Genomic DNA, 57,671 nt, shown 5'->3' on the forward strand with positions numbered 1-57,671 from the left:
TCGATGGTCCAGCCCTCGGCGTAACTCGCGATCAGCTCGTCGATCCGGTCGAGGTGCTTGGCCACCCCGTCGATGAGTGTCTTCGAGTACTCGAGGTGCTCGGGGTGCGGCTTGGCGATCCGGTCCAGGTACGTCAACAGCACCTGGCTCGGCGGTAGATCACGCAGGTCGGCCTCGAAGAGGACGTCGAGCGCGCGCTTGCGGGCCTTGCGACGTGCGAGCCGTTCCTTCCTGGGACCTTCGGCCATCAGCTGCGGCCGAGGTAGCGGCCGTCGCGGGTGTCGACCTTGATCTTCTCACCGGTGGTGATGAAGAGCGGGACGTTGACGGTGGCGCCGGTCTCGATCGTGGCCGGCTTGGTGCCGCCGGTGGAGCGGTCGCCCTGCAGGCCCGGCTCGGTGTAGGTGACCTCGACGAAGACGCTGGTCGGCAGCTCGATGTAGAGCGGCACACCCTCGTGCAGCGCGACCGTGACCTCGGCCTCGGGGAGCAGGTAGTTCGCGTTGTCACCGACGGTGGCGCCGGGGACGTGGATCTGCTCGTAGGTGTCCAGGTCCATGAAGACGTAGTCCTCGCCGTCCTGGTACAGATACTGCATCGAGCGCTTGTCGACGGTCGCCGTCTCGACCTTGGTGCCGGCGTTGAAGGTCTTGTCGACCACCTTGCCGGACAGGACGTGCTTCAGCGTGGTGCGCACGAAGGCGGGGCCCTTACCCGGCTTCACGTGCTGGAACTCAACGACGGACCACAGCTCCTTGTCGAGGTTGAGAACCAGGCCGTTCTTAAGTTCGTTGGTGGAAGCCATGTCCTGCCTTGATCTTGACGGTTATCGGTGACCGAACCACTCTACCGGCGTGAACCCGCCGGGGGCGAATCGGGCCTACCGCGCGATGTGCTCCAGAGCAAGCCGATAACCGTCGAAACCGAGCCCGGCGATCACTCCGGTGGCGACCGCGGAGATCACCGAGTGGTGCCGGAACTCCTCCCGGGTGTGCACGTTCGAGATGTGCACCTCGACCAGCTTGCCGCGCAACATCGCGCAGGCGTCCCGGACCGCGTAGTTGTAGTGGGTCCAGGCGCCCGGATTGAGCACCACGTCGGCGCCCTCGTCGGCGGCCTGGTAGAGCCACTCCAGCATCTCGTGCTCGGCGTTGGTCTGCCGCACCTCGACGGTCACACCCAGCGACTCGCCGGCGCTTTCGCACATCTCGACCAGGTCCTGATAACTGGCCGAGCCGTAGACGCCCGGTTCACGCAGGCCCAGCCGGCCCAGGTTCGGCCCGTTCAACACGTAGATCATCGGGCCACCGCCGCGTACGCCTCGCGCAGCAGGTCCTCATCCGGGCCGGTCAGGACGCCCGGCTTCGCCAGGCCGTCCAGGACCACAAAACGCAAGGTCGCCGCCCGCGCCTTCTTGTCGACGCGCATCGCGGGCAGCAGCTCGTCAAAGGCCTGTTTGTCGTACGACGTGGGCAGGGCGAGCGTCTCCAGGATGCTCCGGTGCCGCGCCGCGGTGGCCTCGTCCAGCCGCCCGGTGAGCCGGCCCAGCTCGGCCGCGAAGATCATCCCGACCGCGACGGCGTGCCCGTGCTTCCACGAGTACCGTTCCCGTCGCTCGATCGCGTGACCCAGGGTGTGCCCGTAGTTCAGGATCTCGCGCAGCCCGGACTCCTTGAGGTCGACCCCGACCACGTCCGCCTTCACCCGGATCTTGCGCTCGATCAGCTCGCGCAGCACGTCCGAGCGCGGATCCAGAGCCCGCGCCGGATCGGCCTCGACCAGCTCGAGGATCCGCGGGTCGGCGATGAAACCGCCCTTCACCACCTCGGCCAGGCCGGCCGCCACGTCCTCGGCGGGCAGCGTGTCCAGCGCGTCCAGGTCGCAGATCACCCCGGCGGGCGGGTGGAACGCGCCGACCAGGTTCTTGCCGGCCCCGATGTTGACAGCGGTCTTCCCGCCGACCGCGGCGTCGACCATGCCGGCCACCGACGTGGACACCGGCACCCAGCGGACCCCGCGCAGCCAGGCGGCGGCCACGTAACCGGCCAGGTCGGTGGTCGCCCCGCCGCCGACACCGACGACGACATCCGTCCGGGTGAAACCGGCGGCGCCGAGCTCGTCCCAGCAGCGGGCGGCGACGTCGACCGTCTTGCCGGCCTCGGCGTCCGGCACCTCGATCGGCACCACCGTCACGGCGCCCGCCGATCTCGCCACCGCCTCGGCGCGCTCACGCAGCGTCGGCGGGTGCAGGACCGCCACCCGCGCCGCGCCGTCGATCATCGCGGGCAGTTCGCCGGCCAGCCCTCGGCCCACGACCACGTCATATGGACGGTCACCCGTCACCGGAATACGCGTCACCACGGTTGTACACCCTATGCGTACGGCCGCGGGCCTTGATGGGGTTATATACAGATGACCCCACAGGGGTTACACCTTTACGCATGCCGAAAATCAACGTGTACCTGCCGGACGATCTCGCCGAAGCCGTCCGCGACACCGGCCTGCCCGTCTCACCGATCTGCCAGCGCGCCCTGGAGCATGCGGTCCGCCGGATCACCACGATCCGCCAGGCGGCCCTCACCGACCTCGACCCCGAACGGATCGCTGAACAGTTGCCGACCTTCACCACGCGCCTGATCACCGTGATCTCGCTGGCGGCCCGCCGGGCCACCGAATCCGGAACGTCCGCCGTCACCACCGGTGACCTGCTGCACGGCGTCCTCACCGAGGGTCAGAACCTGGCGTTGCGCCTGCTCAACTCGATGGACGTGGCCCCTTCCTCGCTCATCGCCCCGGCCGTGGCCGAGCCGGCCGCCGCCGACGGCACACTGAGGTTCAGCTCTTCGGCGGCGGTCGCCCTGGAACTCACCGTCGGCGAGGCGATCGGCCTCGGTCACAACTACGTGGGCTGCGAGCATCTGCTGATCGGCCTGGCCGCCGAACCGGACGGCGCGGCCGGCGAGTTGCTGCGCTCCCGGGCCGTCGACGGCAAGGCGGCCCGGCGCACGGTGGCCGCGGCCCTGGAGGGTTACGCCCACCTCCGGGCCACCAGCCCGTCCGCCTCGCACGACGCCGCGTCCTCCCCGGCCGCCCTGCTGACCGCGGCCCTGGCCCCGCTGGTCAAGCGGATCGAGGCGATCGAGAGCCGGATCGGCTGAGGACGGCGAGCCGGGGTGCTGAGGACGGCGAGCCGGGGTCAGGGTTTCAGCAGGGCGATGACCTCGGCGGTGATCTCCGGCTCCGCGCGGCCGTCGGTGATCACCGTGTGGGTGGCCACCTCCTGGTAGAGGGGCCGGCGCTGGTCCAGCAGGTATTTCAGGGTGGCCCGCGGGTTCAGGGCCAGCAGCGGGCGGCCCGCGCCCAGGCCGACCCGTTTGATCGCGTCGGTCAGCTCCACCGAGAGGTAGACGACCGTGTGGGCGGCGAGCAGCTTCCGGGTGCCCTCGTCGAGGATCGCCCCGCCGCCCAGCGCGAGCACACCACCGAAGGTCTCCAGCGACGACGCGACGGTCTCACGTTCCATCACCCGGAACGTGTCCTCGCCCTCGTCGACGAAGATCTCCGGGATCGGCTTGCCGGCCCGCGCCTCGATGATCAGGTCGGTGTCGGCGAACGGCACGCCCAGCTCCGCCGCGACCGCCTGACCGACGGTGGTCTTGCCGGCGCCCATCACGCCGACGAAGACCGCGACCGGGGCCATCAGTGGATGATCAGGTTGTCGAGGTACGCCGCCAGGTTGCGGCGGATCTCGGCCACCGAGTCGCCACCGAACTTCTCGGTCGCGGCCTCGGCCAGCACCAGGGCGACCATCGCCTCGGCGACGACCGCGCCGGCCGGGACCGCACAGACGTCGGAACGCTGGTTGATCGCGGTGGTCGCCTCACCGGTGACGATGTCGACGGTCTGCAGCGCCCGGTTCAGCGACGAGATCGGCTTCAGCGCGGCACGCACCCGCAGCGGCTCGCCGTTGGTGATGCCACCCTCCAGCCCACCGGCCCGGTCGGTGATCCGCTTGACCCCGTCCGGCGTCGGGACGATCTCGTCGTGCGCGACCGAACCCCGCGAACGGGCCTGGGTGAAGCCGTCACCGATCTCCACACCCTTGACCGACTGGATCGACATCAGGGCGGTGGCCAGGCGGGCGTCGAGCTTGCGGTCCCACTGGACGTGCGATCCGAGACCCGGCGGCACGTGGTACGCCAGCACCTCGACGATGCCGCCGAGCGTGTCCGCGTCCTGTTTCGCGGCGTCGACCTCGGCCACCATCCGGGCACTGGCCTCCGGGTCGAGGCAGCGCAGCGGGTCCTCGTCGATGCGGTCGAAGTCGTCCGGGGTCGGGATCACGCCCGGCTTGGCGGCGACCGAGCCCAGCTCGATCACGTGCGAGACGATCTCGATGCCGAGCGCCTGCCTGATCAGCTGCTTGGCGACCACGCCGACGGCGACCCGGGCCGCGGTCTCCCGGGCACTGGCGCGCTCCAGGATCGGGCGGGCGTCGGTGTGGCCGTACTTCTGCATGCCGGCCAGGTCGGCGTGACCGGGACGCGGGCGGGTCAGCGCCGCGTTGCGGGACTGGGCGGCGAGCACCTCGGGGTCCACCGGGTCGGCCGCCATCACGGTCTCCCACTTGGGCCACTCGCTGTTGCCCACCCGGATCGCCACCGGCGAGCCCAGCGTCACCCCGTGCCGGATGCCACCGATGATCTCGAGCTCGTCCTGCTCGAACTTCATCCGGGCGCCGCGGCCGTAGCCGAGCCGTCGCCGTACCAGATCACGGGTGATGTCCGCGCTCGTCACCTCGACGCCGGCGGGCACACCCTCCAGCATGGCGACGAGCGCCGGTCCATGCGATTCCCCTGCAGTCAGCCAGCGCAACACCGCAACAGTCTGGCACGGCCACGGTACGTGACGGCGGGTGGGCGCCTCCGTCCCGCCCTGCGGACATCAGCTGCCGGTTCTCAGACCCGGCTCTTGACCGCGTCCTCCAGAGCCCGGCGCATCGCGTCCTGCGGCGCCTCGGGCAGGCCGGTGAACTGCTCGAACTGGCCGAGCGCCTGCGCCAGCAGCAGGTCCAGCCCGGAGACCACGGTGACCGCGTGCTGCAGCGCCGAGGCGGCCAGCGGGGTCGGCCACGGGTCGTAGAGGGCGTCGAAGTACACACTGCCGGGTTTCCAGGTGACCCGGCCGGCCAGGTCGTCGGCGGCACCCTTGGGCACGGTGGAGATGACCGCGTCGGCGTCGAACGCCCCGGCCGCCTCCGGCCAGGAGACACCGACCAGGTTCAGGCCGAGCGCGACCGCGACCGGGCCCAGCTCCTCGCGGGCCTCGGCCCGGCGGGTCACCACGTTGACCGCCTCGGCGCCCAGCTCGGCGGCGGCGGCCAGTGCGGCCCGCGCGGTGCCGCCACCACCCAGCACGGTGATCCGGGGCGGCGCCTCCTTGACCGCGTGCCGGCCACGGCTCAGGCCCAGGCCCGCGTCCCGCAGCACGTGCACCATGCCGGGGACGTCGGTGTTGTCCGCGTGCCACGTGCCGTCCGCCTGGCGGACCAGGGTGTTGGCGCAGCCGACCGCGATCGCCAGCGGCGAGGCCGAGGCGGCCAGTTTCAGCGCCGCCTCCTTGAGAGGCATGGTCAGCGACAGGCCGGCCCACTCCGGGCCGAGCCCGGCGACCAGATCGGGCAGCTCCGACTCGGCGCACTCGATCGAGGTGTAACTCCAGCCGTCCAGGCCGGCGGCCTGATAACCAGCGGTGTGGATGAAGGGCGAGAGCGAGTGCGCGATCGGCTTGCCGCACACCGCGGCCTTCCTCGCGGCCGGCAAAGTCTCCTCGGGCTTCTTCTGCACGCGACTCACTCTACGGGTGCACCCGTGCCCGCTGCCCTCACCCACACGCGGCGTCAGCAGTCGGACAGCGGGATCCCGTTGGCGCAGGCCTTCTTCTTGTTCTTCTCGTGTTCGCCGTCGGTGGAGGCGAACGCCGAATTGCCCTTCTTGTCGACCGCGACGAAGAACAGCCAGGACGCCGTCGGCGGTTTCATCGCGCCGGTCAGGGCGGCCTTGCCGGGGCTGTTGATCGGGCCGACCGGCAGGCCGACCACGTTCTCCGAGTTGTACGGGTTCTTCGGGTCGGTCATCTCGGCCACCGTCAGCTTGCCCGAGTGCTTGGCCTTCTTGCCGCTCAGCTCCAGCCAGTAGTTCGTGGTCACATCGAACTGCAAGGGCATCTTCTTCTTGTACGCCCGGTTGTAGGCGACCCGGGCCACCTTGGGCAGATCAGCCGGAACGCCCGCCTCGGCCTCGGCCAGTGACGCCACGATCAGGGCCTCGTACGGCGAGACGCCCAGGTTCTGCTGCACCCCGTCGGCGAACCCGATCTCGCCGGTGACGGTGAGGAAGTGCTCCACCATCGTGCGCAGCACCTGGGTGGCATTCGCCTTCGGGTCGAACTCGTACGTGTCCGGGAAGAGGAAGCCCTCCGCGGTCTTGGACACCTGCTTGCCGTCGTTGCGCTTGAACCACCAGTCCGGCACACCCAGCGCCTCGGGGTCCTTCGCGGCCTCCTGGAAATCCTTGACCGGGATGCCGGTGGCCTTGGCGAGCAGGTCGTAGGTGCCCTTGAGGGTCTTGCCCTCGGGGATGGTCACGCCCTTGCTGAGCCGGGTGTTCGGGTCGAGCAGCTGGGTGACCGCCGACGCGGCGGACATCTGGCGGCGCAGCACATACGTCCCGGACTGGATGTTCTTGCTGCGCGGCTCGGCCTCGGCGGCGTTGAGGAACGCCTTGGTGCTCTTCACCACGTCCGACTCGACCAGCTCGTTGCCGATCTCGGTCAGCGACGAGTTCTTGGCGATGGTCACCTCGACCGGGTTGCTGCCGGAGCCGTCGTAGTCGGCGGCGACGAAGAAGTCGGCCACCTTGGTGTAGCCGTAGTAGACGCCACCACCCAGCACCGCGAACAGCAGCAGGGTCAGGAACATGGCGACGGCGGACTTGCCGGCGCCCTTCCCGGACCGGCGTTTTCGGTCCGTCCCGGTCTGCTCGGCGTCCTCTTCCTCGAACGCAACGTCCAGTTCATCGATCATGTCGTCTGCCTCCGCTGCCAGTTCGGCCGACTTCGCGGGATCGCCACCGCGGCCGCATCAGCACTGACGGGCACCATACCCACATCGATACCCCGCCGCCCACCCCTGAACCTGCCTAACGGCGGTGGCCGACCGGAGCAACTCCGATCGGCCACTCGACCGTGCTCGTGAACCTCAGCAGATCGGAATACCGTTCTTGCACGCGATCTGGATGTTCGCCTCGTGCTCCGCGAAGGTCTTCCCGTACGCCATCTTGCCCGCCGCGTTGACCGTCACGAAGAAGTAGTACGGGCTCTTCTTGGCGTCCAGTGCACCCTTGAGAGCGATGTCCCCCGGGTTGCTGATCGGGCCGATCGCCATACCTTTCACGTTGTACCGGTACGGGTTGTCCTCACCGTGCAGCTCGTCGACCGTCAGCTTCTCGGAGGACTTGCCCTCCTTGCCCTGCAGCCGCAACCAGTAGTTGACGGTGCTGTCCAGCTGGAGGCACTCACACGGGAACTTGCCGGAGTACGCCCGGTTGTAGAGCACCCGGGTGGTCGGGCCCATGTCCTCCGGCAGCAGCGCCTCGACCTGGGTGATCGACGCCGCGACCAGGGCCTCGTACGGCGAGATGTCGTATTTCTCCTGGACCGTGGCGGCGAAGTTCAGCTTGTCCATCTCGGCGTTGAAGTTCTTGACCATCGCCTTGAGGATGCCGTCGGCGGTCGGCTTCTCCGGCAGCTCGTACGTCGCCGGGTAGAGGAAGCCCTCGATGTTGGACTTGTCGACCTTCTTGCCGTCGGTGCGCTTGAGCCACTCCGCGGTCACCCCGAGCTTCGAGATGTCCTTGGCGGCGGTCTCGAACTCCGCGTACTCGATGCCGGTCTTCTTCGAGAACTCCTCGAAGACCTGCATCTTGGTCCAGCCCTCGGGGATGGTCACGCCGTTGACCGTCATGTTCTTGCGGTCCAGCAGCATGGCCAGCGCGTCGGTCGCCTTCATCTGTTTACGGAGCTTGTACGATCCGACCTGGATGGTGGTGCTCTTCGGATCGTCGGCCGCCGCGTTGACGAAGGCCTTGGCGCTCTTCACCACCCCGGCCGTCTCCAGGGTCGCGCCGATCGCGGAGCCGCCGTCGCCCTTCTTGACCGCGACGACCACCTCACCGGTGCCCGGGCCGTCGTAGTCCGCCGCGAAGAAGTAGCCGGAGTACCGGTTCCAGCCGAACCAGGCGCCGCCGCCGAGGACGCCGAACAGCAGCAGCACCACGACGAACACCATGGCAGACCGGCCGGCCCCCTTCTCTTTGCGATGTCGCCATCGCCCGGGGTCCGGGTTGTCCTCGTACTTGAGATCTTCCATCTCGCCGATCACTTTAGGTCTGCCTCCGCTGCGCGTTGAGCCAGCTCTGCAGGATCTCGACGGCCGCCGCCTGGTCGACGACCGCACGCTGGCGCTTGCCCTTGACACCTCGCTCGGACAACCGGCGGCTGGCCACGACGGTCGACATGCGCTCGTCGGTCAGCAGCACCGGAACCGGCGCGAGCAGTGGCGCGAGCCGGTCGACGTACGCCCGGATGTGGCCGGCCGCCACGCCCTCACGCCCGTTCAGAGCCACCGGCAGCCCCACCACGACCTCGACCGCCTCGAACTCGGCGGTCAGCCGGGCCAGTTCCGTCATGTCCTTCGGTGTGCCGTCGTCACCGGTCTCCCGGTCCCGCGGCACGGTCACCACCGGGCTGGCCAGAATCCCGTCCGGGTCGCATCTCGCCACCCCGACACGCACCTGCCCCACGTCCACCCCGAGGCGGACGCCCCGAGCGAATTGTCGAGTCACGCCTTCAACCTGCACAGCACCAACACGTGCCTCCCGTACCGAACGCTTGATGCGAAGCGTAGCGATCGACTCCGTAGATGATCGCTCTCCCGATCGCGCCAAGAGCTTAACCGCATCACCCGTACGTGTGCCGCCACCCGGTACAAGCCCTAAAGTTCCGCTAAGAAACGACCCACAGAGAGGACATTTTTGGTCACTTTGGGTGAAATAAAAGCAGGACGCCCCGGGAGATTCCCGGGGCGTCCTTAAATCTAGACCTCTACGCCAGGTCGCCCAGCGCCTTTTCGACGGCGGCCAGCAACACCGGCGCCTGATCCGCGGGCACGCCGCCGCCCTGCGCCAGATCGGCGTTGCCGCCACCCCGGCCGGACAGCGCCGCCTTCACCAGATCCTGCGCGGACACGCCCCGGCCCTTGGCCGCCGCGTTGACCGCCACGATCAGCGACGCCTTGCCGTTGGAACGCGCGGTCACCGCGACCACCGCCGGACGCGCGGCGTCGATCTTGCCGCGAACCTCCTGCGCGAGGGTACGGACGTCGTTGCCGGCCGCCCCCTCCGGCGCCTCGGTGCCCACGTAGGCCACACCACGCACGTCCTTGGCCTGGCCGGCGAGCGCGCCCGCCCCACCCAGGACCATCTGCGCGCGCATCTTCTCGAGTTCCTTCTCCGCGTCGCGCAGCGCCGTGACGGTCTGCTCGACCCGGTCGGCGACCTGGTCACCGGGCACCCGGAACAGGTCCGCCAGTCGCGACACCAGCAGGTGCTCCTTGGCCAGGAAGCTGAAGGCGTCCAGACCGACAAGAGCCTCGACACGCCGTACGCCGGAACCGATCGACTGCTCGTTGAGGATCTTCACCAGGCCCAGCTGGCCGGACCGGGCCACGTGGGTGCCACCGCACAGCTCCCGCGCGTAGTCACCGACCTCGACGACCCGGACCTCGTCGCCGTACTTCTCGCCGAACAGCGCCATCGCACCGAGCCGGCGCGCCTCCTCCTGCGAGGTGACGAACGCGTTGACCTCGAGGTCGCTCAGCAGCACCTCGTTGATCTGCTGCTCGACGTCGAACAGCACCGACGGGCTGACCGCGCCCGGGGTGTGGAAGTCGAACCGCAGCCGGCCCGGCGCGTTCAGCGAACCCGCCTGGGTCGCCGACTCACCGAGGAAGTTGCGCATCGTCTGGTGCACCAGGTGGGTCGCGGTGTGCGACCGGGAGATCGCCTTGCGGCGGGTCACGTCGATCTCGGCGAGCGCCGTCTCACCGGCCCGCACCTCACCCCGGACGACCCGCGCCTTGTGCACGATCAGGCCCGGGATCGGCTGCTGCACGTCGACGATCTCCAGCCGGCCGTTGCCGACGTTGATCACGCCGGTGTCGGCCTGCTGGCCACCGCCCTCCGCGTAGAACGGGGTGGTGTCCAGGACCAGCTCGACGAAGTCACCCTCGCCGGCCACCTCTTGTTTTCCGGAGGCGCCGATCAGCGCCCGCACCCGGGATTCACGGGTGATCTCCTGGTAACCGGTGAACTCGACCGCGCCGCCCGCCTCCAGCGCCGAACGGTACGCCGACAGGTCCGCGTGGCCCGTCTTGCGCGCCGCCGCGTCCGCCTTCGCCCGGTTCCGCTGGTCGGCCATCAGCCGGCGGAAGCCCTCCTGGTCGACCTGCAGACCCTGCTCCTGCGCGATCTCCAGGGTCAGGTCGATCGGGAAGCCGTACGTGTCGTGCAGCTGGAACGCCTTGTCGCCGCTCAGCTGGGAGCTCCCCTTGGACTTCGACTCGGTGATCGCCGTGTCCAGGATGTTGGTGCCCGCCTTCAGCGTGGAGAGGAACGCCTCCTCCTCCGCGTAGGCGTAGGTCGAGATGCGGCCGAACTCCTTGGCCACCTCCGGGTACGACGGGGCCATGCAGTCCCGCGCGATCGGCAGCAGGATCGGCAGCGCCGGCTCCTGCCAGCCGAGCAGGCGGATCGCCCGGATCGCCCGGCGCATGATGCGGCGCAGCACGTAGCCGCGGCCCTCGTTCGACGGCACGATGCCGTCGGCGATCAGCATCAGCGCGGTCCGCACGTGGTCGGCGATCACCCGCAGGCGCACGTCGTCCGGGTGGCTCTCGGACGCGGCGTGCCCGGACTGCTTGCCGTACTCCTTGCCGGTCATCTCGGCGGCCTTCGCCAGGATCGGCTTGACCTCGTCGATCTCGTACAGGTTGTCGACACCCTGCAGGATCGACGCGATGCGCTCCAGGCCCATGCCGGTGTCGATGTTCTGCTTCGGCAGGTCACCGACGATCGTGAACTCTTCCTTCGACTTCACGTCGGTGATCTCGTGCTGCATGAAGACCAGGTTCCAGAACTCCAGGTACCGGTCCTCGTCGACCTCCGGACCGCCCTCCTGGCCGTACGCCGGGCCGCGGTCGTAGTACAGCTCCGAGCACGGGCCGGCCGGGCCGGGGATGCCCATCGACCAGAAGTTGTCCTTCTTGCCGCGGCGCACGATCCGCTCCGCCGGCAGACCGGTCCGCAGCCACATCTCGATGGCCTCGTCGTCGTCCAGGTAGACGGTCGCCCAGATCTTCTCCGGGTCCAGACCGAAACCACCCTCCTCGACCGGCTTCGTCGACAGCTCCCACGCCAGCCGGATCGCGTCCGCCTTGAAGTAGTCGCCGAACGAGAAGTTGCCGTTCATCTGGAAGAACGTGCCGTGCCGGGAGGTCTTGCCGACCTCGTCGATGTCCGGCGTGCGGATGCACTTCTGCACACTCGCGGCGCGGTCGTACGGTGCGGCCTGCTGGCCCAGGAAGAACGGGACGAACTGCACCATGCCGGCGTTGATGAACAGCAGGTTCGGGTCGTCGATAGCCGGCAGCGGGGCACTCGGGACCACCGTGTGCCCGTTCGCCTCGAAATGCGCCAGGAAGCGCCGCTTGACTTCCGCCGTTCTCATCGATTTCCCTCCTGCGAGCCGGGCTGCGCATCGTCACGCAGCTCGGCGAACTTGTCCTCGTACAGCTCCCCGGCGGCGAACGCCTCGTGGATCTGCTGTTCCCGCTCGGCCATGCCGTCGCGAACGTCCTCCACGAAGCTACGCATCGACTCGACCAAGCCGCCAGCGGATTCCGACAGCGAGGTGGCGATGCCCGTCGGGGTGAACTCGTTGGCCTTCTGGTTCAGCTTGCGGACGACCAGGGCGCCGACGGCCAAACCGACGCCGAGCCACAGCAGACGCTTCACGCGGTATCCCTACTTCCCTGCTTCGGGTCTCAGCGGTTCGCCTTGCGGCGCTGCTTCACGGCGGCGCGGACCTCGCGCTCCTCCTCGGCACTGCGGCGCGCGTTCGCGGCCTTCCGCAGCCCGTAACCGAACGAGGCGACCTTCACCAGCGGGTTCGCGGCAGCCGCCGACACCACGGTGACCAGGTTCGCGATGTTCGCCGACACGTTCTGCGCGTGCTCGGTCATCGTGTCGACCTTGGCCAGCTGCACGTTGACACCGTCCAAAGAGACCTGGACCTGGCTCAGCGCCACGTTCACGTTCTCCACGGTGTGATTCACGTTGGTGAGCAGCGGGCCGGTCCGGTCGACCACGTCGTTGATCGCGTTGGTCGTGGCGTCGATGGTGCGCCCCAGCTTGAGGATCGGCACGGCCAGCACCAGAACGAGCATGAGGAAAGCGCCCGCCGCGACAAGGCCTGCGATATCTCCGGCATTCATGTGGCGCGGTCTCCTATTCGGGTGGTCACGGTTTCGGCGAGACGACTAGCAGACCCTACCGTCCGTGACCACCACCCGCGTCACGACGCCTGGGGTGTCGGGGATAAGAGGGAGTCGGTGTCCGGCAGCGTCGGTTCCGGCGTCTCCCCCAGCGGCCCCGGAGCGGTGTCCGTCTTGCCCCGGGTGTCGGCGATCGTGTTCTGCACCTTGATCCGCACCGACGATCCGGTGCACTCGCCCGGCTCCTGCGGCTCCACCGGCGCCTCGCCCGCCGGCGGATTCAACTCCGCCGCGAAGTGGTCCACCGCACAACCCGGCAGGCCGACAAAAAGATCAAGCGTCAGCTCGTCCTGCCGCCAGCAGCTGTGACTCTCCTCGTCCGGCCGGGACGGCTTCTCGCAGGCCTCCGCCGTCCACTGCGTCCAGCCGGCCTTCGACAGCGCCTGCGAGTACTCGGTCGCCGTCTCCGGGAACGGCCGGTCCGACGCGGCCTCCCGCTCCCGGAACGAACATTCACTGATGCACAGGGCGCTGCCGAACTCCTGGTCCTTGGGCGCCTTGTCCGCCCAGGTACCGACCGCCAGCCGGTCCAGCGAGGCGAAGACCGGGTCGGTGCTCATCGCCCGGACCCCGAAGAACGCCGGCAGCACCAGCAGCACCAGAGCGGCCAGCGAGACCAACGTCACCAGCCGGAGCCGCCGCTGCGTCCGCATCTTGCGCCGCAACTCGGCCAGCCCACTCGCGGCCCTGCCGTCCGTCCCGGCGCCGGCTTCGTCCCCCGAAGACTCGAACCCATCCGCCGGTACGGCCGAAGCCCCACCGCGCCCACCACCGTTACCGGACCCGCCGCCGTTACCGCCGAGTCCACCGCCGCTCCCGTTGCCGGGGCCGCCATCGCTGCTACCAGGACCACCGCTGTTGCCGGGGCCGCCACCGGGTCCGGCGTTACCGCCCGGTCCCGGCCGGCCCGGGGCTCCCGCACGTCCCGCACCCGGTCGCCCGTCCGTCCGGTCAGGACCGCCCGGCCCACGCCCGGGAGCTCCCACCGACGCAGCACCCACCGAGGCAGCACCGACAGAGGCAGCACCGACCGACGCCGCGCCTACCGAGGCGGCGCCCACCGAAGCAGATCCGACCGGAGCCACGCCCGGGGTAGCCGCGCCACCAGGCGTCACAGAGCCGGTGGCACCACCATCGGGCCCACCGGCGCCCCGCCCGGGAACGGCCGCGCCACCCCGAACAGCCCCGGTCCCCATCCCATCCCGCGGACCAGGCCCGCCGGGCCCCATGCCATCCCGCGAACCCGGGCCACCGGGCACCATGCCGTCACGCGAACCTGGGCCACCGGGCACCGTGCCGTCGCGGGCACCGCGACCGCCGGGCCCTCTGCCATCCCTCGGTCCCTGGCCCATCGCCCGGCCGTCACCGTTGTCAGGCCCGTTCGGCCCTCGCCCGGGAACAGCGGCGCCACCCATCGCCCGCGACGGCCCATCCGGCCCCTGACCCGGGACCGAGGCACCGCCCATGGCCCGGGACGGACCATCCGGTCCGGGCCCGGGAACCGAAGCACCACCCATCGCCCGCGACGAACCATCGGGCCCGTGACCGGGCACCGCGGCACCGCCCATCGCCCGCGACGGACCCTCGGGGCCGTGACCGGGCACCGCGGCGCCACCCATCGCCCGCGACGGACCCTCGGGGCCGTGACCGGGCACCGCGGCACCACCCATGGCCCGCGACGGACCGTCCGGCCCGTTGCCTCCACGCATGCCCTGCGGCGGACCGTCCGGCCCCATCCCGGCGGGGCCGGGCACAGCAGCCCCGCCCATCGCCCGGGACGGTCCGTCCAGGCCCTGCCCCGGCACCGGAGCACCACCGGCCGCGCGCGAGCCGTCAGCCCCACGCGGAGCCATTCCAGACGCGCCACCACCGGGTCCACCCGGACCACCCGGTCCACCGATCCCGCCAGGACCACCGGGCCCGTTGGTGCCGCCGTGCCCACCCGGACCACCGGGCCCGTTGGGACCGCCGTGCCCACCCGGGCCACCGGGCCCGCTCGGGCCTCCAGGCCCACCGAGTCCTCCAGGGCCGCCAGGGCCGCCAGGGCCGCCAGAGTTGCCGGGGCCACCAGGTCCACCGGGGCCGCCCGGGCCCATTCCACGACGGCCCGGCCCACCACGCCTCTGCGGACCGGAGGGCCCGCCTTCGGGTCCAGCACCGCCACGCCCAGAGCCGTCGTCCGGACCAACGGCGCCACGCCCGGTCATCCCGGCCGCGTCGTCCTCAGGTCCGGGCCGTCCGTGCCGCGACACCGCACCGGTACCGTCCGGCACCGGCATCCCCCGACGCGAGACAGCGGCAGTCCCGCCATCCCGGTCATCGAACCCCGCCGGGCCACCACCGGGCCCGGGCCGGCCATGACGCAAAACCGCGCCGGTGCCACCGTCCGCGTCAGCAGGCCCACCGTTCGGTCCCGGCCGCCCGTGGCGCGAAACCGCACCGGTGCCACCGTCCAGGTCGACCGGCCCACCGTCCGGACCGGCCACGCCACGACGGGACACCACACCGGTGCCACCGTCGAAACCGTCGCCGGGGCCCGCCATCCCGTGCCGGGACACCGCACCGGTCCCACCGTCGAAGCCGCCGTCAGGACCGACCACTCCATGACGCGACACCGCGCCCGTGCCACCGTCAAAGCCGCCGTCAGGACCAGGCATCCCACGACGCGACACCGCCCCCGTGCCACCGTCGAAACCACCGTCAGGACCGACCACTCCATGACGCGACACCGCGCCCGTGCCACCGTCGAAACCACCGTCAGGACCAGGCATTCCACGACGCGAGACCGCACCGGTCCCACCGTCGAAACCGTCGCCGGGGCCGGCCGCTCCGTGGCGGGTGACCGCGCCGGTTCCACCGTCCGGGCCGGTCGGCCCCTGACCGGGTACCGACGCGCCGCCACGTGCCGGTCCACGGCCGCGGACCTGAGCCCCACCACGGGCCGGACCGCCGTCAGGGCCGCCGGGGACCATGCCGCCGGGACCGTCCGGGCCACCCACGTTCATACCGCCGGGGCCACCAGGACCGCCCTGCCGCATGCCACCGGGACCGCCCGCGGCCACGTCTCCAGGGTTGCCGGGACCACCCGCGTGCATACCGCCAGGGCCGCTCGGTCCTCCCGGGTGCATTCCGCCCGGACCGTTCGGGGACATGCCCGTGGGGCCGCCGGGGCCGGGGCCCACAGGACCGCCGGGGGGCATGCCGCCGGGGCCGGGCTGTCCGACCACGGCTCGGCCGGGGCCCATCTGCGGGGCGGGACCGTTGCCGGGGACGGGAACCGCCGCTCCGGCCCGGGCCGTCCCGGGGGCGTCCGGACGTACGCCGCCGTGTCTTCCGGTGTGCTCGTCGCCGTCAGCCGGGAAGGCGCCGGTGGCTTGCGGACCGCCCGGGCCCTCCGCGCGGGCCGCCCGGCGGCCCGGACCGGCCTGTTCCGGAACGGAGACGCCGCCCGCGGAGGTGCGGTCCTCGCCGGCCTGCGGCGGGATTCCCGGTCCGCGCTGGCCACGCGCGGGGCCGGGCCGCTGGATGACTCCGGAGGTGCTGTCGGCCATGGCTCCGGCACGACCGGGAACCGCGGGCGTACGGGCGCCCTGCCGCCCCGGCACCACCGGCGGGACGACTGCGGCGGCTCGCACCGGGCGCCCGTCACCAGGGCCGATGCGGCGCGGCGCGGGAACGTCCGGGGTTCCGGTGAATCCGCCGATCTCCGGCTCGTCCGGGTCCTCGCCACGACGCGCGTTCCGGCGGCGGCGTGACTCGCCCGGCCGCACCTCTCCTGAGTCGTCGCCGCGCCGGATCACACCGTGGGATCCGGTGTCGGTGCCGGTCTGGACGAACGCGTGGGAACCGGTGTCGGTGCCCGTCCGCGGGAAGGCGTGCGATCCGGTACCGGTCGCGGCCCACGAACCACTGTGCCGTCCGTCTTCTCCGGGTGCTCCCGGGCCGCCCCGGTGACCGAAGTCGCCGTCCGGTGCCGGCTGACCGGCCCGTCCGTGACGCCCGGTCGACTCGTCGGCGTCGTCCGGCCTCGCCCGGCGGCCTTGCCCGCGACCGGCCTGATCATCGGCGCCGTCCGGCCGGCCGGGCGCACTCCGGCCCTGCTCATACCCGTTCGGGATGGCACCGGACTGATGCACCGCGTCATAGGCGGTCGGGATCGGACCCGACTGATGGACGGCGTCGTAGGCGTTGGGAATCGGCCCCGACTGGTGCACCGCGTCGTAACCACTCGGAACCGGACCCGGCTGGGGCGCCTGGCCGTAAGCGTTGGGAATGGGGCCCGACTGATGGACCTCGTCATAACCCGGGGGAACCGCCCCCGGCCCGCGCCCGGCACCCGGGATCGGCCCGGAACGGTGCACGGCGTCCGGACCGCCCGAGACCGGGTCGGTGGGACGGAACCGGTCCCGGGCGGGACCGGCCGGCGAGGTGGGCCGGATGCCGGGCCCTGCCGAGCGCTGGCCCGGCGACACCGGGCGCACTCCAGGAGCGGCACCACGAGCAGCGGGATTCCCCTGACGGGGCGACGGGATCTCCGGGGCGTTGCCGGAGAGCGGGACCGCCGTACCAGCAGATGGGGGTTGGCCGGGGAACATCTGCCCGGACGGGTCCGCATCGATCTGGCGGCGCCCACCTCCCGGGTCCTGCCCGACCTGGGCGCGACCACCCTGCGGCGGCCCTCCACGGCGTGCGCCGGGCGGCATCTGACCGGGCCCCTGCGGCATCTGACCAGGACCGGCCTGGCCTTGTTGCATCTGACCGGGACCAGCTTGGCCCTGCGGCATCTGTCCGGGACCGGCCTGACCCTGCGGCATCTGACCGGGCCGACCCGGGCCCGGCTGCATCTGGTGAGGACCGCCCGGTCCTTGCGGCATCTGGCCCGGCATGCCCTGGCCCGGAGGCATCTGGCCTGGCACGCCGGCCTGGCCGGGAGGCATTTGACCGGCGGGAGGGCGCTGTCCGGCCGGGTTCGGGCCCCGGCGGCCACGGCCCTGCTGATCGAACTGACCCGGGCCGGGCGGCATCTGACCGGACGGCGCACCACCGGGCGGCATCTGACCGGGAGAGACCGGACCGGGCTGCAACTGGCCGGGAGCGACCGCTCCGGGCGGAAGCTGCCCGTGCGGAATCGGCGGCGGAGACATCACACCGGGACGCTGCCCCGGCGGCATCTGCTGGCCGGGAACGCCGGCCGCGCCACGCTGGCCCATGCCGGGCGACACCGGAGCCGACGGCCCCGCTCCCGGATGCTGACCCGGACCCATCGGCCCGGCCGGGCCGGGACGCTGACCGGACGGACCGGCGGCTCCCCGGGGCGCCGAACCGGGGTCGGCCTGGCCACCCTGCGGCTCGTCGAACTCCTCCGACTCACCGGGGAACGCGAAGTCGTCGTCGGGGACGTCGTCGGGGCCCGGAGCGGTGCGCCCAGACTTGCTGATCCGGCCCTCGCCGGGACGGGTACCCGGGCCGATGGCGCTCCGGTCCTGCTTGGCCGTGCGCAGGTCGTCGAGCCAGCCGGTCTCCTCGCCGGAGATCTCCTGGGGAACGACCGGCGGCTCGGCACGACCTCCACGCCCGAAGCGCCGGCGGGGCTTCCCACCCTGCTCGTCGCGCGGACCCGCGTCGTCGTCGGGCCGATCGGCACCCCGCCCTGTCACCGCTGTTCCTCCCCGGCACTGTCGCCGCTGTCGTCATCACTCACGTTCCGGTCGGCCGACTCGCCGTCGGCCGCCCGGCGCCCGGTTGTCTTCTGCCCGGCTGGTCGCTCACCGGATGTCGCGCCGGCACCACCCACCGGATCGGACGGATCACTGCCAGCGACTTCAACACTTTCCGCCACAGTTATGTGACGTAACGAAGTCGTCTTCGCGTTTTCCGGTTCCGAGTCCGCCGAAAACTGTGACTCATTCACGCCCGATGCACCACCCACCGCGTGGCCCGCGACCGTCACCGAATCGTCATACACACTGCTCAGCGCATCGGAATTCGTTTTCCCGACGGGCCCAGAAGATCCACTCGACTGATCACCAGCGGCGACACCGGAAGCACTCGCAGTCACCCGCTGCTCTTCGGTGGCCGCGCTGTCACCAACGGACACCGGCTGCTCCCCATCGACCTTCGTCTCGCCGGTCTGCTTCCCGTCGACTTGCTCCCCGCCGGACTTCGTCTCGTCTGGTTGCTTCCGGTCTGCTTGCTTCCGGTCTGCTTGCTTCGCGTCTGCTTGCTTCCCGTCGGCTTTCATCCCGTCGGCGCCGGAAGGCCGGGGGCCAGCGGCCGGCCGTGCCGCCGGGCCGAGCCCGCGCACGATCCGCCGGAGACGGGGCACCCGCTCGGCCACCGCCCGCTCGGCGCCGTGCTCGGTCGGGCGGTAGTAGTCCGTACCGACAAGATCGTCCGGAACGTACTGCTGGCGGACCACACCCCGCGCATCGTCGTGTGGATAGCGGTAACCGATGCCGTGCCCGAGCCCCCGCGAACCCGGATAGTGCCCGTCCCGAAGATGCGACGGCACCGGGCCACCCCGACCGGCCCGCACATCGGCCATCGCCTCGCCGAGAGCGACGGTGACACTGTTCGACTTGGGCGCGGTGGCCATGTGCACCACCGCCTGCGCCAGGTTCAGCCCGGCCTCGGGAAGCCCCACGTTCTGTACAGCCTGGCCGGCCGCCGTCGCCACGAGCAGCGCCTGCGGGTCGGCCATGCCGATGTCCTCGCTGGCGAAGATCACGATGCGCCGGGCGATGAACCGCGGATCCTCGCCCGCCACCAGCATCCGCGCCAGGTAGTGCAGGGCCGCGTCGGGATCACTGCCCCGCATGCTCTTGATGAACGCGCTGATGATGTCGTAGTGCGCGTCACCGTCGCGGTCGTAACGGACCGCCGCCACGTCGACCGCCTTCTCGGCGGTGGCGAGGTCGATCTCCACGGCATCCTGCGCGAGAGCCGAGCCGGCCGCGGCCTCAAGAGCGGTCAGAGCCTTGCGTACGTCGCCGGACGCCAGCCGTACGAGATGCTCCTCGGCCTCCGGGGCGAGGGTGACCGAACCGCCGAGCCCTCGCTCGTCGGTGACCGCGCGCCGGATCAGGCGCCGCACGTCGTCCTCGTCGAGCGGTTGGAGAGTCAGGAGCACACAGCGGGAGAGCAAGGGCGAGATCACTGAGAAGTACGGGTTCTCCGTGGTCGCCGCGAGCAACGTGACCGTCCGGTCCTCGACGGCGGCCAGCAACGAGTCCTGCTGGGTCTTGCTGAAACGGTGGACCTCGTCGATGAACAGCACCGTCGGCGGCCCGCCGTAACGCCGCTCGCGCCGGGCCGTGTCGATCACCGCGCGCACGTCCTTGACGCCCGCGGTGAGTGCCGACATCGCGACGAACTTGCGATCCGTCGCGTTGGCGACGAGGTGCGCGATGGTCGTCTTGCCGGTGCCGGGCGGCCCCCACAGGATCACCGACATCGGGCTGGCGCCGGTCACGAGCTGGCGCAGCGGGGCACCCGGAGCGAGTAGATGCTCCTGCCCGATCAGCTCGTCCAGCGAGGCGGGCCGCATGCGCACCGGAAGCGGCGCGTCACCGGCCGGACGCCCGAATCCAGCGGCACCGGCACCAGCCGGTTCCACGGTCCGCGCCTCCGGCGGTGTGAGGGAGAAGAGCCCATCCGTTTCCATCAGAACCGACAGTACCGGCCGAACCGACCCGATCCGAAACGCGACCTACCGCCCTGTGGATAAGCGCCCGAGCAGCCACGACGACCTAACCGAGCGTATCCCCATCGATCACCACCACACACCCGCGTCACTGCCCGGCCCCCATTCGATCATCGCCGCAGCCCACCCGGTGACCATGCGAATTAGGACGCGGTGATCGCGTGTCGAGGCCACCACACACCCGCGTCACAACCCGGACCCTCACTCGATCATCGCCCCAGCCCGCCCGGTGACCCTACGAATCAGGACGCGATGATCGCCCAGCACAAACCCGCAGCCTCACCCTCGGCCGCTCGGCCGCTCGGCCGCTCGGCCGCTCGGCCGCTCGGCCCTGGACCCGAGCGCAGGAACGACCGCTCCACCCTGCACTGGTGCCCGGACACGGCTTCGGCCCGCCTGGGGGCAGGCGGGCCGAAGTGGCCGGAGGGCTGGGCGGCCGTGGGGCCGCTCAGATCAGCCGCGACCGGGGCGACGACCGTAGAAGCGACGGCCGGAGCCGGAGCCCGAACCGGCGCGGGGACCGCTGCCGATACCGGCCAGGTACAGCGAGAGCAGCAGGAGACCGAGCGACGCCATGGTCGAGAAGTTGATGAGGTCGGGAGCGCCGAAATGGGTGTTGAGCAGATCGGAGAGCAGGTAGATGCCGAATACAACGGCAGCGGCGATGGCGAGCATCGATATCCTCCGGGGGGTCAGAGAGCCTGTGACAGGCTGATACCCGACTGGGAGGGCTCCCGAAACTCCATCTCGGACGAGTTCGGACGAGACTTCACCAGATACAGCGGCGCCGCCACGGCCAGCACCACCGCACCGGCCACGATCGCGGCTCCGGTGCCCGCCCAGGCTGCCACCGCGGTGAGCACGATCGATCCGAACGCGAAGCCCGGCTGGCCGACCATCGAGTTCAGTGAGAGAAGTACGGTTCGGTACTCCCCCTCGGCCTGCCGGTGCAGCAGAGCGGCGTGTACCGGGTTCGCCGCCCCGTGCACCATGTAGCAGATGAGGAATCCCCCGATCACACCGATCGGTCCGGCGAGCAGCCCCATCGCGACGATCGCCAGTCCCTGACCGATCCGCAGGGCGAATCCGGTCCACCGGGGGCCGAGCCGGCGGGTGAGCACCGGAACCAGAGCGGCACCCGCGGCCGCGGCTCCCCACGCGGCCGAACTGACCGGCCCGGTCAACGCTCCCGCCATGGTGGTGACCTCACTCAGCCGCACCGGCATCAGCTGTTCGAAGGTGACCATCCCGAAGCTCCACAGGAACTCCACCGAGATCAGCGCGAGCACCACCCGCGACCGGCGGGCCAGGCTGAACGCGGATCCGATCGCCGACGGCACGCCACGTAGCGAGGCGACGAACGCGGCCTTCCCGCGAGCCGGGCGCTCCTCGGTCATCAACAACGCCAGCGCCACGGTGCCGACCAGGCTCAGGCCGAGTGAAACCAGCACCGGCACGGTCAGAGCGCTGAACGGGCCGAGTGGCCCGAGCCACACCAGCCCACCGCTGAGCAGAGCTGTCCCGGCGATCGCCAGGCTGGACGTGGTGCCGCCGAGACTGAGCCCGGTCTCGATGTCGGCTTGCGGATCAGCGGCCAGGGAGCGGTCGACGAACCAGGACTCCAGCGGGCCGCTGTCCAGCGCGCGGTAGACGCCCTGCAGCAGATAGGACAGACCGAGCAGCATCATCGAGTCGGCGACCAGGAGAAGCGCCAGTGAGGCCAGGTTGATCACCCCGGCGACGAGCAGCACCGGCCGCCGGCCGAGAGCGTCGGCCAGCCCGCCGGTCGGCAGCTCCAGCAGGAGCACGACGATCCCCTGGATCGCCACGACCGATCCGATCTGCGCGATACCGAGCCCGCGCTCCAGCGCCAGCAGCACGAACACCGGGATCAACAGGCCGACTGGCAGCCATCGCAGCCCGAGCAGGACCAGGTAACGGAGTCCTACCTGCTTCGCGGTCATTCCTCACACCCGCCTCTCTTCGGTCGGTCAGTCAGCCGATCGGTCAGTCGGTCGCCCGGTGTCTGCGTGGGCCCTGCGTCTCCGGCAGCACGGCGGCATAGAGGACGACGGGACGCGCGCCGGGACGCGGATCGTCTCGGGCCGCCGCACGATGCCTCTCGACCACTCCGTCCACCTCCTCCATCAGCTCTCTCAGCTGCCCGGCGTCGAGAGTGAGCAGGTAGTCGGAGATCCCGCCGGCCTCCTGCCACTCGAGTGACTCGCCGGGCAGCGCTTCCCGCCAGGACCGGGCCAGCTCAGCGAACCGATTCACCTGATGCGTCTCCATCCACTCGGCGGCGGCGGTGGCATCCGGGTCGTCCTCGTAGAAGCCTCGCTGCCAGCTGGACATGTCGTGCACGGCCCGCCACCAGCGCTGCCGGCCACCGCCCGCCCGGTCCTCCTCGGCGACCAGCCCGGCCTCGGCCAGCTGCCGCAGGTGATAGCTGGTCGCACCGGAATTGGTCTCCAGGACCTCGGCGAGGCTCGTCGCCGTGGCCGGCCCGCCGGCCCGCAGGTGCCCGAGCAGCCGGACCCGCAGCGGGTGGGCGAGAACCTGGATCTGCCGCCCGCTGAGGTGCACGAACGTCATCTCGAACGGCCTCGGCCCGGCGGCCTTTCCTGGCTCCCCCGACTCGTCCTTCTCTTCACTGACCATGCGTCCACAATATCTGTGCACAGAAGCTTTGCACAATCTCTTTGCATAAAAATCGTGGAAGTGCCAGACTCACACCACGACACGGAACGGGGGTTCTGCGATGACAGCGAGATGGGCGCGTGCCGGGACTGCGGAAACGACGGAACCGGCAGCCGAGAGGTTCTCGACTGCCGGTTCCGGTGACGATCTAGTTCGAGTGCTGGACCGGAACGGCCTGACCGTCGGTGCCGGGCGTGCCCGCGGCGGCCTTCGGCTTGGCGTCGATGCCAGCCTCGAGACGCTGCTGCGAGGTGATCGGCGTCGGCGCGGTGGTCAGCGGGTCGAAACCGCCACGCGTCTTCGGGAAGGCGATGACCTCACGGATCGACTCGTTGCCGCTGAGCAGCATGCAGGTGCGGTCCCAGCCGAGGGCGATGCCGGCGTGCGGCGGCGGGCCGTATTTGAAGGCCTCCAGCAGGAAGCCGAACTTGTCGGCAGCTTCCTCCGGCGTGATGCCGAGCAGGTCGAAGACCCGGCTCTGCACGTCGCCACGGTGGATACGGACCGAGCCACCACCGATCTCGTTGCCGTTGACGACGATGTCGTAGGCGTAGGCCAGGGCCTGGTCCGGAGCGGTCTCGAAGTTGCCGATCCACTCGTCGTTCGGCGAGGTGAACGGGTGGTGGACCGCGGTCCAGCCGCCCTCGTCCGTCTTCTCGAACATCGGGGCGTCGACCACCCAGCAGAAGGCCCAGGCGGACTCGTCGATCAGGTTCGCCCGCTTGGCGATCTCGATGCGAGCCGCACCGAGCAGCTCCTGAGCCTCCCGGCGCTCGGTCGCCGCGGCAAAGAAGACTGCGTCACCCGGCTTCGCGCCGACGACGTCCGCCAGGCCGGAGAGGTGCTCGGCCGACAGGTTCTTCGCGACGGGCCCCTTCGGCTCGCCGGTCTCGGCGTCGAGGACGACGTAGGCCAGACCCCGGGCGCCACGGGCCTTCGCCCAGTCCTGCCAGCCGTCCAGCTCCTTGCGGCTCTGCGAGGCGCCGCCCGGCATGACGACCGCACCGACGTAACCACCGGCGTCGATCGCACCCGCGAAGACCCGGAAAGCAGTCCCCCGCAGGTAATCGGTCAGCTCGACCAGCTCGACGCCATAACGCAGGTCGGGCTTGTCGGAGCCGTAACGGTTCATCGCGTCGGTCCAGGTGATCCGCGGGATCGGCAGCTGCACCTGGTAATCGGCGAGCTCGCTCCACAGCCGGGAGACGATCTCCTCGCCCAGCGCGATGATGTCGTCCTGGGTGACGAAGGACATCTCGATGTCGAGCTGGGTGAACTCGGGCTGCCGGTCGGCGCGGAAGTCCTCGTCGCGGTAACAACGGGCGATCTGGTAGTAGCGCTCCATGCCGGCGACCATCAGGAGCTGCTTGAACAGCTGAGGCGACTGGGGCAGGGCGTACCACGTGCCCGGCTGGAGACGGACCGGGACCAGGAAGTCGCGAGCGCCCTCGGGAGTCGAGCGCGTCAGCGTCGGCGTCTCGATCTCGTTGAAATCGCGGGCGTGCAGGATCTCCCGGGCGATCTGGTTGGCGCGGCTGCGCAGGCGCAGCGCGTTCGCCGGGCCGGAGCGGCGCAGGTCCAGGTAGCGGTACTTCAGGCGGAGGTCGTCGGAAGCGGTGATCGTGTCGTCGACCGGCAGCGGCAGGGGGGCCGCCTCGGACAGCACGGTCAGCTCGTTCGCGACCACCTCGATCGCGCCGGTGGCCAGCTCCGGGTTCTCGTTGCCGTCCGGGCGGGCGTTGACCTCGCCGACGACCTTGACACAGAACTCGTTGCGCAACGCGTGCGCGTCCTCCTCGCGGAAGACCACCTGGACGACGCCCGAAGCGTCACGGAGGTCGACGAAGATGACACCGCCGTGGTCGCGCCGACGCGCGACCCAGCCGGCGAGCGTCACCGTCGTGCCGGCATCGCTCGCGCGCAGAGTGCCGGCGTCATGGGTACGGATCACGGAAACGTCTCCTTACAGAGTTCGCGGGGCGCACCCGACATTCTGTCAGGAGCGCCCCGCGCCGCGTGCCACGGGCCGGTTACCGCTCTCTACTTCGGTACCTGCCACGAGGTGGCACGCAGGCCGGCGGTGCCGGAGCCGCCGACGTCGATGATCTCCACGAGGACCAGTTCGGCAGGTGCCGCGGCAGTGAGGACGCAAAGTGCCGAACCGGTCCTGACCTCCACCTGCAGCCCTCGGCCGAGCGGGCTGGTCCGGATCGCCCGGTCGCATCCGGCCGCGTCGGTGTCGGCGCTGACCTGCCGGCTTCCGGCCGCCGCGCCGGCGCCCAGGCTCAGTTTCGGCGGTTCGGCGCCGCAGCGGCCCTGGTACCTGAGGTCGGCCACGGACTCGGGCGCGTCGGCACGGGGCTCATCGAGATCAAGATGGATCACGGCGGCGCAGGCCAGGTCGAGACGGAGCGGTTCCTTGGCGTACGAGACCGGAAATCGAACCGGATCCAGCGGCCGGGACCGGTCAGGTGGAGGAGACTGCCTTGCCGCCTCGAGCATCCCGGTCACCCGCGGCGTGGGTGTCGTCGAAACCATCAACGGCGGAGAGATTCCGTTGACCGTCTCGAAGGTGCGCCAGGAGAGGAAGCCCGCGCCGGCAGCGACACCGAGCGCCAGCAGACTGAAGACGACCGCGAGTGCCACAGCGGGGCGACGGGTCTTACGGGGCTTGCCGGAGCCACCGACGAAGACGGACGGGGAGCCGGTCACGGCCAACGGCTCGATCGCGGATCGGGATGTACCGGCGGAGTCCCTGAAGCCCTCGCCGGTTCTCAATCCGGTTCCGCCGGGTTCTCCGGTCCCGTCAGCGAACTCGCGAAACCTGCCGGCCGGCGCCCTCTCAGCGTCGGCGGGCTCACGACCGTTGCCGGGCCCACGATCATTGCCGGATCGTCGAAAGTTGCCGGGTTTCCGGAAGCTCGTAGATTCCCCGGCGCTGCCGGATTCCCCGCCGTTGCCGGGTATATGGCTATTGCCGGATTCGCGGGTATCGCTGGCTTCGCGTGCGTTGCCGGATCTTCTGACGTCTCCGGGTTCACTGACCCCACCAGCTGGACTTCTGGTCGCGTCAACCGGTTCTCTGACGGTGCCGGCTGACTCCCTCGCCGCCTTGGCGGAATCTCTGGCGGCGATGGCGAACTCCCTGGCCGCGCCGAGCGGCTCGGTCGGACCGTCGGCGTAGGCGGGCGACGGCCCCCGGGGCGGAACCCATTGACGAGGGGCAACGGGACGCCGCTGCGGTGCCGGACTCGCGGGTTGCGCGGAATCGAAGGCGGGCGACTGAGGGGCGGGTTCGCTGGCAGCTCCACGGAAAACAGACATGACAGACTCCAGCGGCGCGAAGGAGGAAAGCGCTCGTTAGGTGCCTAATCACCGTAAAGAATGCCGATCGGGCAAGCTATCCCCCGCGAGGGGAAAGACCTTCATCAGTACGGGCCACGGCCTCGCCGATTCACCCGCTACCCGACTGGCGCCCGCTGGATCATCGTGACGCAACCTGGAAAACACGAAGATCACGAAGGTCAAGTACCACCGGAGACGGAACTCACCGGCCAGTCAGCACCGCGAGCATCCCGGCGTCGCTCTTGGCAGGGGCGACCTCGGGCTGTTCGGTAGTGGCCGAGGTCGCCCCGGGAAACCACACAGGTCAGGCCTGGCGCCGCTGGAAATGCACGGGGTTGAGCCAAGCCGCGGGATCTCACGCGGCACGGACTGGTGCGAGGTTCAGCGGAACTGCGGCTGGAGCCGGACGCCGGGGCAGCGGAACTGCGGCCGGAGCCGGACGCCGGGGCAGCGGAACTGCGCCCAGAGTCGGACGTGGGGCAGCGGAACTGCGCCCGGCGTGGGACGGAGAGGTCAGCGGAACTCGTGGATCACCTTGATGTCACCGCTGATGTGGTCGTTGAACTCTTCCAGTTCCTCGGCGGGAACCCACAGTTCGAGAATCGTGTCCCCGCCGGCCTGGCGGATCGGGTAGCGAGCCGCGAAGTTCGCGTCGACCTCGAAGCGGGTCACGTAACCGACGCCGGAGGCCGGGACGTTCCAGTCCCGGGCAATCATGATCGCGTACGCCTCGTTGAGGACCGGGTAGAAGATCGGCTGGTCCGGCAGGCGCGGTGGCCAGCGACGCCAGCCCGAGTCCCGAACCAACTCCAGTTCCTTCGGGCCGGTCGGCCTCCAGAGCGTCAGAGTATTCACGGACGGCAGTCTCACATGATCACCTTCTGCGCCGCACCCCAGTTCCAGAGCGGCCGCACTCCAGATCAGACTCGTCACGCCTCAGATCAAAGCGTCGGCCCAGAAGCGAATGCGGACGGGCTGATGGCGACGGGAAGCTCCGTGCCGAAACCTCAAATCCATTCCACGCCGGGTCAAGAACGGAACGAGATTCAGAAAAAGGTGTGAAGTACATCGACCACGTTATGCGCATCGTCCACCAGGGGAATCGAGCGCCACTTGTCAAAAGCGGTACACGGGTGCGAGATACCGAAACGGATCAGGTCGCCCGGGGTCAAGGTAGGGCCGGTGACCTGCAGATAGGTGTGGTGGTCGTTCAGCTTGGTCACGGTCACGCCAGTGGCGGGGGTCAGAGTTCCGTCGGGGTGGCGGATCTCCCGCGGAATCGGCAGGCCCTCGTCGAACGGGGCGTCCCGTTTGCCCATGCCGGCCAAGGCCAGACCCGGCTCGGGAACCGACAGGACCTGCGCCCAGATCTCCACCGCCGCCGTCAGCGGGCCCTCGTCGGGAACCCGGACGAACGGGGTCTTCTCCCGATAGAAACCGTCGTCGTGGGTCAGTGACGCGCCGCTGCGCAGGATCAGCTGAGCCGGGATCTCGAGGCCCATCAGACGGTCGGCGACCCGGTCGAACCAGGCGCTTCCCCCGGCGGACACCATCGGACGAGGCGGAAGAAGGCCCGCCGCGGTCAACCGAGCCACTCCGGCCACCAGAGTGTCCAGGTAGGCGTCCACGTCCTCCCGAACCCGAAGCTGACCCTCATAGCCGGTCACCCCGCACAGCTCCAGGCCGGGAGCCTCGGCCACCGCGCGGGCGACGGTCTCGAGTCCGTCCAGGTCACGGACACCGGTGCGGCCGTCGGCATGCCCCAGCTCGACCAGGATCCGGAGCGGGCCCCCGGTGGCAGCCGCCGCCTCGACGCCGGCCAGGGAGTCGACCTGGAACCAGGTCTGCCAGCCCGCGGCGGTCTCCGAGGCCAGCCAGCGCAGCACCGTCGGATCGAGGATCTGATTGGCGATCAGGACCCGTTCGATACCGAGTTTCCTCATCACCAGCGCCTGGTTGGGAGTGGCCACGGTCATCCCCCAGGCCCCGGCCCGGAGCTGGGCCTCCAGCAGCGCGGGAGCCATCGTGGTCTTGGCGTGGGGCGCGAAGTCGAATCCGTGCCGCCTGCAGTACTCGGCCATGGTGGCGATGTTGGTCTCGACCGCGTCGCGGCGCACCACCATCAGCGGCCAGGTGAAACCCCCGTCGAAGATGCCGGCCCGGTTACGGGCGGATTCGAAGGAGCCTTCCGGTTGCCAGAAGCCCTTGCTGCGCCAGTCGACGGTCATCGGATTCCTTTCGGGACGGTCACTGCGGAGGCGAACATGGACGGATGCTGCCTGCAACCTTCGTACGCAACGTCGAGAACTGCTGGGGTCCGGGTGGGCGGGCGTGGCTCGCAGCGCTCCCCCGGGTCGCTGACGAGACGATGCGGGAGTGGCAGCTCAGCCCGGCCGAGCTGCTCCCGTTGAGCATGAACTGGGTGAGCCGGGTCCGCCGGGCGGACGGGTCGACCGCGGTGCTGAAACTCGCCGTTCCGGAGGCGGGGCATCTGGCGGACGAGGCGACGGCACTGGAGTGGTTCGCCGGGCGCGGGGCGATCGAGGTGCTGGCCCGCGACGATGCCCGGGGCGCCCTGCTGCTGGAGGAGGCCCGGCCGGGAATACAGGTCCGGGATCTGGTGCCGCATCGCGACGAGGAGGCGACCGCCGCGCTGATCCGGATCATGCGGCGGCTGCACCGTCCGGTGGGCACCGGGGTGGAGCTGCCGGAACTGGCCGGTCGAAGCGCGTCGTTCGAACGGCATCTGCGGCGTTTCCCGGAGAACGGGCCGATTCCGCGGCATCTCGTGGTCCGGGCGGCCGGGCTCTTCGGCGAACTCTGTGCTTCGGCGGCCGAGCGGGTCGTCCTGCACGGCGATCTGCATCACGACAACGTCCTCTCGGCGGAGCGGGAGTCGTGGCTGGCCATCGACCCGCACGGCGTCGTGGGTGATCCCGGTTACGAGGTCGGGGCTCTCCTTTACAACCCGGACCCTTCCGGTACGGATGACACCGTGCTGGATTTGGCCATGGCCCGGGTCGAACAGCTCGCCGACGGCCTCGGCATGCCGGTGGAACGTGTGCTGGCCTGGGGTTTCGTTCAGGGGGTCCTCTCCGAGGTGTGGGCGTTCGAAGGCGACGGAATGCGGAGCAGCCGAGCGCTGCGCCTGGCCGAGCGCTTGTTTCCACTGCTGGGGTGACAGCCACCGGACCGAGGGCAGTCTCCCGATGAAGAGCAACCACAACAACCGGGGCAGCCTCGTCATCGCAGGTCCGCGGTCATCTCGTGCAACTCGGCCAGACGGTCGTCGAGGGTCCGCGGGTTGCCGGGAGCGGACGGCCTCGCGTCGGACGGCCGCGGACCGCTGAGAGGGCGATAGTTCACACCGAGCGCGTCCAGCCGGGCGAGGTGCGCGGGCAGGCGGGCGGCGAAATCGGGAAAGTCGCGGTCCGCCGGGCCCCACACCACCTCGGCCAGAGCGCACAGGCGTGGGAACGCCATGTATTCGACCCGGCTCAGCGACTCCATGTGCTCGGTCCAGATGTTGGCCTGGGCGCCGAGGACCAGTGGCGAGTCCGGCGGTTCGTAGGCGAAGACGTCCTCGACGGTGAGCAGTGTGCCGACGGGGGTCGGCTCGCCGGGGTCGTCGGACTGGCGATAGTCGAGGTAGAGCTTGACGTCGGGGCAGCAGACGACCTGATGGCCGGCCCGGATCGCGACCTCAGCGGGTTCGACGCCACGCCAGGCGGCGATGACCGCCCCGTCGGGGGCACCATCGGCCAGGATCTCGTCCCACCCGTAGACGCGACGGCCCCGGGTGGCCAGGTGGGCGGCCATCTGCCGGGTGAAGCCGGCCTGCAGCTCGCGGCCGCCGGGCCACTCGTCGGTGGGACACTCGTCGCCGCCGATACCGATAACCTCGGACGGGAAGACGTCGCAGACGTGGTCGAGGACCCGGCGGCAGAAGTCGAGGGTCGCCTCGGACAGGTTGAGGACGTGCGGGGAGATACCCCAACCGGTCCGGACCGCGCCCGCGAAACCGTTGCCGAGAGCGGGATACGCCGCGATGGCCGCCTGCATGTGGCCGGGCATGTCCACCTCGGGCACCACGGTGACGTGCCGGCTCGCCGCGTGATCGACGATCAGCCGCAGGTCGCGGGTGGTGTAGAAGCCACCGTGCGGTTCACCGTCGTGGAGATCGTGAACGCGGGATCCGAGCATGGTCGACGATCGCCACGCGCCGACCGTGGTGAGCCGTGGCCAGCCGGGCACCTCGATGCGCCAGCCCTGGTCGTCGGTGAGATGCAGGTGCAGCACGTTGAGTTTGTGGAAGGCGATGACATCGATGAAACGCAGAATTTCCGGTACGGGCATGAAGTGCCGTGCCACATCGAGCATCACACCTCGCCAAGCGAACCGGGGCGCGTCCTCGATGTGTGTGCAGGGCACGTCCGGCCCCAGCTGGCGCAGCGTCTGCCGGCCGTAGAAGACACCCGCCGGTGAGCCGCCGGTGATGTCGATCCCGTCGGGAGTGCAGGAGAGGACGTAGCCCTCGAGGGCGAGACCTGGATCGACACGGGTGGTGACCACCGTCCCGGCCATGTCAGAGCCGGGCGTCATCCGTACCGAAATCGGCTGGGGAATCAATCTTTGACCGCCCCTCCGAGACCCGCGACGAGGCGGCGCCGGACGATGAGGAAGAAGATCAGCACTGGCACCGTCATCAGCGTCGACGCGGCCATGATCGCCCCCCAGTCGTTCTCGTCGGGCTTGAAGAAGACCAGCAGGGCCATCGGCAGTGTCTGATTGTCCGCTTCGCTGATGATGAAAGTGCGGGCGAACAGGAAGTCGTTCCACGCGTGGATGAACGAGAACACGCTGGTGGCGGCGAGGCCGGGGGCGACGAGCGGGAACAGGATGCGCCACAGCACGGTGAACCGGCCGGCGCCGTCGAGCTGCGCCGCCTCGTCGAGTTCGTCGGGGATCGCCTGGACGAAACCGCGCAGCATCCAGATCGCGAACGGCAGGGTGAACGCGGTGTGCACCAGCATCAGCGAGCCGAGTGTGTTGAGACCGATGCCGGGCACGACCCCGCCGACGTCACGGACCAGGAAGAACAGCGGGATGGTCAGGGCCTCGATCGGCACCATCTGGGCGATCAGGAAGGTCACCAGGATGGTGGTGCGGAACCGGAAACGGAACCTGGTGAGCGCCACCGCGGCGAGAAAGGCGATCAGGCCGGAGACCGCGACCACGACGAGCGCCACGATGAGGCTGTTGAGCAGATAGCGGCCGAAGTCGTTGACGGCGAGGACCCGCCGGAACGCGTCGAGCGAGGGCGCCAGGGTCCACGGCCTCTGCTCCAGCGACTGGATCTCGCCGGCCGGTTTCACCGCGGACAGGACCATCCAGTAGATCGGGAAGATCGTGATCAGCGCGATGAGCACCGCGAAGCCGTCGAGCATCCGCCTGCCGAGTCTCATAGCTGTTCTCCCGACCGGCGCAGCGCACGAAGGTAGACGAGGGTGACGGCGAGCAGGATCAGCATCATCACCACGCCGATCGCGGCGCCCCGGCCGTACTCGCTGGAAGCGAAGGCCTGCTGGTAGGCGTACACGTTGAGGGTCAGGTTCTGACCGGCCAGGCCGCCGCCGCGGGTCATGATGTAGATCTGGGTGAACACCTTGAAATCCCAGATGATCGACTGGATGACGACGATGGCCAGCACCGGTCGCAGGATCGGCACCATGATCTGCCAGAAGGTGCGCCAGGTGCTCGCGCCGTCCAGCGAGGCCGCTTCCAGGACCGACTGGGGAATGGCTTCGATCCCGGCGTAGAGGGTGACCATCACGAACGGGAAGGACGCCCACACCACCACCGCGCCGACCAGGCCGAAGGCGGTGTAGCGGTCGTACATCCAGTTGAATCCCTCGATCCCGAAGAGCTGGTTGACGTAACCCAGATCGGTGTCGAAGAGGAACATCCAGGTGGTCGAGCCGGACACGGCGGGCACCGCCCAGGCGGCCATCGCGGCCACGGACAGCAACAACCGCGGGATCCGGCTGACCCGGGTCAGCAGCACGGCCAGCCCGGCCCCGACCGCGAGTGTGGCGAGCACACACGCGGCGGCGAAGAGCACCGTGGCGGTGAGCACCTCCCAGAAGCGGGAGTCGGAGAAGAGACGGGTGTAGTTCTCCGCGCCGACGAACCGGGTCGGCTGTCCACCGCTGACCTGCGCCTGGGTGAAGTCGAGCACCGAGAGCAGGCCCAACTGGTACATCGGGTAGAGGAAGAGGCCCCCGAGCACCACCGTGGCCGGGAGGAGCAGCCACAGTGGTGCCCGCGTGCGGATCCGGCTCACTGGGAGAGGGCCTCGTCGATCTGCTTCGCGGCCTCGCCGGTGGCCTCGTCGATGCTCGCCTTGCCGGTGGCCACCTTCTCGATCATGGTCGGCAGCACCGCGGAGGCGTCGATCTTGCCCCAGCCCGGATCGAGCGGGACGAACTTCGTACCGGCGTTGATGGTGTCGATGAACGGCTTGACGAAGGTGTCCTTGGCGGCGACCTCGTCACTGGCCGACTTCAGGGTCGGCAGGTTGCCCATCGCGTCGTACATCTTCGCCTGGTACTTCTTGCCCGCCAGCAGGGTGAGGAAGTCGGCAGCCAGCGCTGGGCGCTGGGCATTCTTCATGATGCCGAGGTTGTTGCCACCGGCGAAGGCAGGCGCGACCGAGCCGGCGGTGACACCGGGCAGGGGCACGACGGCGTACTTCCCCTTGGCGGCGCCGGCATCGACGGCGGCCCGGTTGAAGTTGCCGATCACGCCCATCGCGGCCTTGCCACTGGCGAACAGCTCGACGGTCTTGCCGCCGGTCAGATCGGCGCAGTTCTGTGGCGGGCAGTTGTCCTCGGCGATCAGGTCGGTGTAGGTCTTGAGCCCGGCCTTGGCCGCGGGCGAGTCGATCTCGGTCAGCTCACCGCCGTTCGCCCAGACGAAGGGCATGGCACCGTACGTGTACTTACCGCCGACCGCGATCCCGAACATGTCCGGCTTCTTCGCTCGCACGGTGCGAGCCGCGGTGGTCAGCTCGGCGATGGTGGCCGGCGGCTTCAGGCCCAGCTCGGTGAAGACGTCGGTGCGGTAATAGAGGGCGCGGACGCCGACGAACCACGGCATGCCGAGCAGGGCGCCCTGGAATGTCGCGCTGGCCTTGGCATCGGCGGTCAGATCAGCAGCTTCGGCCCAGCCGGAGACGGTAGGGCCGAGGTCGGCCAGGCCGCCCGCAGTCGCGTACTCCGGAAGGTCGGTGTTGCCGAACTCCACCACGTCGGGCGCGCTGGCCGGATCATTGAAAGCGCCCTTGAAGCGCTCACCGCGGGTCTCGACGGCGATGTACTGCACGTCGACGGTGGTGTCCGGGTGGGCGGCGGTGAACTCGGTGATCGCCTCCTGGATCACCGCCTCCTTCGGTGCGCGGTTGGGCTCGTCGAAGAGCCACACCTTGAGGGCGCCGGTCGTCGGGCCGCCGTCCGCCGGGGTGCTCTCGGGCGCCGAGGTGGACGGGACGCAGGCGGTCATGGTCATGGTCAGAGCCAGCGCGGCAGCCGCCGCGATGCGCAGTCTCATCAGCACTCCAAGCGAACCGGGTTCGAAAAACATGTTCGTAAGTAGTTCGTTTCTGTGCACCCAAGAGTGCTCGGCCGAAGCACCGGCCGTCAAGCCTTGAATTTGCCTCTTAACTATGGAAACAAGGATTTGACTTGACCCGGGTACGGTCGGTCGGACAGGCTACGAGAGCCAGAAACGAACCACATGGGAACCAGCACGGGGGCGAGGTCGACATGATCGGATTGGTGGTGCACGCCGGCCACCGGGCACGCTTCGCCGACGCGGCGAGCACGCTCACCGGCGTCGACTTCGGCTGGGCCGTCTACGAGCACGAGGACGAGATCCGTGACCGGGTGGCCGGATTGCTGCGTGACCATCGGCTCGACGGGCTTCTGCTGGGCCTGGTGCCGTTCGCGAGAGCACGCGACCTCATCCCCACCGAGCTGCCGGTCACGGTCACCCGCTCGGCAGCGCTCGACCTGGCCCTGGCCTGGGCCCGGGCCCGGGGCAACGGCTGGCCGGCCACCCCGGTCAGCGTCGACACCTTCGCGAGCGAGACGGTCGACGAGGTGGCGTCCGCGCTCGACCTGGACCGGACAGCGATCGCCGCGCTGCCGTTCGACCCCGATCAGCCGGTCAGCGAGGTCGTCGACTTCCACCGTCAGCATCTGACCCGCACCGGCGCGCCCTATGTGATCAGTGTCCGGATGGGTGTCGCCGCCGCGCTGGACGGGCAGACCCCGGTGCTGCACGCTCTCGCCACACCCGGCACCATCCGCGCCGACCTGCATGAACTCGCCCTGCGGATCCGCAACAAGCGCGCCGACGGCCACCGCTTCGCCGCCGGGGTCTTCCTCGCCCGCGACGGCGAGAGACGGGCGACCCTCCAACGGCTCCTGGCCGGCGCCCCGGAGTTCGCCGATGCCTGGATCGACCGGCACGGTGACCGTGGGGTGCTGGTGCTCGCGCCCGCCTCTCTCTTCGAAAGAGCCACCCACCAGTGGGTGGGCCTGCCGATGCTGAACGAGGCGAACGCGGTGGCCGGGTTCGGCATCGGCGATTCGGCCCGGCTGAGCGTCACCCTCGCCGAGCGAGCCGCGGCCCGTGCCGAGCAGGACCGGACCGCCGCCACGCCACGAAAGAGCCGGATCGCCGTCACTTCCTCGGGAGACGACCGGACCACCGCCACACCGCCGGAGCGCATCCACGCCGGAGTCACCTCACACGAGGACACCAGCGCCGACGCCACATCGCGGGAGGACATCGACGCCGACACCACGTCGGCGAAGAACATCAGCGACGACACCACCTCGCGGGAGAACACCGGCGGCGACGTCGCGCCGTCGAGGGACGCCGACTTCGGCGCCTACCTGTTCACCGGTGACGGCATGACGATCGGCCCGATCGGTTCCGGTGGCATGCGGCTCACCTACACCTACCGGCATCACGGAGTCCTGGAACAACTCGCCGGTCGGGCCGGGCTCAGTCCCGCGACGCTCTCCCGGCTGGCCTCGATCGAACGCGGCTTGGACGGCCGCCCGATCTCCCCCGGTGAGCTGGCCCGCGCTCTGGGCATCACCGACCCCAGCGGCCGGCGTCTGATCCGCAAACTCACCGCTGCCGGTCTGGTCGAGGAGGCCGGTAGCGCGCAGGAGACCCGCAAGGGCCGGCCCACCCGCCTCTACCGGCTCTCCATCACGGCGCCGTCATGACCTGGGACCTGCTGTTCACCAGCGACGAGCAGGACATCGCGGTCCGCGACGGGCTGATCGCGGCGGTCGGCCCGGACCTGCCACGGGACGCGCGCCGGACCGTCGACGTGACCGGACGGCTGGTCACCCCGGGTCTGATCGACGCGCACACCCACGTTGGTCCCGGCTACTGGGGCATCGATCCCGACCCCGTCGCGTGGTACTCCGGCGTCACCACCTGGGTCGATGCCGGCTCTGCCGGGGCGTACACGGTCGCCGGTCTCCGCCATGTCGCGCGGACCGCGACGGTCCGGGTTCACGCGCTGCTCAACATCTCCGCAGTCGGTCTCGCCGGGCGCACCGGTGAGAGCCGCGACCTGGCCAACTGCGACGTGCCACTGGCGATCGACACGATCCAGGCCAATCGTGACCTGTTCCACGGCGTCAAGGTGCGCATCGACAGCGAGACCGTCGGCGACAACGGAGTCGAGCCGCTGCGCCGCGGGCTGGCGGCTGCCGAAGCATGTGGTGTGCCGGTCATGGCCCACATCGGCACCGCGCCACCCACGCTGGACGAGGTGCTCGACCTGATGCGGCCCGGAGACCTGGTCACGCACTGTGCCAGCGGGATCGCGACGCCGCTCGGGCCGGCGGTGCGCGCCGCCGCCGGGCGCGGCGTTCTGCTGGATCTCGGGCACGGTTCCGGCGGGTTCGCCTTCGACGTGTTGGAGGCCCAACTCGACGCGGGGCTGCGGCCGTTCACCGTCTCCACCGATCTACACGCCCGGTCCCTGCACGGGCCGGTCTTCGACCTGCCCACCACGATGGCGAAACTCCTGGCGGTCGGTGTCCCCCTGGCCGAGGTGGTCGACGCGGTCACCGCACACCCCGCGCGGGCGCTGGGCCTGCCGGGCGGTTCCCTCACCGTCGGTGCCCCGGCGGACCTGGCGATCTTCTCGGTACGGGCGGAGCCGATCCGTCTCGTCGACGCGCACCGGCAGGTCCGCACCTCCCCGGCACGCCTGGTCAACGAGGCGACCTGGGTGGGCGGCCGTCTCCTCACCCCACGACTGCCGGCACCACCCGCGCCGTGGATCCCGCTCACCGAGAGCCAGCATGCTGCTCTGCGACGCCGCGACCATGACATCCGAGCCCTGCTCACCACACCCCTGGTGGACGTGGACGGGCTGACCGAACAGTTCCCGAGAACAGAACCGAGGAGTTCCTGATGCCCAAGCGCGCTGTGATCACCGAGAAGGCGGCACCGGTCGGCGGTCCGTACTCGCACGCCGTCGTCGCCGGTGACACGATCTATCTGGCCGGCGCCATTCCCGCGCTGCCGGACGGCACCCGGATCACCGGCACCTTCGCCGAGCAGGCGCATTCCGCCTTCCAGAACCTCGCCGCGGTCGCCGAGGCCGCCGGGTCGAGCCTGGACGACGCCGTGCGGGTCGGCGTCTACCTTCGTGACTTCGCCGACTTCCCGGAGATGAACGAGATCTACAAGGAGTACATCAAGGGCGACAACCTGCCGGTACGCACCACGCTGCCGGTTCCGCTGGTCGGTTTCGACATCGAGATCGACGCCGTTCTCTACACCGGGCCGTGACGCCCCACGGGTAACCGGACACTCTCCTGGGTAGAGGGACATCCATGCCTCACCCCGGAGAGTTGCTCGGCGGACGTTACCGGCTGGACGATCCCATCGCCGCCGGTGGCATGGGTGAGGTGTGGCAGGCGACCGATACGGTGCTCGAACGACCGGTGGCGGTCAAGACGCTGCTGGCCGACCGGGCCACCGATCCCGGGTTCCAGCGCCGGTTCCGGCACGAGGCGCGAGCCCTGGCGGCGCTGCGGCATCCCGGGGTGGTGCCCGTCTACGACTTCGGGAGTACCGAGGACGCGGACGCCTACCTGGTGATGGCGCACGTCGACGGGCGGGCGCTGAACCATGTGCTCGCCGATCGCGGGCGTCTCGGCGCGGTCGAGACGATGGCGATCGTGGCGCAGGCGGCCCGGGCGCTGGCCACCGCGCACACCGCCGGGATCGTGCACCGGGACGTCAAACCGGGCAACCTGATCGTCGAGCCGGACGGGACCGTGGTCCTGGTCGACTTCGGGGTAGCTCGGTCGGCGAGTTCGGCCACGCTCACCGGTGCCCGGGAAGTGGTGGGCACCGCCCTCTACATCGCGCCCGAACAGGTCACCCGGCAGGAGACCAAGCCGGCGGTGGACGTCTACGCGCTCGGTGCGCTGGCCTACCACTGTCTTGCCGGGCATCCGCCGTTCCAGGCCAAGAATCCGATCGCGGTCGCCCTCCAGCACATCGAGGAAGAGCCGCCGCCGCTACCGGAAGACGTGCCGGCCGAGGTTGTCGCCCTGGTCATGCGGGCGATGGCCAAGGAGCCGGCGGGCCGCTTCCCGTCCGCGGGGGCAATGGCCGACGCCGCCGAAACAGCCGCCAAGGCCGCGCCGTCAGCGGCGACGGCGGAGGGGGCAGCGACCGCGGCGGCAGCGACGGCGCCGGGGGCAGCGACGGCGGCGGCAGCGACGGCGACGACGGGGGCAGCGACGGCGGCGGTCCCTTCACCGGCGCTTACTACCGGAAGGCCGCTCGGGGAAACGGCGGCGGCCCTCCCGGTATGGACAACCGCAAGCGGGGAGGTTCTCGCGGGAACGGCAGCAGCGGACCTTGCGGCGGCGTCCGGAGAGCCGCTCGGCGACGCGGCAGCGATGAGCCCAGCGACAGCGATGAACCCCGCCACAGCGATGAACCCGGCCACAGCGATGGACCCGGCCACAGCGATGAGCCAAGCTGCAGCGGCCACGGCGGGAAGTGCGCCTGAGGAGACGGCGGCGATGCCGGCAGACGACGGAGGTCTTGTCGGGACCTCCGCGGCAGGCGCTGGATCGGCGGCTGCCGCTGATGACGGAAAGGCTGGAATCGGTGAGGGGAGCGTGGGCCGGGCGATCGCCGGACCACGGGGTGACCTCGCCGCGACCAGGGCAGCCGTTCCCTGGGTCGGCGTCAGCCCGATCCCGGGTTCTTCGTCCGCGGGAATCGGTCCCGTGTCCGCCGCCGAGCCGACCTCGGCCGCCCCCACCGCCGCCGGGCCGACCTCGGGCTCGCCCGGTGCTGGCGGGTCGGTTTCGGGATCCTCTGTCGCCACCCTTGGTGGGGGGTCGGGGGCGCGGCGGCGGGTCGTGTTGATGTCGGTTCTGGTTTCGGTTGTTGTCGTTGTCGGTGTGGGGCTCGGGCTGGCTTATGTGGCCGGGGTCCTCGGTGTGGATTCGAAGCCGGCGAGCGGTACGCCTGCGGTTCCGGCGAGTGCTGGGCCTCCTCCTGTCGGGGACGAGCCTGGTGGAGCCGGGCAGGGTGGGTCCGGGCAGGGTGAGTCCGGGCAGGGTGGGTCCGGGCAGGGTGGGTCCGGTCGAGGTGGCGCTGGTGACGATTCGGGGGCTGCGCCGGAGCGGAAAGAGGACGGGAAGCGGGAGAGGTCTGGGTCCGGCCGGTCTCCCAGCCCGGATCGGAGTCGCCCGCAGGAGGTTTCGGGCACCGCCGCGCCTGCCGGAGAAGACGAGGCGGACGAGGACGGAGCGGGCGAGGAGGAAGGGGCTACGGCGGAGCCGACCACGGCCCCGGACACGACGGCCCCGGCCACCGAGACCCCGGAGTCCCCGGCCCCGGAGGAGAGCGCGGACGGCGCCCACCAGGGGTAACCAGCCCGACGCCCAGCAGGAGTGCCGACTCGACGCCCAGCAGAGGTGACTGGCCCGACGCGCGGCAAGGGTAGCCGACCTGACGCGCAGCAGGGGTAGCCGACCCGACGCGCAGCAGAGGTAGACAGCCCGACGTGCGGCAGAGGTAGACAGCCCGACGCGCGGCAGAGGTAGCCGGCCCGATGTGGTGACTCTGGACACGAATCGCACCGGGAGTCACCTCGCCTGGGTGGGACGGCACCAGCCTGGTGCCGCACGGCACGCCATGAGCGGGCTGTGGGAAAGCTGTGGGGCCCGTAGGTAGGATCTCCCGGCCCCATGATCCGGGCTCTACCGCTGGCGCGGCACTCCTCTTAGGCAGGACATGTCATCGACAACTGAGACAATTGAACATCAACACCCGAACGGCACGAAGGGGCCGGCGCACGCGGCACCCGCCCATCTGAGGTTCCGGCCCGACATCGAGGGCATGCGAGCGATCGCGGTGACACTCGTGGTCCTCTCGCATGCGGGCATCGCGACCCTCGAAGGTGGGTACGTCGGCGTCGACGTCTTCTTCGTGATCTCCGGGTTCCTGATCACCACGCTGTTGTTCAAGGAGCTGGACCGGACCGGCCGGATCTCGCTGGCCACCTTCTACGCGCGCCGGGCCACCCGCCTGTTGCCCGCGTCGACGGTGGTTCTGCTGGTCACCGTGGTCGCCAGCTGGCTGTGGGTGCCCGCCACCCGGTTCGGGTCGATCGCCTGGGACGCGATCTACGCCACCTTCTACGGGATCAACTGGCGGCTCGCGAACGAGGGCGTCCAGTACATGAACGCCGATGCCGCCCCCTCACCGCTGCAGCACTTCTGGTCCCTCGCGGTGGAGGAGCAGTTCTATCTGATCTGGCCCCTCCTGCTGTTGATCTTCGCCCTGCTGACGAAGCGAAGTGCCACCAAAAGGCGAATCCTTGTCATCGTGACCCTGGTCCTGGTCGTGGTGGGTTCGCTTGCGGTCAGTGTCTGGCAGACCGGCGAGTCGGCGCCCTGGGCCTACTTCGGCGCACACACCCGCGCCTGGGAACTGGCGATCGGCGCGTTCGTGGCGGTCGGCGCCGCAAACCTGACCAGGATCCCCCGTACCGCAGCAGCGATCTTGACCTGGCTCGGCCTTGCCGCGGTCGTCACGTCGGCGTTCCTCTACACCGAGGAGACCCCCTTCCCCGGGTACGCCGCCGCCCTCCCCGTCCTGGGTTCGGCAGCGATCATCGCCGGTGGCTTCGCCGGTTCCCGCCACGGTGTGGTGGCACTGCTGAAGGCGTGGCCGTTCCAGCAGATCGGCAAGTATTCCTACAGCTGGTACCTGTGGCACTGGCCGGCCCTGATGATCGTCCCGTTCATCCTGGACGTGGAGCCGAACCTGCCGCTGAACCTGGGTCTGGCGGCCGGCTCGCTGGTGATGGCGATCGGCTCGTACCACCTGATCGAGAACCCGGCCCGTAACCACGGATGGGCCAAGGCGAAGGCCCGTCGCGGCATCGCCGTCGGTCTGGCGCTGTCGTCGATCGCGGCGATCGTGGCCCAGCTCGGTGCGATGAACCCGCCGCAGCTGGCGACCGGTGACCCGGCGGTGAGCACCCGCAAGGTGGTGGCCGCGGCCGCCGACCCGGAGGCCGAGTTGCGGCGGATCATCGCCGGGTCGGCCGGCCTGGGCGAACTGCCCCGGAACATCACGCCGAAGGTGCAGCGGGCCCGCTGGGATCTGCCGAAGTACTACGCCACCAAGTGTCACCTGGAGTTCGAGGATCTGGCCGCCCCCGGCCCGTGTGTCTTCGGCGATCCGGCGGGCACCGCGTCGGTGTACCTGTTCGGCGACTCGCACGCCGCGCACTGGTACCCGGCGATGGACACGATCGCCAAGGAGCGTGGCTGGAAGCTGCTGGTCCGGACGAAGAGCGCCTGCCAGGCGTCGCTGGTCCACTCGTACGCCATCGTCTTCAAGCGGCCGTACACCGAATGTGACAACTGGCGCAACGACGTGCTGGCCGAGATCGCGCGGGCCCGCCCGGCGATGGTGGTGATCTCGTCGAACGGCAACAACAACGGTGGCCTGCTGGACGCCACCGGCAACCGGATCGACGAGGTTCCGGCGGCCGAGCAGGACAAGTTGTGGGCGGCCGGCTGGGCGGGCACGTTCAAGGCGATCCGGCACCGGGACACGAGGCTGGTCCTGATCGAGGACACCCCGTGGCCCGGTAAGGACGTGCCGGACTGTCTGGCCACCCATTCCCGCAACGCGTCGCGCTGTGCCCGGCCGGCCGGCGAGTCGTTCGCCTTCCCGGCCCGGCAGGCGCTGGTGTCGCAACAGGCGAAGGCGCTCGGGGTGACGGTGATCCCGACCGGGCAGTGGTTCTGCACGGCCGAGGTCTGCCCGTCGGTGGTCGGCAACATCGTGACCTGGCGGGACAACAGCCACATCTCCACCAGGTACGCGACGATGCTGGCCCCGCTGCTGGACGCCCGCCTACCGAAGATCAGGAACTAGGCGAACACGTCCTGCTGGAAGCGGCCGGCCGCTTCCAGGGACCGTAGCCACGCCTCAGCCTGCGCCGGTGTCGACCCGGTGTGCCGCCGGTGCAGGCTGAGCAGCTCGGACCGGACCGCGGGCGCCATCCGGGCACCCTCTCCGCACAGGTAGACGTGCCCGCCCCGCTCCAGCAGCGCCCAGACCGCGTCGCCCTGGGCGGCCAGGGCGTCCTGCACGTACCGGTACGGATGGTCCGGTACCCGGGAGTGGGCGAGGTGCAGGTCGACGACCCCGTCGGCGGCCCACTGCTCCATCTCGTCCCGGTACAGCCAGTCGTGTGCCGGGTGCCGGCAGCCGAAGAACAGCATGGCCGGTCCACGATCGGTCCGGGCCGCCCGTTCCTGGAGGAAGCCGCGCAGCGGGGAGAACCCGGTCCCGGGACCGATCAGGATCATCGGGGTGGCCGGGTCGGCCGGCGGCCGGAACGGCGGCGCGGGCACCCGGACGTGCCCGTAGAACACGTCACCCGCCCGCAGCCGGGCCAGGTACCGCGAGCACATCCCCCGGTAGCGCCCGGTCCCGGAGAGAGCCGGCCCGTCGACCAGCCCGACGGTGATGGTCGCCAGCGACGGGTCGGTCCGCGGCGACGACGAGATCGAGTAGAACCGTGGCCTGATCGTGCCGACGAGTTCGAGGAACACCCCGAACGGCAGCTCGATCGCCGGGAACCGTTCCAGCAGGGCGAGCACCGACACCCGCTTGGCGAGGATCTCGTCGGCCCAGCCGTCGATCAGGCCGGTCAGCTGCCGGGTGGTCCACGGGCACTCGGTGTGCCCCAGCAGGGTCTCGATCTGGGTGCGCCCGGCCGGTTCCTGGAGTTCCACGAAGTCGGTGAGCAGCAGTCCGGCGGTGATCGGCACGCCGATCGGCAGCCCGGTGGGCCGTTCGCCGTCCTGAGCGAGACGGATCACCAGGTCACGGGACACCCGCAGGGTGCGCAGCGCCCACTCGACGAGTTCCGGATCGTTCTTGGCGTAGACCGCCAGGTGGTCACCGACCTGGTAGGAGACGCCCTCGGGCAGCCGGACGGTGATCGCCTTGACGCCGGCCCGCTCGACGGCGGCCGGGTCGGCGACCAGCTCGGAGACGGACTCGACGGTGATCGGGCGGGCCTCGCCCGAGACCACGGCGGGCCGGATCTGGTCCTCACCGAGCACCTCGACGCTGAATCGCGGCCCGGCGGCGGCAGCGGTGCCGAAGTCGGCGCCGAGCGCGGTCCAGAACCCGTCGATCCAGGCCCGCGCCATCCCGTCGAAGTCCGCGGAGGCGTCGGTCTCGCCCCGGTCCACGATCGGTTGTGCCCCAGCCGAGATCAACGACGAAAAGACGCGCTTGGGGTACGCCTGATAGGTCGCCCATTGAGTGTTGCCATTACCCAGCACCGCAAATCGGACATTCTGCAGCGCTCCCTCAGCCAGAACCAGGTCATCGAACACGTGAGCGTTGTCCGGCGCCTTGCCGTTGTAGCTGGACGTGACGACGGTGAGAAGACCGTCGCTGGGCAGCGAGACCGCCAGCTCGTCCAGGGTCTGCACGGTCACGTCGAACCCGGAGCGCCGGGCCCGGTCCGCGATCTGCTGCGCCAGGTCCTCCGACGTGCCGAGGTTGGACCCGTACGCGACTCTCATCCGTACGCCGGCAGCCTGGACATCGGCCACCGCCGGAGCCGCCGCCTCCTCGGCGACCGGGACCACGGAGATCCGCTCGTGGTCCTGCCGGGCCCGGATCCGCAGCCGGAAGCCCTCCGGCTTGATCGTCAGGGTCTGCTTGATGTGCAGCCGGTGCCCGTCCGGGTCGGCGAGCGCGAACCGCTGCAGGATCAGCGCGAGGGCGAGCCGGGCCTCGGTGAGCGCGAACTGCCGCCCGATGCAGGCCCGTTCCCCGTTGCCGAACGGCTTGTAGGCGTGCGGGTGGTGCCGCTCCTTGTTCTCCGGCAGCCACCGGTCGATGTCGAAGGCCTCCGGATCCGCCCAGGCCGACGAGGTGTGCAACGGCTTGAGCAGCACCGCGATCTTCTGCCGGGCCGGGATCTCGTACCGCCCGCCGAGCAGGCCGGAGTCCCGGGAGGCGAGACCGATGAACGGGATCGGCGAGAGCAGCCGCAGCGTCTCGTCGAGGATCCGCGGGATCACGTCCAGCTTCATGATCGTCTCGTAGGTGGGCACGGTGTCGCCGGGCAGCACCCGGTCGACCTCGGCGTACGCCTGGGCGAGCACGTGCGGGTTGCGCAGCAGCAGGTGCAGCGCGAAGGCGAGGGTGCCGCTGGTGGTCTCGTGCCCGGCGATCAGGAAGGTGAGCACCTGGTTGCGGATGTTCTCGTCGGAGAGCTTCTCGCCGCTGACCGGGTCGGCGGCGTCGAGCATCAGGCCGAGCAGGTCGTTCGTCCTGACGCCGGAGGCGCGGCGGGTGCGGATCACCTCGTCGACGGTCTCCTGCATGACGGCGATGTCGGCCTGGTAGGCGGCGTCGGCCTTCTTCTTCAGCCCGGTGACCATCGGGAGTTGCCGCGTCCGGTTCATCGCCTCGACCAGCGCGCCGCCCATGGCCTGCAGGAACGGGTGCAGCTCGGGTGCGGAGAAGGAGTCGAAGGTCTGCCCGAACCCGGCGAGCGTGATGGTGTCCAGTGTGAGCCGGGTCATGTCGTCGGTGACGTCGACCTCACTGCGGGCGGACCAGTGCGCGACGAGCTGGTCGGCGACCTCGAGCATCTGCGGGAAGTAGGCCTTCATCGAGCGCTGGCTGAACGCCGGCAGCAGGATGCGGTGCGCCTGGCCCCATACCGGCTCGTCCTCGCTCGCGGTGAAGAGGCCGTCGCCGGCGAAGTCGCGGACGTGGGCCAGCGGCGGGTCGATCGGTTTGACGAAGCGGGTCTCGTCGCAGACCTCGGCGACCAGGTCGGGGTCGTAGACGAAGACGACGTGCCGGCCGGCCAGGTTGAGCTTGAAGATGCCGCCGGGGTGCCGGGCCGCCTGGTCGGCGAGGAACTGGTGGGTGCCCTCGACGGGAAGCTGCAGGGCGTTGCCGACGATCGGGAGTCCGCGGGGGTTCGGAATCTCGGCGGTCACAGGGGGATCCTCCTCAGCCATACGGTGTATGGCAGCTACCATACGGCGTATGGCTGAGAAACGGTTGACCGAGGACGTGATCTTCCGTACCGCCCTGCGGCTGGTCGACGCGGACGGGGTCGAGGCGCTGAGCATGCGCAAGCTCGCCGCCGAGCTGGGCGTCAACCCGATGTCGATCTACCACCATGTGGACAACAAGGCGGCCCTGCTCGACGGGATCACCCGGATGGTCACCGCCGAGGTCAAGGACATCACCGTCAGTGACGGCCCTTGGCCCGATCAACTACGCCGGCTGGCATACGAGTTCCGCGCGCTCACGCTCACCCATCGCCATCTGCTGCGGTACATCCTGGCGAGTGACGACTTCACCCAGCGGGACGGGCCGATGTGGCGAACGCTGCGCACGGTCCTCCGGTCCGCCGGAATCGCCGAGGCCGAGCTGAACCAGACCGCCATGGTGCTGGTCATGCTGATCGGCGGACTGCTGCACACCGAGGCCGAGGGCGCCGAGCACCGCGACGACAGCACCTTCGCGCTCGCGGTCGAGTTGCTGATCGACGGCATCGCCGCGCGAACCTGAGCCCACGTCGCGATGAAGTAGTGATGAACCGACTGTGGAAGACCTGTGTCATCGCGGGTAAGCTCCCCCCGATCCCGGCCCGGTCACTCATCGCTAGGTAGGACATGTCGGTCACGCACGACAATAAACTCGAAAGTGCCCGCCCGGAGTCGTCTTCCGCAGGGCCACCGCCCGCTCCCGCGCACCTACGATTCCGACCGGACATCGAGGGAATGCGGGCCATCGCGGTCGTGCTGGTGGTGCTCTCGCACGCCGGCATCACGAGCCTCGAAGGCGGCTATGTAGGCGTCGACGTCTTCTTCGTGATCTCCGGCTTCCTGATCACCACGCTCCTGTTCAAGGAGCTGGACCGGACCGGCCGGATCTCGCTGGCCACCTTCTACGCGCGCCGGGCCACCCGCCTGCTGCCCGCGTCGACGGTGGTGCTGCTGGTCACCGTGACCGCCAGCTGGCTGTGGATGCCTGCTACCCGGTTCAAGTCGATCTCGCTGGACGCGATCTACGCCACCTTCTACGGGATCAACTGGCGGCTCGCGAACGAGGGCGTGCAGTACCTCAACGCCGACGCCGAGCCCTCCCCGCTGCAGCACTTCTGGTCGCTCGCGGTCGAGGAGCAGTTCTACCTGGTCTGGCCGCTGCTCCTGCTGATCTTCGCGCTGCTGTTCGGCAAGCGCCGCGCCCCGGTGATCATCTCGCTGTCACTGATCGTGGTGGCGTCGCTGATCGTCAGCGTGATGCAGACCGCGTCGTCCGCGCCGTGGGCCTACTTCGGCGCGCACACCCGCGCCTGGGAGCTGGCGATCGGCGCGTTCGTCGCGGTCGGCGCGGCCCGGCTGGCCGGCCTGCCCAAGGCGCTGGGCGCGACGATGACCTGGATCGGCCTGGCCGCCATCGTGGCCACCGCGTTCCTCTACACCGAGGAGACGCCGTTCCCCGGCTACTTCGCCGCCGTGCCGGTGCTCGGCGCCGCGGCGATCATCGCCGGTGGTTTCGCCGGATCCCCGCACGGTGTGGTCGCGATCCTGAAGACCTGGCCGTTCCAGCAGATCGGCAAGTACTCCTACAGCTGGTACCTGTGGCACTGGCCGGTCCTGATGATCGTGCCGCACATGCTGGACGTCGAGCCGAACATCCCGCTCAACCTCGGGCTCGCGGCCGGTGCGCTGCTGCTGGCGATCGCCTCCTACCACCTGATCGAGAACCCGGCCCGCAACCACAAGTGGGCCAAGGCGAAGGCCCGCCGGGGCATCGCCGTCGGTCTCGCGCTCTCCTGCCTGGCCGCCTTCGTCGCCCAGGTCGGCGCGATGAAGCCGCCGCAGCTCGCCAAGGGTGACCCGGCGATCGACACCACCACCGTGGTCGCCGCCGCCACCGACCCGCAGGCCGAGCTCCAGCGGATCATCACCGCCTCGGTCGGCACCGGTGAACTGCCCGCCAACACCACGCCGCGGGTGCAGGTCGCGCGGCGGGACAAGCCGACCTACTACGACGCCAAGTGTCACCTCGAATACCTGGACACGGTCGCGCCCAGCGAGTGCGCCTTCGGCGACCCCCAGGGCAAGAAGACCGTCTTCCTGTACGGGGACTCGCACGCCGCCCACTGGTTCCCGGCCGTCGACGCGATCGCCCGGGAACGTGGCTGGAAGCTGCTGGTGCGCACCAAGAGCGCCTGCCACGCGGCCTCGGTCGACGTCTACAGCACGGCGCTCAAGCGGGCCTACACCGAGTGCCCGGCCTGGCGGGACACCGTGCTCGCGGAGATCAAGCAGGTCAAGCCGTACCTGGTGGTGATCTCCTCCAGCGCCAACGACGGCAACCCGCTGCTGGACCCGTCCGGTGGCCGGCTCAAGGGTTCGGCCGCCGAGATCGACCCGCTGTGGGCGGCCGGCTGGACCGGCACGATCAAGGCGATCAAGGCGAAGGGCACCCGGATCGCGCTGATCCAGGACACCCCGTGGCCCGGTCACGACGCCCCGGAATGCCTCGCCGAGCACTCCCGCAAGATCTCCCGCTGTGTCGCCGACGCCGGCGAGTCGGTGGCGCTGCCCGAACGGCAGGCGCTGGTCGCGACGACGGTGAAGGCCGGCGGCGCCACGGTGATCGACCCCACCCCGTGGTTCTGCGTGAACGGCTCCTGCCCGTCGGTGGTCGGCAACCTGCTGGTCTGGCGGGACGACGACCACATCACCACGAAGTACGCGACGATGCTGGTCCCGTTGCTCGGGGCGAAGCTGCCGAAGTAAACAGTTCGAAAACGGCCCCGCCACGCAGCACTTCCGGACAGTGGCGGGGCCGTTCCATGTTTTGATCGGGTTCTGTGTCGGGGTTACACGTCCGAAACTTCCACCTGCGAGCATTCCGTGGCGCGTGATCAGGAGGCTCCCTTTGTTCCTCAGCCAGCACGAGCAGGAACGCCTGCTCATCCACGTCGCGGCCGACGTCGCCCGGCGCCGCCGCGAGCGGGGTCTGCGGCTCAACTATCCGGAAGCCACCGCGATCATCACCGCCTTCCTGCTGGAAGGCGCGCGGGACGGCCGGACCGTCGCCGAGTTGATGGACTCCGGGCGGCGTGTGCTGACCCGCGAGGACGTCCTGGACGGTGTGCCCGAGATGCTCGCCGAGGTCCAGGTCGAGGCCACCTTCCCGGACGGCACCAAGCTCGTCACCGTGCACGGGCCGATCTCATGACCGGCGGCGTCATTCCCGGCGAGATCCTCTTCGGCGACGGCGACATCGAGATCAACGCCGGGCGCCCGGTCGTGGACCTGACCGTCCGCAACACCGGTGACCGGCCCGTCCAGGTCGGCTCGCACTTCCACTTCGCCGAGTCCAACGCGGCCCTGGAGTTCGACCGCGACCTCGCCTGGGGGCACCGGCTGGCGATTCCGGCCGGCACCTCGGTCCGCTTCGAACCGGGCATCCCGCGCGACGTCACCCTGGTGGCGTTCGCCGGGCGGCGGATCGTGCCGGGCCTGCGCGGGCTGGCCGGCGGGCCGCTCGACACCACACCGGCGGCCGCTGAACCCGACCCCGCCGACATCGAGCCGGCCGGTTCCCTCGACGAGGACACCGGCGAAGGCGAGCACAACGGGAGCCCGCGTTGACCTCACTGGACCGTGCCCGTTACGCCGCACTTCTCGGGCCCACCAAGGGTGACCGGATCCGGCTCGCCGACACCAACCTGCTGATCGAGATCGAAGAGGACCGCAGCGCCGGCCCCGTCCCGGGCGACGAGGTGGTCTTCGGCGGCGGCAAGGTGATCCGCGAGTCCATGGGCCAGGCGGCCGCCACCCGCGCCGAAGGCACCCCGGACACCGTCATCACCGGCGTCGTCGTGCTCGACCACTGGGGCATCGTCAAAGCCGACGTCGGCATCCGCGACGGGCGGATCGTCGCCATCGGCAAGGCCGGCAACCCGGACACCATGGACGGGATCCACCCCGATCTGGTCATCGGCGCGGGCACCCAGATCATCGCCGGGAACGGGAAGATCCTGACCGCGGGCGCCATCGACAGCCACGTGCACCTGATCAGCCCGACCATCCTGAACACCGCGCTCGCGGCCGGGATCACCACGATCATCGGCGGCGGCACCGGGCCGGACGAGGGCACCAAAGCCACCACCGTCACCCCGAACGCCTGGCACCTGGCCCGGATGCTGGAGGCCCTGGACACCTGGCCGATCAACGTGCTGCTGCTGGGCAAGGGCAACACGATGTCCGCCGAGTCGATGTGGGAGCAACTGCGCGGCGGGGCCGGCGGCTTCAAACTCCACGAGGACTGGGGCACCACCCCGGCGGCCATCGACGCCTGCCTCAAGGTGGCCGACGCCTCCGGTGTCCAGGTGGCGATCCACACCGACACGCTGAACGAGGCCGGGTTCGTCGAGGAGACGCTGCGGGCCATCGCCGGACGGTCCATCCACGCCTATCACACCGAGGGGGCGGGTGGCGGGCACGCGCCGGACATCATCACCGTCGCGTCGCACCCGAACATCCTGCCGTCGTCGACCAACCCGACCCGGCCGTACACCCGGAACACCCTCAGCGAGCACCTCGACATGCTGATGGTCTGCCACCACCTGAACTCGGCGGTGCCGGAGGACCTGGCGTTCGCCGAGAGCCGGATCCGGCCGTCCACCATGGCCGCCGAGGACTACCTGCACGACCTCGGCGCGATCTCGATGATCGGCTCCGACTCGCAGGCGATGGGCCGGATCGGCGAGGTCGTCACCCGGACCTGGCAGACCGCCCACGTCATGAAAGCGCGGGTCGGCTCGCTGCCCGGCGATTCCACCGCCGACAACAACCGGGCCAAGCGGTACGTCGCGAAGTACACGATCTGCCCGGCCCTCGCCCACGGGATGGCCGAGCAGGTCGGTTCGGTCGAAGCCGGGAAGCTCGCCGACCTGGTGCTCTGGGATCCGGCGTTCTTCGGGGTCCGGCCGGCCCTGGTGCTCAAGGGCGGGATGATCGCGTACGCCCAGATGGGCGACGCCAACGCCTCGATCCCCACCCCGCAGCCGATGCTGCCCCGGCCGATGTTCGGCGCCTACGGCGTCGTGCCCGCGCAGACGTCCGTCGCGTTCGTCGCCCCGGCGGCCATCGACGCCCTGCTCAACGACCGGATCGGCGTCAAACGGGCGCTGGTCCCGGTGGCCGACACCCGCTCGGTGGGCAAGGCCGACATGATCCGCAACGACGCGATGCCCCGGATCGAGGTCAAGGCCGACACCTTCGAAGTACGCATCGACGGCCAGGTTGTCGAACCCGACCCGGTTGACGTGTTGCCGATGGCTCAGCGGTATTTCCTCTTCTGATGCGGGTGGTCGGTTTTGGCCCGGCGGTGGCCCACTCCGGGCGGTCAGGCTTGATCCCTCCGTGGGCCACCGCCGGGCCAAAACCTTCGGTCGCCGGGAGGGGGACGGTTTGAGTTTGGCTACGTTGCTGCTGGTTGCGGATGGGCGGTTGCCTTCCGGGGGGCATGCGCATTCGGGCGGTTTGGAAGCTCAGATCGTGGCTGGGCGGGTTCGGGACATTGCTGGTCTCGACGGGTTTCTTCGGGGCAAGTTGGCTACCAGCGGGCTTGTCGGCGCCTCCTTTGCGGCTGCCTCCTGTCGGCGTACCGGAGAGTGGTTTGATCTTGATGGTGGGGTTGATGCCCGGACGCCCTCGCCTGCCTTGCGGAAGGCGTCGCGGGCTCAAGGGCGGGCTCTGCTGAGGGCGGGACGGGCCATGTGGGTTCTGCCCGATGTGGGGCGGGAGCCGCATCAACCCGTTGCTCTCGGAGTTCTGGCGGCGGCGGCTGGGCTTGGGCCTGTTGAGGCTGCTGTCGCTGCTGCTCATGGGACTGTTACCGGTGGGGCCAGTGCTGCCGTCCGGTTGTTGGGGCTCGATCCCTATGCGGTGCACGCGCTTCTGGCGCGGCTCGCTCCTGAATGTGACCGGGTGGCGGCCGAGGCCGCTGACCGGTCCGGCGACCCGGTCGATGAACTGCCGGCCGCGGGCGCTCCCCTGCTCGACATCGGTGCCGAGCACCACGCTTCCTGGGAGGTGCGTCTCTTTGCATCCTGAACTGCACGAACACGGTCCTGACGAGGTTCCGCACACGCACCCCGAACCCGGTGTCGACCCGCACACCCCGCTCGGATCGGGGCCCCGTGCCCTGCGCATCGGTATCGGCGGTCCGGTCGGGTCCGGTAAGACGGCGCTGGTCGCCGCGCTGTGCCGGGCGCTCGGCGACGAGATGCGGCTGGCCGTCGTCACCAACGACATCTACACCACCGAGGACGCAGACTTCCTGCTGCGCAACGGGGTGCTGCCGGAGGAGCGGGTACGGGCCGTGGAGACCGGGTGCTGCCCGCACACCGCCATCCGGGACGACATCTCCGCCAACCTGGACGCCGTCGAGGATCTGGAGGAGAAGCTCGGTCCGCTCGACCTGGTGCTCGTGGAGAGCGGCGGGGACAACCTGACCGCCACGTTCAGCAAGGGGCTCATCGACCAGCAGATCTTCGTGGTGGACGTGGCCGGCGGGGACAAGGTGCCACGCAAGGGCGGGCCCGGCGTCACCACCGCCGACCTGCTCGTCATCAACAAGACCGACCTGGCGCCGCTGGTCGGTGCGGACCTGTCGGTGATGGACCGGGACGCCCGGGCGCGACGGCACGAACTGCCCACCGTCTTCCTGTCGCTGGCCGAGGACAAGCAGGCCACGCCGGTCGCGGACTGGATCCGCGGGCTGGTCGCGGCCCGGGTCTGATGCGGGCCGAGGCTTGCGTCGTCGCTGAGGCCGACGGTCGCGGCGGGACTCGGCTGGCCGTCCTGCGCGGGGAGTCGCCGTTGCTTCTGCGGCGGACCGGGCCTCGCGGCGGTTCGGGGGTGACCGTTCACCTGGTCGGCGGGGCGGCCGGGCCGTTGCGCGGCGACGAGCTACGGCTGGACATCACGGTGGGGCCCGGTGCCCGGCTGGAGATGCTCAGTGTGGCGGCGTCGCTGGCCCTGCCGGGGCGGGTCGCCGCCGCGTCGCGGATGACCGTCACCGCCTTGGTGGCCGAGGGCGGGGTGCTGCGGTGGCTTCCCGAGCCGCTGATCGCCGCGGCCGGGTGTGACCACGTCGTGGTCAGCCGGGTCGACGTGGCCGAGGGCGGGACGCTGCTGTGGCGCGACGACCTGGTCTGCGGGCGACATGCGGAGGCTTCGGGTGCGGTTCGGGCCGACACCCTCGTCCGGTACGGCGGGGTCACCCTGTACCGGCACGAGTTCACCGTCGGGCCGTCGGCTCCGGGGTGGGACGGGGCGGCCGTGCTCGGTGGCGGGCGGGCCCTCGGGACGGTGATCCTGGCGGGTGACGAACTGCCGTCTCCGGACGTGCCGGCAGCCGACGCCGCAGTGATGCGCCTGGCCGGGCCGGGAGTGCTCGCCACCGCTGTGGGCGCCGACATCCGGCAGGTGAAGGCGGTGCTGGATCCGTTGTGTGCCGGGACTCGCGTGCTGACGGGCGTACCCGCAAACCGGTCTTGATCTTGTGGGACGGGGAGGGCGGAACAGGGCCACCCTCCCCGTCACCGGGTCAGGCCGCTACCGCGATCGGGACGCCGTGGGCATCGGTCAGGGCCAGGCGGGTGTGCAGGCTGCCCTGCTGCGCCACCTTCGCGAAGTACTCGGTGCGGCGTCTCTGCAGACACCCCTTCCGGGTCCGTGGGCCGCCGGCCGCCACCGTCAGCAACTCCGGGGCGAGAGAGCTGTTCAGGCCCTCGCGCAGCAGGCGCAGCGCCTCGGTCCGCAACTGGGAGATGCGGGACTCGGTGACGCCCAGCCTCGACGCCACCTCGCTGAGCGGCTGTTCCTGCAGGAACGACTCCTCCACCACTTGGCGCAACCGCTCCGGCAGGGCCTGGATCGCCTGATGCAGGTATCCGAGGCGTTCCCGCTTGAGCAGCAGATCCTCCGGGCCCTCCGAGGTCTCCGGCACCATCTCCTCGGCCGCCCCGGTGGGGAAGCCCTGGAGGCTGAGCAGGGAGGCCTTCTGCACGTCGTCCTCGACACTGGCGAGCTCGTTGACCCCGATCCCCAGCACCTCGGCCACCTCGGCGTCGCTGGGTGTGCGGCCGAGCGCGGCGGTCAGTTCCTGGCGTGCGGTCGTCGCGCGCCGGGCCCTCGCCCGCACCGAACGGCTGGCCCAGTCCTGACCGCGGAGCTCGTCCAGCAGGGCGCCCCGGATCCGGACCGCGGCGAACCGGTGGAACGGGATGCCCCGGGTCACGTCGAAGGAACGGGCGGCGCCGAGCAGGGCCGCGAAGCCCGCGGACGAGAGGTCGTCGGCATGGACGTGGCCGGGTACGCGGTTGAGCAGTTCCCGGACCAGATGGCCAACCATCGGCATGTTCTCGCGGATCAGGTCCTCGATGTCGCGCGCGGAGGGCGCGTCATGGGCGATGCCGATGGTGGCGGGGAGTTCGGTCGTGGTGATCGTCGTAGTGATCACGTAGTCCTCCTCGCTGGTACTAAACCGGCCGGTGGAAAACCGGCTGACGAGAAGAACAGTGACCTTCGCAAGGTGCAGCGGCGGCCGAACTCGGTTGTATTTGTGGAGTTTTTTCATGAAAAACCTCAGCCCAGAGGGGACCAGTCCGGACCGAGGAGGTTTGAACGCCGAAGAACCCGGCCGCGATCACGGCCGGGTTCGGGAGAGGGATGTCAGTACAACACCGGTGTGCGCGGCGCCAGCACGTCGGCCAGCTCCCCGTGCACCCAGGTCATGCGTTGCACCGCCGCGTCCGGGTGGTCACCGAACTCGACGGCGACTCCGGCGGCACAGCCATCGCTGCCGTACCGCAGGATCGTCACCGTGATCGCCTCCTCCACCGCGGCCAGAGTCGGGCACTCGGACGGCTGGAGGTACGAGACGAACAGCGCCTCGGCGGCCAGATCCTTCACTGTGCTGATCATTTTTGTCGAACTCCCCGATGTCGACGACCTGCTGGAACTCGGCTGGCGCCCGGTGGGATGCCCGGGCTCTCTCGGCCCATCATCCACTCGGGTGTCGCGCAGGCCGGCAGCCACGCCGTGCCGAAGTGCCACGAATCGGGCACCCGAAATCAGTGCGGAAGCGCCTGTCGGTCTGCGTTCACCGTAACTCCGGAACGGGGCGTTCGACCCGTCATTTTCCGGCCTGCCGCCTATTCAGCAGACGTCTCCCAGCTCCTCCTCGCAGTCCAGCGGCGGCTGCGTCACCGGTGGGCTGCTGGTCGACTCCCCGTCGCTGACCCCCGGGTTCTCCGAGGTCGGGGGCGACGACGACGGCGGGATCGGCGGCGGCGGCGTGGTCGACGGGCTGGTCTCGCCACCGGGTTTCGACGGCGAGGACGAGGGCGAGACGCTGCCGCTGGAATCCGGCCGCGGCGACGGCGACAGGCTCTTGCCCGGGCTCTGCGACGGATCGATGATCACGGTGCCGCTGGGCCCGATGGTGATGCCCGGCGAGGTGGTCGGGTCACCCAGGCGGACCTGACCGTCCTGGAGGATCTCGACCGGGCGGGACGGGTCGCCGGGCTTCTCCGACACGTACGTCTCGCAGGTCTGGTCGTTGAGCTTGAAGACCATCGGAGCCGCGTTGCTCTCGGTGTAACGCCCGGTGATCTGCAGCGTGGTGGTGCGCTGCGGGTCGATCGTGGCCTTCGAGGTGACCTGGACGGCCGGGCCGTCCTGGCTGAGGGCGACCTTGCCCTTGCCGGAGAGCACCTGGTCACCGTTGAGCAGGAACCACAGGTTCCACGAGTCCATCGGCACCGAGTCCCGGTTGGCCAGCGTCACCTGGGCCTTGAACTTGCCGCCGGCATCCGCCCAGACCGCGTAGCTGATCACGCACTTGCCGGTGGCGGGCACCGTGGTCGTCGTCGGCTGCGGGGTGGAACCGGCCGCCGATTTGGCCGGTGAGTGCTGCTGCCCGATCGCCGTCCAGCCGTAGGTCAGGCCGCTCAGCACGGCGACCGTCCCGGCCATCACCACCATCCGGCGGACCTTGACGTGGGTGCGGCTCGGCGCCCGCTCGCCGGACGGCACCGGCGGCGGTCCACCGGCGCCCGGGCGCAGGACGGGCTGCTGCGGTGCCGGCACGGCGGGCGCGGGCGGGTCGAGCCGCTCCTGCACCTCCGGGTCGGTCGGCACGTCACCGGCGGCCGCCGCGGCCGGGCCGAACCCGGAGTACGGGTACCCGGACGGGAGGATGAAGGTGTCCTCGCCGTCCTCCCAGTCCGCGTCGAAACCCGAGGTGACCAGCGGGGCCCCGGCCGAGATGCCGGACAGCGCCCCGGCCACCTCGGCGGTGGAGGGGCGGTCGTCCGGGTGCTTCTCCAGACAGCGGGCGATCAGCGAGTCCACCGAGTGCGGCAGGCCCTCCACCGGCGGCAGGGGCTCGGGCTCGGTGTACTGGTGGGCGCGGAGCAGGGCGGTGGTGGTGCCGACGTCCCACGGGAGCTGGCCGATCAGCATCCGGTAGATCAGCAGGCCGACCGCGTAGACATCGGTGGCCGGGCTGACCTGGCCACCCTCCAGCCGCTCCGGCGCCAGGTAGGCGGGCGTGCCCATCAGGCTGCCGTCCGGGTCGGTGTCGTTCTCCCCGATCAGGGCCGAGATGCCGAAGTCGACGACCTTGACACCGGCCGGGGTCAGCATCACGTTGGCCGGGGTGACGTCCCGGTGCACGATGCCGCGCGCGTGCGCGGAGGCCAGTGCGGCCGCGACCTCGGCGCTGATCCGCACCGCGGTCGGCCACGGCAGGGTCCGCACCCGGGCCAGGACGGCCGCCAGGGACTCGCCGTCGACCAGTTCCATCACGACGTACGGCACGGGCTCGCCGTCGACCGTGGTGGCCTCGCCGTAGTCGTACACATTGGTGATGTTCGGATGGGTCAGCCGCGCCGCGGCCTGCGCCTCCGAACGCAGCCTGCGCCGGAACGAGGGGTCGGCGCTGGTGGACGGCGGCAGGACCTTTACCGCGACCTGCCGTCCGAGCACTTCGTCGAACCCTCGCCAAACCACTGACATCCCGCCGGCGCCGAGCCGCTCGACCAGTCGGTACCGACCGGCGAGCAATCCGGAACCGGGCTGGTCCGCCGTGCTCATGTGCCCCCACATGCGCGCTTCGAGAAAACACCGGGTCGCACCGCCATGCTCCCCGGTGTCGGGTGGGCTCGGGCCCACCGTCGGACTCCGAGCATCCCCCATCGACGGCGTGGATGTTAGTCCCTATCGGTCAGCAGTTCGACCCGTCACATACCGATCCACCTGGGGCTAATTACTGTCCGTTGCGCGCACTTGGCAGCTTTCCGCAATCAGTGGGACACGCTGGGCCACCACAACCCGACCGTATGCCCGCTTCGTCGGAACTTGCACTCGGTACCGTTCGAGTGAGTCCACGGTGGACCCGTTCACGATCGGTCAACAATCCGCTACCCAGCGAGATCAAGATGTGTCCAAGATCTGTCAATAGATGGGAATGCCGGTCAACTGGCGGGACACCTGCGGGGCCGCGGGCGGCAACGGGGCGGATCCGGCCGGCACCGGCATCCCACCGGCCGGCACCGCTCCCAGTCCGGCCAGGAAGGACCGCAGCGGGCCCCACGACTCGTAGATCACCAGCACCACCTCGCCGGGCGCGGCCAGATCCAGCGCGCCGGTCACCGCGGCCCGGAACCCGTCCGCGGACACCGCGGTCAGCCGCGGGCGGCGGGCCCGCATCTCCCGCTCGACCAGAGCGGCCACCTCACCCGGCGCCCGGCCCCGGGACTCCTCGTCCTCGTAGAGCACCACCCGGGTCAGCCCGTCCGCCAGCACCTGCGCCGACGCGGCCAGCAGGTCGTCGCGGCGGTCGCCGGGCAGCGTCACCGCGGCCACGCACCGCTCCGGTCCCCACAGCCGGTGCAGGGTCCGCAGGGTGGTCGCCAGGGCCGCCGGATTGTGCGCGTAGTCCACGTACAGCGACACGTCGCCGAGCCGGAACAGGGTGCCCCGGCCCGGATTGTCCGCGGCCGGATCGAACTCGCCGAGCCGGTCGGCCAGGTTCTCCGGCCGGGCCCCCAGCGCACGGGCGGCGGCGATCGCGGCCAGGGTGTTCGCGGCCACGTGCAGGGCCGCGCCGCCGTACGCCCCGGGCACGTCGGCCAGCCGCATCAGCGGGGTGCGCCGGGCGCCGGTCGCCTGCACCAGCCAGCCGTCGTGCAGCAGGTAGGCGGCGCCGCCCCGGGACAGGTGCTCGGCCAGCACCGGGTTCTGCGGGTCCAGCGAGAACCAGATCAGCCGTTTGCGGTCGGCGCGGACCCGGGGACGGTCGGCGAGGCTGCGTACCCACGGGTCGTCGGCGTTCAGCACCAGCGTCCCGCCGTCCCGGACCCGTTCGGCCACCACCGCCTTGACGTGCGCCAGGTCCTCGACCGAGGTGAGCCCGTCCTGGCCCAGGTGGTCGGCGGTGATGTTGGTGATCACGCCGACGTCGGTCCAGTCGTAGCCGAGGCCGCGCCGCAGCAGGCCGCCGCGGGCCGTC

General features: G+C 70.2%; 48 protein-coding genes and 1 pseudogene (2 of these 49 only partly in view). 17 read left to right on the forward strand and 32 right to left on the reverse strand.

Annotated features, from left to right (window positions below; genetic code table 11):
• The 4 genes from nusB to aroB all read right to left on the reverse strand — a co-directional run.
• A protein-coding gene (gene nusB / locus Aco03nite_RS08425) for a transcription antitermination factor NusB (protein WP_203794208.1) crosses the window boundary here: on the reverse strand, window positions 1–248 show its 5' portion. Its footprint begins 187 nt before the window's first position; 248 of the gene's 435 nt are visible here — the first part of the coding sequence; it begins with the start codon at window positions 246–248; its stop codon lies off the left edge, out of view.
• Window positions 248–805 (reverse strand): elongation factor P, encoded by a 558-nt coding sequence (gene efp / locus Aco03nite_RS08430; RefSeq protein ID WP_203794209.1) that lies wholly within the window; start codon window positions 803–805, stop codon window positions 248–250. The genes nusB and efp overlap by 1 nt, the downstream gene beginning before the upstream one ends.
• Window positions 806–880: 75 nt before the next feature.
• A complete protein-coding gene (aroQ, locus tag Aco03nite_RS08435) occupies window positions 881–1,300 on the reverse strand; it encodes a type II 3-dehydroquinate dehydratase (protein ID WP_203794210.1) in 420 nt (139 codons plus the stop codon).
• Complete coding sequence (aroB, locus tag Aco03nite_RS08440) at window positions 1,297–2,361, reverse strand: 3-dehydroquinate synthase (protein ID WP_203794211.1); 1,065 nt, start codon at window positions 2,359–2,361, stop codon at window positions 1,297–1,299. Before aroB ends, aroQ begins: the two co-directional genes overlap by 4 nt.
• An 80-nt stretch (window positions 2,362–2,441) precedes the next feature.
• Here aroB and Aco03nite_RS08445 point away from each other — a divergent pair, with 80 nt between their 5' ends.
• A complete protein-coding gene (locus Aco03nite_RS08445; RefSeq protein ID WP_203794212.1) occupies window positions 2,442–3,158 on the forward strand; it encodes a Clp protease N-terminal domain-containing protein in 717 nt (238 codons plus the stop codon).
• Between the two features lie 38 nt (window positions 3,159–3,196).
• Here the strand turns inward: Aco03nite_RS08445 and Aco03nite_RS08450 are convergent, their stop codons facing one another.
• From Aco03nite_RS08450 to Aco03nite_RS08500, 11 genes are all read right to left on the reverse strand, one after another.
• A complete protein-coding gene (locus Aco03nite_RS08450) occupies window positions 3,197–3,700 on the reverse strand; it encodes a shikimate kinase (protein WP_203794213.1) in 504 nt (167 codons plus the stop codon).
• Window positions 3,700–4,878, reverse strand: a complete 1,179-nt coding sequence (gene aroC / locus Aco03nite_RS08455) for a chorismate synthase (RefSeq protein ID WP_203794214.1) — start codon at window positions 4,876–4,878, stop codon at window positions 3,700–3,702. The genes Aco03nite_RS08450 and aroC overlap by 1 nt, the downstream gene beginning before the upstream one ends.
• A gap of 80 nt (window positions 4,879–4,958) precedes the next feature.
• The gene (locus tag Aco03nite_RS08460) at window positions 4,959–5,822 is read right to left on the reverse strand and encodes a shikimate dehydrogenase (RefSeq protein WP_203794319.1); all 864 of its coding nucleotides are present in this window, start codon (window positions 5,820–5,822) and stop codon (window positions 4,959–4,961) included.
• Between the two features lie 77 nt (window positions 5,823–5,899).
• On the reverse strand, window positions 5,900–7,084 hold the full coding sequence (gene mltG, locus Aco03nite_RS08465; protein WP_203794215.1) for an endolytic transglycosylase MltG: 1,185 nt from the start codon (window positions 7,082–7,084) through the stop codon (window positions 5,900–5,902).
• Between the two features lie 174 nt (window positions 7,085–7,258).
• Window positions 7,259–8,428, reverse strand: coding sequence for an endolytic transglycosylase MltG (mltG, locus tag Aco03nite_RS08470; RefSeq protein ID WP_203794216.1), 1,170 nt, complete (start codon window positions 8,426–8,428; stop codon window positions 7,259–7,261).
• Window positions 8,429–8,441: 13 nt separating this feature from the next.
• On the reverse strand, window positions 8,442–8,903 hold the full coding sequence (ruvX, locus tag Aco03nite_RS08475) for a Holliday junction resolvase RuvX (RefSeq protein ID WP_203794217.1): 462 nt from the start codon (window positions 8,901–8,903) through the stop codon (window positions 8,442–8,444).
• A gap of 259 nt (window positions 8,904–9,162) precedes the next feature.
• Complete coding sequence (gene alaS / locus Aco03nite_RS08480) at window positions 9,163–11,844, reverse strand: alanine--tRNA ligase (protein ID WP_203794218.1); 2,682 nt, start codon at window positions 11,842–11,844, stop codon at window positions 9,163–9,165.
• Entirely contained in the window at window positions 11,841–12,131 is a 291-nt protein-coding gene (locus Aco03nite_RS08485; protein ID WP_203794219.1) for a hypothetical protein, read from the reverse strand. Before Aco03nite_RS08485 ends, alaS begins: the two co-directional genes overlap by 4 nt.
• A gap of 29 nt (window positions 12,132–12,160) precedes the next feature.
• Window positions 12,161–12,610 (reverse strand): DUF948 domain-containing protein, encoded by a 450-nt coding sequence (locus Aco03nite_RS08490; RefSeq protein ID WP_203794220.1) that lies wholly within the window; start codon window positions 12,608–12,610, stop codon window positions 12,161–12,163.
• 80 nt (window positions 12,611–12,690) lie between these two features.
• Complete coding sequence (locus Aco03nite_RS08495) at window positions 12,691–13,323, reverse strand: hypothetical protein (RefSeq protein WP_203794221.1); 633 nt, start codon at window positions 13,321–13,323, stop codon at window positions 12,691–12,693.
• Between the two features lie 458 nt (window positions 13,324–13,781).
• Window positions 13,782–14,003, reverse strand: coding sequence for a hypothetical protein (locus Aco03nite_RS08500; protein WP_203794222.1), 222 nt, complete (start codon window positions 14,001–14,003; stop codon window positions 13,782–13,784).
• Window positions 14,004–15,996: 1,993 nt separating this feature from the next.
• On the opposite strand from Aco03nite_RS08500, the gene Aco03nite_RS08505 reads away from it, so the two are divergent.
• Together Aco03nite_RS08505 and Aco03nite_RS54510 are read left to right on the forward strand one after the other, a co-directional pair.
• Entirely contained in the window at window positions 15,997–16,425 is a 429-nt protein-coding gene (locus Aco03nite_RS08505; RefSeq protein WP_203794223.1) for a hypothetical protein, read from the forward strand.
• A gap of 825 nt (window positions 16,426–17,250) precedes the next feature.
• Window positions 17,251–18,519, forward strand: coding sequence for a hypothetical protein (locus Aco03nite_RS54510; protein ID WP_203794224.1), 1,269 nt, complete (start codon window positions 17,251–17,253; stop codon window positions 18,517–18,519).
• A gap of 365 nt (window positions 18,520–18,884) precedes the next feature.
• On the opposite strand, the pseudogene Aco03nite_RS08515 reads toward Aco03nite_RS54510, so the two are convergent.
• From Aco03nite_RS08515 to Aco03nite_RS08550, 8 genes and pseudogenes are all read right to left on the reverse strand, one after another.
• Window positions 18,885–20,333 (reverse strand): annotated as a pseudogene (locus Aco03nite_RS08515) (replication-associated recombination protein A); the annotation flags it as partial.
• Between the two features lie 492 nt (window positions 20,334–20,825).
• Window positions 20,826–21,047, reverse strand: a complete 222-nt coding sequence (locus Aco03nite_RS08520; RefSeq protein ID WP_203794225.1) for a hypothetical protein — start codon at window positions 21,045–21,047, stop codon at window positions 20,826–20,828.
• A gap of 17 nt (window positions 21,048–21,064) precedes the next feature.
• Window positions 21,065–22,336, reverse strand: a complete 1,272-nt coding sequence (locus Aco03nite_RS08525; protein WP_203794226.1) for an MFS transporter — start codon at window positions 22,334–22,336, stop codon at window positions 21,065–21,067.
• Between the two features lie 43 nt (window positions 22,337–22,379).
• Complete coding sequence (locus Aco03nite_RS08530) at window positions 22,380–22,967, reverse strand: ArsR/SmtB family transcription factor (protein WP_203794320.1); 588 nt, start codon at window positions 22,965–22,967, stop codon at window positions 22,380–22,382.
• 253 nt (window positions 22,968–23,220) lie between these two features.
• Window positions 23,221–25,023 (reverse strand): aspartate--tRNA ligase, encoded by a 1,803-nt coding sequence (gene aspS / locus Aco03nite_RS08535; RefSeq protein WP_203794227.1) that lies wholly within the window; start codon window positions 25,021–25,023, stop codon window positions 23,221–23,223.
• 89 nt (window positions 25,024–25,112) lie between these two features.
• Complete coding sequence (locus tag Aco03nite_RS08540; protein ID WP_203794228.1) at window positions 25,113–25,784, reverse strand: hypothetical protein; 672 nt, start codon at window positions 25,782–25,784, stop codon at window positions 25,113–25,115.
• A 1,146-nt stretch (window positions 25,785–26,930) separates the two neighbouring features.
• Window positions 26,931–27,272 carry a hypothetical protein gene (locus Aco03nite_RS08545; RefSeq protein WP_203794229.1) on the reverse strand — a complete coding sequence of 114 codons (342 nt, stop codon included), beginning with the start codon at window positions 27,270–27,272 and terminating at the stop codon, window positions 26,931–26,933.
• Window positions 27,273–27,463: 191 nt separating this feature from the next.
• Window positions 27,464–28,645 (reverse strand): alanine racemase, encoded by a 1,182-nt coding sequence (locus Aco03nite_RS08550; protein WP_203794230.1) that lies wholly within the window; start codon window positions 28,643–28,645, stop codon window positions 27,464–27,466.
• Window positions 28,646–28,830: 185 nt separating this feature from the next.
• Here Aco03nite_RS08550 and Aco03nite_RS08555 point away from each other — a divergent pair, with 185 nt between their 5' ends.
• Window positions 28,831–29,598 (forward strand): aminoglycoside phosphotransferase family protein, encoded by a 768-nt coding sequence (locus Aco03nite_RS08555; protein WP_373872588.1) that lies wholly within the window; start codon window positions 28,831–28,833, stop codon window positions 29,596–29,598.
• Window positions 29,599–29,660: 62 nt separating this feature from the next.
• Here the strand turns inward: Aco03nite_RS08555 and Aco03nite_RS08560 are convergent, their stop codons facing one another.
• Genes Aco03nite_RS08560 through Aco03nite_RS08575 form a run of 4 tightly spaced genes read right to left on the reverse strand, consistent with a single transcriptional unit; the run spans window position 29,661 to window position 34,025 of the window.
• On the reverse strand, window positions 29,661–31,019 hold the full coding sequence (locus Aco03nite_RS08560; RefSeq protein WP_203794232.1) for a beta-N-acetylhexosaminidase: 1,359 nt from the start codon (window positions 31,017–31,019) through the stop codon (window positions 29,661–29,663).
• A gap of 23 nt (window positions 31,020–31,042) precedes the next feature.
• Window positions 31,043–31,882 carry a carbohydrate ABC transporter permease gene (locus Aco03nite_RS08565; protein ID WP_203794233.1) on the reverse strand — a complete coding sequence of 280 codons (840 nt, stop codon included), beginning with the start codon at window positions 31,880–31,882 and terminating at the stop codon, window positions 31,043–31,045.
• Window positions 31,879–32,760: a carbohydrate ABC transporter permease gene (locus Aco03nite_RS08570; protein WP_203794234.1), complete on the reverse strand. Its 882-nt coding sequence runs from the start codon at window positions 32,758–32,760 to the stop codon at window positions 31,879–31,881. Before Aco03nite_RS08570 ends, Aco03nite_RS08565 begins: the two co-directional genes overlap by 4 nt.
• Window positions 32,757–34,025: an extracellular solute-binding protein gene (locus tag Aco03nite_RS08575; RefSeq protein ID WP_203794235.1), complete on the reverse strand. Its 1,269-nt coding sequence runs from the start codon at window positions 34,023–34,025 to the stop codon at window positions 32,757–32,759. The genes Aco03nite_RS08570 and Aco03nite_RS08575 overlap by 4 nt, the downstream gene beginning before the upstream one ends.
• 215 nt (window positions 34,026–34,240) lie before the next feature.
• On the opposite strand from Aco03nite_RS08575, the gene Aco03nite_RS52730 reads away from it, so the two are divergent.
• The 5 genes from Aco03nite_RS52730 (at window position 34,241) to Aco03nite_RS08600 (ending at window position 41,942) form a co-directional block, all read left to right on the forward strand.
• Window positions 34,241–35,719, forward strand: a complete 1,479-nt coding sequence (locus tag Aco03nite_RS52730) for a MarR family transcriptional regulator (protein WP_239144995.1) — start codon at window positions 34,241–34,243, stop codon at window positions 35,717–35,719.
• Window positions 35,716–36,927: an amidohydrolase family protein gene (locus Aco03nite_RS08585; protein ID WP_203794236.1), complete on the forward strand. Its 1,212-nt coding sequence runs from the start codon at window positions 35,716–35,718 to the stop codon at window positions 36,925–36,927. The genes Aco03nite_RS52730 and Aco03nite_RS08585 overlap by 4 nt, the downstream gene beginning before the upstream one ends.
• Window positions 36,927–37,307 (forward strand): RidA family protein, encoded by a 381-nt coding sequence (locus Aco03nite_RS08590; protein ID WP_203794237.1) that lies wholly within the window; start codon window positions 36,927–36,929, stop codon window positions 37,305–37,307. Before Aco03nite_RS08585 ends, Aco03nite_RS08590 begins: the two co-directional genes overlap by 1 nt.
• Before the next feature lie 44 nt (window positions 37,308–37,351).
• Window positions 37,352–39,418: a serine/threonine-protein kinase gene (locus Aco03nite_RS52735; RefSeq protein WP_239144996.1), complete on the forward strand. Its 2,067-nt coding sequence runs from the start codon at window positions 37,352–37,354 to the stop codon at window positions 39,416–39,418.
• Window positions 39,419–39,887: 469 nt separating this feature from the next.
• On the forward strand, window positions 39,888–41,942 hold the full coding sequence (locus Aco03nite_RS08600; RefSeq protein ID WP_203794238.1) for an SGNH hydrolase domain-containing protein: 2,055 nt from the start codon (window positions 39,888–39,890) through the stop codon (window positions 41,940–41,942).
• Here Aco03nite_RS08600 and Aco03nite_RS08605 read toward each other — a convergent pair.
• Window positions 41,939–45,049: a bifunctional cytochrome P450/NADPH--P450 reductase gene (locus Aco03nite_RS08605; protein ID WP_203794239.1), complete on the reverse strand. Its 3,111-nt coding sequence runs from the start codon at window positions 45,047–45,049 to the stop codon at window positions 41,939–41,941. The two genes, Aco03nite_RS08600 and Aco03nite_RS08605, sit on opposite strands and share 4 nt — an antisense overlap.
• A 49-nt stretch (window positions 45,050–45,098) precedes the next feature.
• Here Aco03nite_RS08605 and Aco03nite_RS08610 point away from each other — a divergent pair, with 49 nt between their 5' ends.
• The 8 genes from Aco03nite_RS08610 to Aco03nite_RS08645 all read left to right on the forward strand — a co-directional run bounded on the left by Aco03nite_RS08610 (window position 45,099) and on the right by Aco03nite_RS08645 (window position 52,651).
• Window positions 45,099–45,629, forward strand: coding sequence for a TetR/AcrR family transcriptional regulator (locus Aco03nite_RS08610; protein ID WP_239144997.1), 531 nt, complete (start codon window positions 45,099–45,101; stop codon window positions 45,627–45,629).
• A 212-nt stretch (window positions 45,630–45,841) separates the two neighbouring features.
• Window positions 45,842–47,872 (forward strand): acyltransferase family protein, encoded by a 2,031-nt coding sequence (locus tag Aco03nite_RS08615; RefSeq protein ID WP_203794241.1) that lies wholly within the window; start codon window positions 45,842–45,844, stop codon window positions 47,870–47,872.
• A 142-nt stretch (window positions 47,873–48,014) separates the two neighbouring features.
• Window positions 48,015–48,317 carry an urease subunit gamma gene (locus Aco03nite_RS08620; protein WP_203794242.1) on the forward strand — a complete coding sequence of 101 codons (303 nt, stop codon included), beginning with the start codon at window positions 48,015–48,017 and terminating at the stop codon, window positions 48,315–48,317.
• Window positions 48,314–48,733 carry an urease subunit beta gene (locus Aco03nite_RS08625; protein WP_203794243.1) on the forward strand — a complete coding sequence of 140 codons (420 nt, stop codon included), beginning with the start codon at window positions 48,314–48,316 and terminating at the stop codon, window positions 48,731–48,733. Before Aco03nite_RS08620 ends, Aco03nite_RS08625 begins: the two co-directional genes overlap by 4 nt.
• Window positions 48,730–50,448 carry an urease subunit alpha gene (locus Aco03nite_RS08630; protein WP_203794244.1) on the forward strand — a complete coding sequence of 573 codons (1,719 nt, stop codon included), beginning with the start codon at window positions 48,730–48,732 and terminating at the stop codon, window positions 50,446–50,448. The genes Aco03nite_RS08625 and Aco03nite_RS08630 overlap by 4 nt, the downstream gene beginning before the upstream one ends.
• 196 nt (window positions 50,449–50,644) lie before the next feature.
• Window positions 50,645–51,202: an urease accessory protein UreF gene (locus Aco03nite_RS54005; protein ID WP_275415853.1), complete on the forward strand. Its 558-nt coding sequence runs from the start codon at window positions 50,645–50,647 to the stop codon at window positions 51,200–51,202.
• Entirely contained in the window at window positions 51,192–51,890 is a 699-nt protein-coding gene (gene ureG, locus Aco03nite_RS08640) for an urease accessory protein UreG (protein ID WP_203794246.1), read from the forward strand. Before Aco03nite_RS54005 ends, ureG begins: the two co-directional genes overlap by 11 nt.
• Complete coding sequence (locus Aco03nite_RS08645) at window positions 51,890–52,651, forward strand: urease accessory protein UreD (protein WP_203794247.1); 762 nt, start codon at window positions 51,890–51,892, stop codon at window positions 52,649–52,651. The genes ureG and Aco03nite_RS08645 overlap by 1 nt, the downstream gene beginning before the upstream one ends.
• Before the next feature lie 49 nt (window positions 52,652–52,700).
• Here the strand turns inward: Aco03nite_RS08645 and Aco03nite_RS08650 are convergent, their stop codons facing one another.
• The 4 genes from Aco03nite_RS08650 to cphA all read right to left on the reverse strand — a co-directional run.
• On the reverse strand, window positions 52,701–53,612 hold the full coding sequence (locus Aco03nite_RS08650; protein ID WP_373872589.1) for a sigma-70 family RNA polymerase sigma factor: 912 nt from the start codon (window positions 53,610–53,612) through the stop codon (window positions 52,701–52,703).
• A 215-nt stretch (window positions 53,613–53,827) separates the two neighbouring features.
• A complete protein-coding gene (locus tag Aco03nite_RS08655; RefSeq protein WP_203794248.1) occupies window positions 53,828–54,079 on the reverse strand; it encodes a hypothetical protein in 252 nt (83 codons plus the stop codon).
• A 234-nt stretch (window positions 54,080–54,313) separates the two neighbouring features.
• Entirely contained in the window at window positions 54,314–56,254 is a 1,941-nt protein-coding gene (locus tag Aco03nite_RS08660) for a serine/threonine-protein kinase (RefSeq protein WP_203794249.1), read from the reverse strand.
• Between the two features lie 360 nt (window positions 56,255–56,614).
• On the reverse strand, window positions 56,615–57,671 hold the final stretch of the coding sequence (gene cphA / locus Aco03nite_RS08665; RefSeq protein WP_203794250.1) for a cyanophycin synthetase. Its footprint extends 1,676 nt past the window's final position; 1,057 of the gene's 2,733 nt are visible here — the last part of the coding sequence; the start codon falls outside the window, past its right edge — the gene reads right to left on this strand; its stop codon occupies window positions 56,615–56,617.

The organism is Actinoplanes couchii (assembly GCF_016862075.1).
Lineage (GTDB): Bacteria > Actinomycetota > Actinomycetes > Mycobacteriales > Micromonosporaceae > Actinoplanes > Actinoplanes couchii.

Excerpts from the sequence above, each read along its gene's own strand:
- efp (WP_203794209.1), bottom strand. The coding sequence starts at position 805 with ATGGCTTCCACCAACGAACTTAAGAACGGCCTGGTTCTCAACCTCGAC.
- aroQ (WP_203794210.1), bottom strand. The coding sequence starts at position 1,300 with ATGATCTACGTGTTGAACGGGCCGAACCTGGGCCGGCTGGGCCTGCGT.
- Aco03nite_RS08445 (WP_203794212.1), top strand. The coding sequence starts at position 2,442 with ATGCCGAAAATCAACGTGTACCTGCCGGACGATCTCGCCGAAGCCGTC.
- Aco03nite_RS08450 (WP_203794213.1), bottom strand. The coding sequence starts at position 3,700 with ATGGCCCCGGTCGCGGTCTTCGTCGGCGTGATGGGCGCCGGCAAGACC.
- mltG (WP_203794215.1), bottom strand. The coding sequence starts at position 7,084 with ATGATCGATGAACTGGACGTTGCGTTCGAGGAAGAGGACGCCGAGCAG.
- mltG (WP_203794216.1), bottom strand. The coding sequence starts at position 8,428 with ATGGAAGATCTCAAGTACGAGGACAACCCGGACCCCGGGCGATGGCGA.
- alaS (WP_203794218.1), bottom strand. The coding sequence starts at position 11,844 with ATGAGAACGGCGGAAGTCAAGCGGCGCTTCCTGGCGCATTTCGAGGCG.
- Aco03nite_RS08490 (WP_203794220.1), bottom strand. The coding sequence starts at position 12,610 with ATGAATGCCGGAGATATCGCAGGCCTTGTCGCGGCGGGCGCTTTCCTC.
- Aco03nite_RS08495 (WP_203794221.1), bottom strand. The coding sequence starts at position 13,323 with ATGCGGACGCAGCGGCGGCTCCGGCTGGTGACGTTGGTCTCGCTGGCC.
- Aco03nite_RS08500 (WP_203794222.1), bottom strand. The coding sequence starts at position 14,003 with ATGGCAGAGGGCCCGGCGGTCGCGGTGCCCGCGACGGCACGGTGCCCG.
- Aco03nite_RS08520 (WP_203794225.1), bottom strand. The coding sequence starts at position 21,047 with ATGCTCGCCATCGCCGCTGCCGTTGTATTCGGCATCTACCTGCTCTCC.
- Aco03nite_RS08525 (WP_203794226.1), bottom strand. The coding sequence starts at position 22,336 with ATGACCGCGAAGCAGGTAGGACTCCGTTACCTGGTCCTGCTCGGGCTG.
- Aco03nite_RS08530 (WP_203794320.1), bottom strand. The coding sequence starts at position 22,967 with ATGACGTTCGTGCACCTCAGCGGGCGGCAGATCCAGGTTCTCGCCCAC.
- Aco03nite_RS08550 (WP_203794230.1), bottom strand. The coding sequence starts at position 28,645 with ATGACCGTCGACTGGCGCAGCAAGGGCTTCTGGCAACCGGAAGGCTCC.
- Aco03nite_RS08555 (WP_373872588.1), top strand. The coding sequence starts at position 28,831 with ATGAACTGGGTGAGCCGGGTCCGCCGGGCGGACGGGTCGACCGCGGTG.
- Aco03nite_RS08560 (WP_203794232.1), bottom strand. The coding sequence starts at position 31,019 with ATGACGCCCGGCTCTGACATGGCCGGGACGGTGGTCACCACCCGTGTC.
- Aco03nite_RS08565 (WP_203794233.1), bottom strand. The coding sequence starts at position 31,882 with ATGAGACTCGGCAGGCGGATGCTCGACGGCTTCGCGGTGCTCATCGCG.
- Aco03nite_RS08575 (WP_203794235.1), bottom strand. The coding sequence starts at position 34,025 with ATGAGACTGCGCATCGCGGCGGCTGCCGCGCTGGCTCTGACCATGACC.
- Aco03nite_RS52730 (WP_239144995.1), top strand. The coding sequence starts at position 34,241 with ATGATCGGATTGGTGGTGCACGCCGGCCACCGGGCACGCTTCGCCGAC.
- Aco03nite_RS08585 (WP_203794236.1), top strand. The coding sequence starts at position 35,716 with ATGACCTGGGACCTGCTGTTCACCAGCGACGAGCAGGACATCGCGGTC.
- Aco03nite_RS08590 (WP_203794237.1), top strand. The coding sequence starts at position 36,927 with ATGCCCAAGCGCGCTGTGATCACCGAGAAGGCGGCACCGGTCGGCGGT.
- Aco03nite_RS52735 (WP_239144996.1), top strand. The coding sequence starts at position 37,352 with ATGCCTCACCCCGGAGAGTTGCTCGGCGGACGTTACCGGCTGGACGAT.
- Aco03nite_RS08600 (WP_203794238.1), top strand. The coding sequence starts at position 39,888 with ATGCGAGCGATCGCGGTGACACTCGTGGTCCTCTCGCATGCGGGCATC.
- Aco03nite_RS08610 (WP_239144997.1), top strand. The coding sequence starts at position 45,099 with ATGGCTGAGAAACGGTTGACCGAGGACGTGATCTTCCGTACCGCCCTG.
- Aco03nite_RS08615 (WP_203794241.1), top strand. The coding sequence starts at position 45,842 with ATGCGGGCCATCGCGGTCGTGCTGGTGGTGCTCTCGCACGCCGGCATC.
- Aco03nite_RS08625 (WP_203794243.1), top strand. The coding sequence starts at position 48,314 with ATGACCGGCGGCGTCATTCCCGGCGAGATCCTCTTCGGCGACGGCGAC.
- Aco03nite_RS08645 (WP_203794247.1), top strand. The coding sequence starts at position 51,890 with ATGCGGGCCGAGGCTTGCGTCGTCGCTGAGGCCGACGGTCGCGGCGGG.
- Aco03nite_RS08655 (WP_203794248.1), bottom strand. The coding sequence starts at position 54,079 with ATGATCAGCACAGTGAAGGATCTGGCCGCCGAGGCGCTGTTCGTCTCG.
- Aco03nite_RS08660 (WP_203794249.1), bottom strand. The coding sequence starts at position 56,254 with ATGAGCACGGCGGACCAGCCCGGTTCCGGATTGCTCGCCGGTCGGTAC.